This window comes from Butyricimonas faecalis, from assembly GCF_003991565.1.
Taxonomy (GTDB): domain Bacteria; phylum Bacteroidota; class Bacteroidia; order Bacteroidales; family Marinifilaceae; genus Butyricimonas; species Butyricimonas faecalis.
This window is the reverse complement of record NZ_CP032819.1, coordinates 2,185,815-2,243,485: the sequence shown is the minus strand read 5'-3', so window position 1 is coordinate 2,243,485 and position 57,671 is coordinate 2,185,815. Positions and strand designations below refer to the sequence as shown.

Genomic DNA, 57,671 nt, shown 5'->3' with positions numbered 1-57,671 from the left:
GAGGTCTTGAGTTGTAATGAATCACACTAACTGTTGCATTCATAATGATTTAAATCGCGATTTTTGCTTACATCTCTGCTTACATGAGGTGTTTGTTGTCTTTTCATGTTTCCTGGTTATAATAGATGATGTTAACTATTTCATTTGTAGGTACTTAGTTTGTATTTCGATAGTGTTTCAAAAAGTGTGTAAATCCCAAATTTTTTATTTTTGTGATGCAACTTTCAAAAATGAATATTTATGGAATTTACACATGAACAAATCTCGGAAATAATTTCTGAAATAACAAATGGCGAATCCGGTTTTCATGGATTAGTAAAACGCGGGTTAGAGAGTTTAATGCTCACCGAGCGAAGTCTTCATAACGAAATGTTATCAGACGTGAGTAACGGTTTTCGAGGCCGTAGAGTCTGCCATGGAGGTAAGGTCTTCGAGCTTCGGGTCCCGCGTAGTCGTAACAGTAATTTTTACCCGATGTTACTAGGCGTGTTGAAAGACCAGGAAGAAGAAGCGCAAAAGCTAGTGAGTAGCCTTTATTGTAGTGGTTTAACCACGGAACAAGTGGGTAAAATTTACGAACAGTTTTACGGCAAGCATTACAGTAAAAGTCAGGTAAGTCGTCTCTTGAACACGGCACGTGAAGATGTAAACGCCTGGCTGGGGCGTAAACTTGAGAAGCGTTACCCCATTCTTTATATTGATGCCACTTATGTCCTCACCCGGCGGGATGAGTCCGTGAGCAACGAAGCCTACTACACGGTTTTAGGGGTGAAAGAAGACCGGACAAGGGAAGTTTTGACCGTCGTGAACTTCCCCGTGGAAAGCGCCACGAACTGGAAAGACGTGTTCGAGGATCTAAAAGCGAGAGGGGTCCAGGAGGTTAACCTCCTGGTGTGTGACGGGCTCCCCGGCATTGAAAATGTCCTGGCGGATACTTTCCCGCGGGCGGATCTACAGCTATGTACCGTGCACCTGAAGAGGAATATCGCGGGAAAGGTCAAGCCAAGGGACAAGAAACAAGTGCTGGAAGAGCTTAAACAAATTTGCGCTCCCGACCAGTGGGAGATCTCGCCGGAAAAGGCTTTTCTAAAATTTAAAGAGTTTATTGTCAGGTGGCAGAAAAGTTACCCCGTCTTGAAAAGATATTGCCACGACAGGTACAGGTTCTATTTCACGTACTTCAAGTATGAAAGAGAAATCAGGGGGATGATTTACACTACAAACTGGATCGAAAGGCTGAACAGGGATTACAAGAGGGTTATTAACATGAGGGGCGCAATGCCAAACCCGCGAGCCGTCATCCTGCTCATGGGAACGGTGGCGCAAAATGCAGATATTTACAAGTACCCAATTTATAATTTTTTAGAATCAAGATTATTTTATTAAAAATTAATAGATTTGCAAATATGAAAAAAGAAGGGCTATACACACTTTTTGGTACACTATCTGTATTCCGGTTTACATCTAGGTTTACATGAGGCGGGTAAAATCCACTAAAACTATCAGAAATAAGAAAAGCACCTACAATTGTAAGTGCTTTAAAATGAGAGCGGAAAACGGGACTCAAACCCGCGACCCCCAGCTTGGAAGGCTAGTGCTCTATCGACTGAGCTATTTCCGCAGTATGTGGGGAGAGCAGGATTCGAACCTACGAAGACGATGTCAGCTGAGTTACAGTCAGCCCCAGTTGGCCACTTTGGTATCTCCCCTTTGTTCAAAGAACAGTTGCTTGTTTTAAGCGGGTACAAAGATAGGTAGTTTTGCGGAATTACCAAATATTACGTGGAAAAATCTTGAAAAAAATGTATTTCACGTGTAAAAGATACGAGGAGTTTTCGGCAACGAAAACTCCTCGTTACATCTTATCGCCACTATGAGACCTATTTACGAGGACGATAAGTAATGTCAATGGTTTTTTCTTCATCGAAACCTTTGTACTTGATGTGTAGCTGTACGGAATCTGTCACTTCGTTAAATACTTCTTTTAGCGGGAAACTGACATAGCCGTATAGACTTTTGTTTTCCGGATCCTGGTAGGCATTATGCCTGAATTCTAACAGGGTTTTCCCGTCCGCTGTTAATTCTTCATGCTTCGTTAGGTTGACCATGTGTTCTTTAGCGCCTCCGGCATAGAAAAATCGGAAGGTGATAAAGTCGTGGGCAATCCAATATTCCGGCAATTCAATCTGATCTGTACCCAAGCTGTCACTAATCGCTTCGGTGTAAGGTACAATAGGTTTGGTAAGAAGTTTTTGCAGGTCGTTTACTCGCACGTAATGATCTACACTACTTCCCGGATTTGCATCTTGCAGGATGGTAAAATCCGCGTACACACGCATGTTATTTTCTAAGTAACGTGCCGGTACATTTGAAATGGATGGATACAGTACAGGACCTTTATCCAATATGATTTTGTAATCTTGATCACTTGTTTTTTCAATCGTACCGACTTCTAACCAGAATTTGTCCAGGCTATATCCGTCATTATTACAAGATGTAAAGGCGAATGCTGCCGAGAGCAAAAGAATAATTAGTGCCACTACTTTTTGATGCTTCATTTTAAACCCCTTTTTATTACTCGTTGTTTTTTATTTTCATTACTTAGATGGATTATAGCGTAAATGGTTGCGTCTAATAATGTTAAAAACAATAGAAAAAGGCTGCCACGGGGTTTGTGTGGTAGCCTTTTCCCATTGTTTTTACCGGGATTTATGAGTTTAGAAGAGAGTTTTTTTCAGTGAGAATAGGAATTCCAATCCCCCGTCTTTTCTATTTTTAGCCGAGATGTCTCCTTTGTGGAAGAGAACAGCATTTTTCACGATGGACAGGCCCAAGCCGGAGCCTCCATTTTGTCTGCTACGTCCTTCGCATACCCGGTAAAAACGTTCGAAAATTCGGTTCAGATGATTTTCTTCTATTCCTTGTCCCGTGTCGTAGTAGGAGAAGTAGTAAAATTCGTTGTCTTCCATGTAGTTGTTTACCCCGATCGTGATGTTGTCTCCGGCGTAATTGATGGAATTTTCAATAAGATTCCGGAATATGGCGTAGACTAGCGTCTTATTTCCTTCAATAACAGTTTGAGGATTTATCTCGTTTTTCACGTTGATCCCGTGTGCTATGATCGGGTCATGCAAATCATCAATGGCTTCCTGCAACGAGTTGTGGACGTTTACTTGTTCTTTGTCGAAAAGTTCGGATGCCTCTTCTGTCTTGGTGATGAGGGCAATATCCCGGATTAAGTCAGACAGGCGTACAATTTGTGAATAAGTGCGTTCTAAAAAGAAATGTTGCTTGTCGGGGGCAATATTCGGTTGTTCCAGAAGTGTCTCGACATAACCGCGAATGCTACTTACCGGAGTTTTTAGCTCGTGGGCGATGTTATTGGTCATCTCCTGTTTTAGGAGCCTGTTTTTCTCGTTATCAGAGATGTTGTTTAGGGTGATTTCAAAGCTGTTGTCCGTGAAAATCAATAGCTTCACGGCAAAATGTTTGCCTCCTTTGCTGATCTTATTCTGGTACACGGGGATGTTGGCCGTATTCGGGTTTACAGGGGTGTTCTTTTGCAAGAATTCGTTCAGGCCTTTGAAATCCGGTTGTTCCAGAAGTTTTTCAACTTTGAATGTCGGTTCGTCCAAAATAATATTCAGGTACTGGATGAAATGCGTGTTGGCATATATCTTTTCCCGGTTAGCGGAGAAAATGGCAATTCCCTCGTCAGAATAATGGAAATGACGGAGAAGTTTCTCCTGTTCCACGTTGATTTGCTTGTTGCTCTCTTCTAGAAGTTGGTAGTTGTGAATGATTTTTTCCCCGATCTCTCCCAGTTCCGTGTTCGGGAAGCGGATGTTGTTGTAATTGATGTTGTGGTTGTCGGCCGAAACAATAAAATCTTTCAGTCCGGAAATTGCTTTACCGAAACGGTCGGAGATATAAATCAGCGAGATCAGCGTGATAAAGAATAATAGCGTGATAAAATACATGAATATGTTATCCGTCTTTAAAAAGTTCTGGATCTCGATGTCGTAGGGGAGAGCCACCCGGATAAAATAATTCATATAGTCTTTGGCAAAGTAATAGTACTCGACTCCCGTGCTTTGGGAAAGCCGGATGGCGGTTCCTGTTTTTTGAATCAATGCCGTTTGTATCTCCGGACGTAGCAAGTGGTTTTCGATCTCGTGTTCCTTGTCAAGACTATTGTCATAGAGGACTTTGCCATCGTGATCCACCATTGTTAATCGTAAGTTGGATGGCATAAGCGTGAGTACATTTTTTAAAGAGTCTGTTTGCCCGTTGTTTATCAGTTGATGTTGTTGGACGTAACGGGCAATGATGTCGGAGTAATCATCCAATGTGGTACGTAGAGTTTCCGTTTTGTATGCTTTTTCCCGGTTCTGCTGGAAAAAGATAATGACAACCGTGAAGGCTGCAAATACAATGAAGAAGTAAATGAATAACTTCTGTTTATAGGATAATTTCATTGAAGATGGTTTTTGTATTAACATTTAAAGTTCCACGCAGTAGCCATACCCGGAGCGATTTACGATATGTTTTCCTTGTTCGCCCAATTTTTTTCTCAGTCGGGTGATATGTACATCGACCGTGCGTTCGAGTACGTAGCTGTCATCGTTCCATACCTTGTTGAGAATATCTTCGCGGGAGAATATCTTCCCCGGAGATTGTGCCAGCATGTTTAATATCTCAAATTCCTTTTTGGTAATCGGAATGAGCTGGTCGTGAATGGTGACACATTTGGTGTTTAGATCAATGTGTATTTCGCCTATATTGACCACCTCTTTGGTATTGGTAGTGCTCAATGCTCCCGCTCTCTTCAAGACGGCTTTCACTCTTGCTGAAACTTCCTTGATCGAGAAAGGTTTGGATATATAATCGTCGCCTCCGATATTGAATCCGGTGAGCATGTCATTTTCCGTGTCTTTGGCAGTCAGGAAGATGATCGGGGTGGAGTTGTGAAGATCTTTCCGGAGTTTCTCCGCCATCTTGAATCCTGACATTCCTCCCATCATCACGTCCAGCAGGATTAGATTGTATTCCTCGGCCAGCATCTTCAGTGCCTCTTCGGCAGAAGGGGCGGTGTCGACCAAGTAGCCTTCACTTTCCAGGTTGAATTTTAAAATTTCTCTCAAGTCCTCCTCGTCGTCAACCACTAGAATTCGTTGTTTATCCATTGCGCCAAAATTTAGTTGTTATGAATATGTTTCGCGTTCTTTCCTTCCATCAAATAAATGGCTGCTTCGGCAATGTTTGTGGCGTTGTCCCCGATTCGTTCAATGTTGTATGACATTCCACTGAGGGAAAGGGCATCCAACATATCTTGGTCTTTGATCGTTTTGCCGACAAAGTGAAGAGGTATCCCATGGGTGATTTCTTTGTGGTTGTTGTCCACGAGGTCATCCGTCCGGATAATCTCTTTTGCCAAATTCTCGTCTTCACACGTGAAGGCAAAGATAGCATTTTGTGTCATTTTTTTAACGGTTTCCAGTTGTAATAAAAGGATCGGTTGGAAAGACGCGTAAAGGGAACCTTGTAGCTCTACTTCCCGGAGGAAGTCGGCAATATTTAGCAACAAGTCGCCGATACGTTCCAAATAGGCCGTCATATCATGGTAGGACATGATTTTTCGACAGTCACTGGCTCTGGGACTGTAAAGTACGATGGAGTTGATCACTTCATCCCTGATTTTTACTTCCAGGCCATCAATAATCACTTCATTCTGTTCGATTTTCGTGTATAATTCACTGTCTTTATTGTCGTGGGTTGCGCTGATAACAAGCCCCATTTGTTGTAACACGATGGTAGATAAGACTTCAAAATCTTCTTTGATCTTTTCCAGATATTTTTCTCTTATGGTAGTCATGCGGTGTAAGCTAAAAGTTAAAAACTAAAAGATAAAAGTTTAGAGTAAATCATAAATTGCTTTATCCGAATTGTCCTGTCAAGTACTCTTCCGTGCGCTTGTCACTCGGGTTGGTGAACATCTTTTGTGTTTCGTCGTATTCGATTAGGTGGCCAAGGTACATGAACATCGAGTAATCCGATATACGGGCCGCCTGTGACATGTTGTGGGTGACAATCAGGATGGTGAATTCATTTTTCAGATCCAGCAATAACTCTTCGATTCGGTTGGTTGCAATCGGGTCCAAGGCCGAGGTCGGTTCATCCATTAGTAAAACTTTCGGTTTTAGTGAAAGAGCCCGGGCTATGCATAAGCGTTGCTGCTGACCACCGGAAAGAAAGGTCCCTTTCTTGAATAGGGAATCTTTCACTTCATTCCATAATCCCACGTTTTTAAGGCTTTCCTCTACTAGCTGGTCTTTTTCCTGTTTAGGAAGAGAGATGCCATTTAATTTATACCCGGCGATCACGTTGTCATAAATACTCATCGTGGGGAATGGGTTCGGACGTTGGAAAACCATTCCTGCCATACGTCGTACTTCCATGGGGTTAGTCTTTAATATATTTTTTCCGTTCAAGAGAATCTCTCCCATGGTTTTAATATCCGGGTATAATTCGTGCATCCGGTTGATCGCTCGTAACAAGGTGCTCTTTCCACATCCGGAGGGTCCCATGATTGCCGTAATTTTCTTTTCTGCAATATCTGCACTAACTTCTTCTACCGCATTCTTTCCCGGGGTGTATGAGATGGAAACTTTTTTCAGTTGTAATATAGGATTTGTGATAACCATATTGATTTTAGATTTTGGATTTGTGATTTACGATTTCAAGATTCTTGAATCTCTAAATCAAAAATCATAAATTATTGAACTCTCCATTTTTTTGCAATTTGTTTTGCTATAATATTGAGGGTTAGGACTAGCATTAACAGGAAGAGCGAGGAGCTCCAGATCATGTCGATCAAGTTCGGATCGTTGTAAAATTCCCAGATCAACAAGGGAACTGCGCTCGTTGGTTTCACTACATCCCAGTTGATGGCCGTGCTACCCAAGGCGGTCAGCATGAGGGGGGCGGTTTCTCCCATGACCCGGGAAATGGCCAGTAAGATTCCCGTGAACAATCCCCCGAATGCCGCTGGTAACAATACTTTCAGAATGACACTGGTGTAAGAAGCACCTAGGGCAAGTCCGGCTTCTTTCAAACTTCCCGGAAGCATTTTTAAGGTTTCTTCCGTGGAGCGCACGATCAACGGGAGCATCATGATGCTAAGGGCAACACTTCCCGCGAGGGCCGAGTAGCTGCCGATGGGTTTCACTACCCAAGCATAAGCGATAATACCAATCACGATGGAAGGGCTACCTTGAATTAGGTCTGTCAAGAAACGAGTGATGCTTGAAAATTTAGTCTTCGGGTGTTCCGAAAGGTGAATACCGACCATGATTCCGATAGGGATGGCGATGACTGCAGCTAAAACGACCATGAGTAATGTTCCGGTGATTCCGTTGGCAATACCCCGGGGATAATGTCTCCCGTACCTCTGGCCAGCATGGCGTCCAAGGTACTTGGTGCGCTCTCCGTGAAAAAGCTCCAGTTAATCTGTTTGTATCCTTTTTTGATTAGTTCCCAGATGATGGCGAATAACGGGATCACCGTTAGGGAGGCAAGGAAACAGGTGGTGTAAAAGAAAACCTTGTTTTTTATCGTTCTATATCTTAAACTACTCATGGTTGCAATCAATTAAGTTTCTTGATGATGAGTTTTGCCACGAGATTAATGATTGCCGTGATCAGGAATAACAATAACCCGATGGCTATTAGGGAGCTTAATTTCAACCCGTCGGCCTCTCCGAATTGGTTGGCGATGATACTGGCCATCGTGTTGCCCGTGTCTGCCAGCGAGGTCGGTAGATTATTCGTGTTACCGATAAGCATGGTCACTGCCATTGTTTCTCCAAGAGCTCGTCCCAAGGCAAGGATGTAACTGGCAAATACGCCGGAACCGGCAGAGGGGAAAGTGACTGTTCGGATCACCTCGTAACGGGTGGCTCCCAGGCTATATGCGGCCTCTTTCAGTTCGTTAGGAACCATGGATATGAATTCTCCACTGAGAGAGGAGGCGTAGGGGATAATCATAATGGCTAGAATAATGGATGAGGTTAATATTCCGAATCCCTGTGAATTGACGCCCATCTCAATGATGATCGGACGGAAGGTGTAGAATCCCCACAAGCCGTACACGATCGAGGGAATTCCTGCTAGTAAATCTATGATGGAACTGATGAATGTGGCAATCTTTTTACCTCGAAAGAATTCACCCGTGAAAAGTGCCACGGGCAAAGAAAATGGGATACAGAAGATGAGAGCGAGAAAGGACGTCAAGAGGGTGCCCACGATAAATGAAAGGGCCCCGTAAGTCTCTCTCTCCGGGTGGGGATCCCATTCTGTTGACCCGATAAACTGGAAAAATCCGTAATGACTGAGGGCTGGAATTGAACCGCTGACAAGCGAGTAGATCATGCCGGCACTGATCAGTAAAATCAGAATACAACAAATAGAGAGTAGCCGTTTAAAAATAAGATCACGCATAATTGGTTACAAGTTATAATTGCAAGTTACAGGTTACAAGCTTCAACTTGTAACCTGTAAACTTGTAACTTATTAATTTAGGACTTTTTTGCCCTCGAAACTTATGGAGTTTAATAGTGTTTTGGCGTTAGCCACGGCTGACTGGGGTAGGGGTGAGTAGTGAACTTTTGTAGTCAATGCTTGTGCTTCCGGACTTAACATCCAATCGAGTAATTTCACGGTTGCTTGTGCTTGTGCCAAGGATCTGTTGGCGTAAGCCTGTTCCTTGTAAAGAATAATCCAGGTGAAACAGCTGATCGGGTAAGCGTCCGGAGCAGAAGAGTTCGTGATCATGGTACGGGTATCTGCCGGAATCTCGCCTTTTGCTGCAGCGGAAATACTTTCCGTGTTCGGCGTGATAAAATTGCCGGAAGAGTTCTTCATTTGTGCCATCGGGATGTTTAGAGAGAAAGCGTACTCTGATCCCACGTACCCGATTGCTCCGGGAGTTTGGCTGATCGTTCCGGCTACCCCGGGGTTACCTTTGGCTGCCAAGCCTACCGGCCATTTCAATGATTTACCTGTACCCACGTTTTCTTTCCAGTCATTGCTTACTTTTGTTAGGTAATCGCTGAAAACAAAGGTGGTTCCGCTACCGTCTGAACGGTATACCGGGGTTAATTCTTTGTCCGGAAGAGTTACTCCGGGATTTAATTCTTGAATTTTAGCATCATTCCATTTGGTGATTTTGCCCAAATAGATGTCGGCAACAACCTCTCCGGAAAGTTTTAATTCTTTCACTTCCGGTAAATTGTAAGCCATCACCACGGCTCCCATGCAAGTCGGGATGTGTACCGTCGCGTAAGGCATCTCTTGCATTTCCGCGTCAGACAAGTAAGCGTCTGATCCTCCAAAATCTACAATTTTGTCTTTCAAACTTCTGATACCACCGCCACTACCGATGCCGCCATAAGTCACGGTGTTGCCCGTTTTTTCTTGGTAGGTCTTGAAGGCCAAGTTATAGAATGGTAAAGGGAAAGTAGCCCCGGCGGCAGCAATGTTCATTTTTTTGCTTTCAGACTCTTTGTTCTTTTTCGAGTTGCCGCAAGATGCAATGGCAATAGCTAAAATAAGGATAAGTAAATTTTTCATTTCTGATAGTATTAATTTCAACATCTTCTGATTCATTTATTACACTGCAAGTTTAGATGAATCTTGTTACACCAATGTTGCACATTTGTTACATTAATGTTACAGCTTGAATTCGATGTTCAGGTAGGCGAAAGAGCTTGATTTTCCTTCTCTTGGATTCCAGGTTGAGAAATTCGGAGCAATTTTTAATTGTTTGATCGGGGCATATTGAATACCTATTAGGATACGTTGTCCGTCGGCACTACTCCAATCATCTTTAGAAGCCAAGTTGTCATATCTTCCGAAAAAGTTGAGTTGATCTTCCAGTTTGATAGTAGAATAAACGGAGTACCCGAATTGGTCGTGATCTTCTTTAAATTTCGTGTTATACATTTTGTTGTATTCGGCTCCGATGGAGAATAACTCGTGTTTGTATCCGGCGAAAAAGGCTAAGTTTTGTTGATCTTTTGTCGCGTCTCCCTCGATATTTTTGCTAGCGAGATCATAGTAGGCACGAAGAGTTAAATTTTTGACGGGAAGAATAGTGGTTCCTACGGCATATCTGTTTTTGTTGTCACTATTCAATTTTTTGTAACCTTCCCCGTTACTGATCGTGATATCGGCAGAGAGCCATTTCGTAAATTTGTATTTACCCAAGATACCCATATCTGCACTGGATCCGAATTTATACTCGTCTTGGAAAGGTTTCATGATATAACGATATCCCCAAAATTTTTCTTGTACGCTGAATTGTACCAAACCGATCAAACCGAAATCCAGCGTGAAATTGCCTGTCTTCCAGCTCAACATGGCATTCTTGATATACGCTACTCTTTCAAGATCAGAACCTGAAACTTTGGTGGAACCCATGTCGAAAACTACCTTCCCGCTTAATTTTTCTGTCAGGGAGAATTGATATCCCAGGTAAGCACGATCTAATGCGAATCCGGATTCTTTGTTTGCGCGTCCAAGTCCGGCGTGATAGTTAGCGAAAACGGTAACGATCGGTTGTCCCTTGATTTGGAATTTCTTCTTTTCTTCTTGTTGCTGTCCGAAACTGCTTAAACAAATAGCAGCTAAAATCACACTAATTAAAATCCTTTTCATTTGTCAAACTTTTAGTTAATATTAGAATTAAATACCTCTTGTTTTCGGCTGCTAAAGTAGACTGAAAAGGTTTCTTAAATAATACGATTCCGTTACATCTGGGTTACATTTATTAGCTTTGTTTATTGTCTTTTGAAGATCGAGAAGTTGACACTACCGTATTGGCGGTGTTCGAAAAAGTTGGGCTCCGAGGAGAAGTCTACGCTACTAGGATGTTCGATAACGGCGATTCCGTCCGGGGCCAGTAGATCGTTATTGAAAATGGCTGCCGGAATATCGTTGATCTTTTCCAAGTTATAAGGGGGATCCGCGAAAATGATGTCAAAGGTTGTCCCATTCAGTTTTTTACAGGCGATAAACACGTCTGTTTTAAAAATGGTCATGTTTTTAAATCCCAGTTGGCTGGCAGTCTTTTTTATAAAAGCGTAATGGTTATAGTTCAGTTCGATAGAAATTATTTTCCCTGCGCCCCGGGAGGCGAATTCGTAACTGATGCTTCCCGTACCGGCAAAAAGGTCTAGTACGGATGCGTCCTCAATATCAATATAATTGTTGAGAACGTTGAATAAATTCTCTTTGGCAAAGTCCGTTGTCGGGCGAGCCTTGAAATTTTTGTCAGGCGTGATAATTTTACCTTTGTGTGTACCGCTTATAATCCGCATCGATGAAGATTTAACAAGTGAGTAAAATGAGAACTGTTGAATTCTTTATCGTGAAGAATACCATTTAACAGGGGTTCTTTAGCAAAATAGGGATTCGGTAGATAGAGCGAAAGTAACTCTTGCAGTTTGTTATCTTTGATTGCTGGACCACATACGGAAAGATGTATTTTCTCTTGTTTGATCTCGCACTCTTTGATACAATTTAATACAAAGTACACGATGTCTGTCATCGCCTTGTAACTAAACGAGTTAAATAGTTGGATGCGGGAATCCCGAATAAGTAACAGATCAAAATAATGGTCTTGAATGTCCAAGAAGATTTGCTCCGTGTCTCGTAGAGCCTTGCCCATGGCTCCTAATATAAAAGGGTATGCCCCGTTCACGATTTGAAACACGGGAAAATGTTCCCGTACAAAATCATGAAATGAGGAAATGACCGTTTCCACGAGATAGGCTTCTATTCCCTCTATGTGGTGGTACAGGATGGTGTCATCCGGTGATACTTCCTGATTGACCGCGTACAAGGTGGCAATATTGGTCTTGTCAAAAAAGGCTCCCGGAACCAACAACTTTTCCTTGAAACAGGGCATGATGTAGACCTTTTTGAAACGGAGGTTCAGGATAGCATCGTTCACCACGTAATTCTTCAATCTGGCTACCGCTGCCTCTCTGGAATCCGCTGCATAGGGTTCATGGACAAACACCACTAGTTTGTCCTTTTCATCATGCACGCAAAATGAAAATCCATCCGTTGCATAACGGATGGATAATATCGATTTCTTAGATGATTCGTAAGTAAAATTGGAGTCAACAAAATAAATGCTCTGCATGTATTTATTCGTTTACGAACCGGAAATTACTCCCAGTTACCCACGTTATTGTTAGCCTCTTGTACGCTACCCACTTTTAATCCCGGGTATTTGTTCAATCTGATTCTTTCTCCGTTTTCCTCCAAAATGGCATCTTCGTATTCATCGAACAGGTCTTCAAAGATGACCATATTAGAAATACGAGCCTCGAAAACAGGAACTTCAATACCTGAATCAGTCCAAATCATGTTGGTACCCATTAAGAATTCATGTTTCTTTTTGGTAAAAGGAACATAACGAAGATCATCAATGGGGTAGTTTTTGCTGAACAATTGTTCTAAAGCGGCAACTCTGATCGTATCACGGATAATCAACCCTTTCTTCAAAGCGTCTTGTTCCGTCATACCTTCTTCAAGTTGATCATCGGTAAGCTCTCCGATAGAGCGTATCGTTTTCAATGAATCATATTTCACGAAGTTAATCAAGGTATCGAAACTGCTGGTGTATGTTCCATGAATACTCTTGAAAGCCTCTTGAGCTGTTCTGATATCTTTCAGTTTCTGGATAACCCTATCGTATCTCTGTTTTTTCAACTTCTGAAATTGAATAGGATTCTGCACGCTTTCGTAGCACATGTATCCCAGATAGAGAGCGGCAGCTGCTAAAAGAATTTGAATAATAATTTTTTTCATCTTTTTCGTCAGTATATTTATTATGTATTAAACAAGTTAGTTCTCGTTATTATTTAAGCTGTTTTTTCTATCTTTACACGGTATTTTTGACGATACCGCAAACAAATCCTTAATGAATTGTCGTGTCGGCAAATATAAAAAAAAAAAAGATCACAGCACACTTTTGTCTATTAAATTTAGTGATGATAAATGAACATTTTGAACGTATTGTAAGAGAGAAGTTTGGATTCGATTTTTCGCCCACGCAACAGGCGGCAATGCAGAGTTTTCTCACTTTTCTCTTTGATCGTCATCCTGAAAGTTTGTTTTTATTGAAAGGATATGCCGGAACGGGGAAGACTTCTTTGGTGGCGGCCATCGTGAATACGTTACTGCAATTTGAACAACAGGTGGTTTTATTAGCTCCGACCGGGAGGGCTGCCAAAGTGTTTGCCGGATATTCTCATCAGCCTGCTTTTACGATACACAAAAAGATTTACCGGCAAAAAAATGCACAGGAGGGAATTGGGATATTCAGTTTGGGATTTAACGGAAATGCCAACACCCTCTTTTTCGTGGATGAGGCATCCATGATTTCAATGGGATCTCAAGATTCGAATTTCGGATCGGGTTCCTTGCTGGATGATCTGATCGAATTCGTGTACAACGGGAGAAACAATCGTCTGGTGTTGATCGGGGATACAGCCCAATTGCCCCCGATTGGAGTGGATGTCAGTCCGGCTTTGGAGGCCGAATTCCTGCGGGTGAGTTACGGCATGGAGATTTACGAGGCGAACCTCACGGATATCATGAGGCAATCCGAACAATCCGGGATCCTGTACAACGCTACTCGGGTGCGGGAAATGATCGGGGCGGGACCTTTGGCTAAACTTTTGCTTCGGGTAACGGGTTTTCCGGATATTGTACGGGTAAGCGGAGGTGAGTTGCTCGAAGAATTAGATCAATGCTACAACTCTTTCGGTATGGACGAAACGATGGTGATTTGCCGGTCGAATAAACGGGCCAATCGTTTTAACGAGGGCATCCGTGCTCGAATCCTTTACCGGGAAGAAGCGTTCGGTGGTGGAGATAAGATCATGGTTGTAAAGAATAATTATTTTTGGGGTGCCGAATATGATAAGATTGATTTTATCGCCAACGGTGATATTGCCACCGTGGAGAAAGTGGGCAAATACAAGGATTTGTACGGCTTTCATTTCGTTCATGCCCGCCTCAGTATTTACGGGTACGAGGAAGAGATCTCGGCTTGGGTGATGCTCGATACATTGACCTCGGAACAACCCGCGCTGAGTTATGACGAGTATCGGAAGTTGTTTGCGGCCGTGGAGGAAGATTACATGGATATCCCTTCCAAACAAAAGCGGTACAAAAAAATACAAGAGGACGAGTATTTTAACGCCCTACAAATCAAATTCGCTTACGCCGTGACTTGCCATAAGGCACAAGGCGGACAATGGGATGCCGTTTTCATCGATCCGGGATGGATGGGTGACGAGATGATGGACGACGAATATTGGCGTTGGCTTTACACGGCATTTACACGTGCCCGCAAGAAATTGTACCTGATCAATTTCAAAGATGTGCTGTTTGGGGATTCGGAGATGGAATGAATTTGTAAAATATTCATCATAAAGAAACCCTAAAAGTATCTGACTTTTAAGGTTTTCTTTATCGTATAAATTTTTCATTAATATTTTTTCTTTACCCACTTAACGGCATCGGCGACTACCATTTGATCGAACTCGCCAAATAGTCTATCTGTAATAGGCGGCACTCCCCGGTCATCCAGCACGACTCGGGATTCGCCTGCCGGCAGGGTAAATGTACCTAGTGATACCCAGGCTTCTTCTTCCGGTAAAGTGGAGGTGCCTCCTATCCAAATGTCTTCTTTCTCAGGAATTTCTAAGATGATTTCTTCTTTTCCTTTTGGAGTATAAACTGTATAGTAATTTTTCATTCCAGGATGATCGCTTGCGGTTTTTCCTTCTTCGAATCCGACAAGATGAGGTCTATAGACAAATATTTCGTATTTTCCTGCTTCCGGGAGATTTGCTCTCCATTCTGCTTTGAATTGTCCCGTGCCGGCTTTTTTTACGAAAGCACTACGAATATGTTTGCCGTGGAGTTCCTGTAATATAGGTAAGTTCCATGTGTTAGTTTTAAGAATCTGCAAGCGGTTCGTATATTTCTGTTCGTCTCCTTTTTTGATGATATCGGTCAGTCGTTTTCGATTGTTTGCCGAATCGATTAAAGAAAAATTATCATCCTCGTTGTCCACAATGATTTCTTCTGGGGGATAGAATTGATTTCTATCAAGTAACGTGACGCCTTCCTTCGGTATAGGACCGAATGATGGGGCTTGATTGGCTTCGAAATAAATGTTTTCAGGGAAATGTCCTGAAAAGTTTGTGGTTAATTGTACCTTATATTTGATGTCTTCGTGAACGACGATTCGTTTGTATTCCCCGGCTTCAATCAAGTAACTTTGAAGATTTCTGATTACGCTTTTCTCAGGGTAGCTCATTGCTACGATTGAAACAATACCGTCAGTCTTACTGAGATTACCGACTTTGAATTCGATGATTTGTGTATCTTCCGTGGTTTTACGGGATGCGTCTTTTATTGATAACAAGGGAACTTCGTGAGTCGTGTACCATTCGTCCATGTATGCCTTGATGTCTTGTCCGAAACGTTGCTCGAATTTCTCGATAAATGAATCGAAGTTTACTTCTTGAAAATAAGTACGAGCATTGAATTCTTGCATAAGCTGGCTCAATGAATCCCAGGTTGTGATTGTGGTAAGATACCCAAGTAAATGTGAAACTTTCGAACGGATCGCGATGTTTTGTTCTCGACTATATTCTTCGGTGATGATTCCTTTTAATCCTTTTTCAGCGATGTGATTTAATAATTCCGGGTTCATGATATTATCGGAGCTTATATATACATCCGGATCTATCATTCGTTTGAATATTAGTTCTATGCCTTGGTAGGTGTCGGATGTGAGACAACTATTGTAATCGGTGAAAATATGTTTTATTCTCATATAGTTATTCCATAAAAAAGGGATATGGTCAGTTAAAAGATATTCTTGTACGCTTCTGTCGTCGTGGTTATGATTGGTATAATCAGCAGGGTTGCTGTTTTCTATGCGACATAATCGTTCATGGAAAAATGCGATTTCCGGTTGCATGCAGTCATTAAACAACGTCGAACGTAGAAAATAAGAAGATGAAGGTACCTCAATCAGTTTGAAATATTTGAAAGGATAAGGATTGGGTTTATCTTGCTCAATCTCATCTTTGCACAGGTAAAATATTTTTTTTAAATCTTTCTCCCGGTTCGGGTTGTCTTCTTTGAGGAGCTCCCATTCATCGAAATATTTCATGTAGCAATCATTTCCCGGGTAAGTATAAAGTTCCACGGTAAGCGAGTCTACAGTGAGGGTTCTTTTCTCGTATTCCCCGATACAGAGGGTTAGTCCCGTTAAGTTTTGTAAATTGTTAAACGTGACATACTCACCTTCTGTAGTGGGTGCTCCTTGAGATAAAATAGTCAATTCACCCGTTTTTTTGACGTGGAGCGTGTAATTCGTGAAATTCATTTCTGCAGATGCTTGCCATGCTATCGAGGGAACTGCTGTCGGGTACCACAGCACTTCCGGCCTGAGGAATGTGAATTTACTTGATACAAAAGCGGGATGTTTGCCATAATTCTCTTTAGAAAAAGGATTATCTTCTAGAGAGAAAAAAAATTCGTCTGGTGTGTTTATTTGGTAAATATCTTCGTCAATGTATCCCTCATACGTGATATCTAATTTGATATGTTCATTCGGAGCTAGGGGACGTTTGATGACTACGGCTAGGTAGTCTCTATAAAAGGGAAGGTCTTGTCCGTTGGATTCAATCTTGTTAATTTTCAGCCCCGGGTTAAGGAATAACAAGAGTTGGTCCATTTTCTTTTTTTCTGGTTTTGTATTTGCATCCGGCTTGTTGCCGAGAATGTGTTTCCCTCGGGACGATACGTGATGTCATGTGTAATTACACGAGTCTTGGGTGTTTCGGTATATTTAAGAAAGGCTTTGCGGCAGGTAATTCTATTTTCCAGGCGGGATTGGTATTTTTCAATGTAGATGAAACCGAGGCACAGGGAAAATGCTAAAAACAACATGGCTAGCACGGCTAAATAACGCTGTCGCCCGGCGATCCCGGGAAGCCTCTTCATGAGTAAAACGCTAAAGTAGAGAAAACTAATTCCCAATAGCAAGAAAACACCCCGGTGAAGTAGGAAACTGGATAGGTCCATGAATCCTATCAAGGTGGAAAAAGAGTTGGGGAGCAAGCGCCCTTGAAAGTCCAGTATGCCGTAAAAAGCTGTTGCGGCGTAATTATATTCGAGATAGAGAAAAGCCATTAGAATCAACCAACTGAATATGGGGTGTTTAACCAGCTTGTTGGCAAGTATGGATAGGCTGGTGATGAAAATTAGCGTGGGAACCGTATAGGTGAAAAGATAGAAAAGGTTTATCCATAAACTGACGGGGGAATTCGGGATGAATATATTGATAATCATGGATATGGTCATGAAAATAATGTCGATCGTGAGAAATGGGATAAGAATGCCTATAGCCTCCCCGAGAAGGGTTTGTCCGTTGCTGATAGGTCGTGTCAAGAGAACTTCCCTGGTTTCCGCTTTTTTCCGATTCCTTTGAATGTCACAAACAAGGAAAGTAATAATGAGAGATTGAAACAAGCTTAGAAAATAGATTCCGCGTAGAGGCAGGGAAGAGGTTAATGCTATATCTTGCCACGAAATCCACCCAATACCTAGGATAAAAACACCCGGGATAAGAGTACCTAATATATACATTCCCCCAACAATGAAGAGGTAGAATAGCCAATTTCTTCTTGTCAGCTTACTTTCGTAAATTATAGCTGTTTTTAGATTTGTTATTTTCATGTTTGCAGGTTTATTTTAGTACGATAGGGTAAAAGAGTAAATATTACATTGTAATGAGAAAATTAAAAAAATGAGAAGAGGAAAAAAATCCTCTCCTCGGATATTGATTAGGTATAAATTATTATTTCTCATCAGAAATAATAATTGTATAGTTTTTTTAGTTTACTATTTATTCCCTAGGAAACGTTATTTCTTTTTCTGTTACTACAGGGGCACTTTTCCCCACTCTATTAGAGGCTGTAACACGGATTAGAGCTTGACTCCCAGGCGTCATGCCAACAATGTCATGAGTAAGTCCATGAGATACTCCTTTGCTCTTCCACCTAAAAGAATTGTTATCGAAACATTCAATTTCATAGGATAATATAGGAGTCCCGCCGTCATCCTCCGGGGCTTGGTATGATATCGTACATGAAGTAGATGCTATTTTTTCGACCTTAAGATTTCTTGGTGGACTAGGAGGATTAAGAACTACACTAGCAACAGCAATTGTTGCAATTATTAAACTTAGACAGATAAACACAAATGCTTTCATAACTTTATTCTTTAAGGATTTATTTTAGTACATCGTTGTAAATATAGGTAAATTCTAGCGCTTGTGCAAATATTATCATGATTTTCAAGAATAAATTGTCGTTATGTAGGAAAACTTTTTTGTAGGCTAGAATGAAATTGGCTATTGGATTGGAAATGGAGCCCCTGAATCAACAGCCTACCCCCTCTAACTCCCCCTTGCACAGGGGGAGGATATTACTGCACTGTTACATTGTAGTGCCTTCTTGCGTTTGGCTCTCCCACTGTGGGAAGAGGCATCGGAGGGGGTAGTCTGTTTCTTTATTGAAGTTTTAAATCTTTGATAATAGCATCAATACGAGCATTCGCTTCCTGTTGTGCCCGCTCGTATTCATTCACGTCTTTCATTTGTGCCCGTGCTTCAAAGTAGAATTTGATCTTGGGTTCAGTACCGGAAGGACGAACGGAAATCTTGCTGCCGTCAGCCAGGAAGAATTGTAATACATCGCTTTTCGTCTCGAAATTGAGGTGCGTTTTTTCTCCCGTTTGCAGGTTGGTCGCTTCCAGAGAAAGGTAGTCTTTCTTCAACACAACCGGGCTATGGTTGATCTCTTTCGGGGTATTGTGGCGGAATTCTTCCATCATGGCTTTGATCTCTTGCGCTCCGCTTAAACCTTTACGCACGATGTAAATCATTCTCTCTTGTGAGAATCCGTATTTGGCATAAATTTCCTTGAGGAAAGAGTACAATGTTTTATTTTGCATCTTTACCCAAGCGGCGATTTCAGCCATTAATGACGTGGCGGAAACTCCGTCTTTGTCACGGGTGAATGCTCCTGGCATATAACCGAAGGATTCTTCTCCGCCGCCGATGAATTTCTCCCCGCCTTCCTTGCGGATAACGTCGGCAATCCACTTGAATCCGGTGTACACGTCATAACAAATGATATGATTCTTCTCCGCGATATCTTTAATCAATTCGGTTGTGACAATGGTTTTTACCGTATATTCCCCGCCTTTCAACTGGTTTAGTTCTTTTTTCCTGCGAATGATGTATTCCGTGAAAATAATATTGGTTTGGTTACCATTCAATAGGGTCCATTCCCCCGCATCATTTTTTACGGCAATACCGATACGATCTCCGTCTGGGTCACAAGCCATAGCCAGATCAGCATCGATTTTGCGAGCTAAATCCAAGGCCATCTTGAACGCTGCCGGTTCCTCCGGGTTAGCGGATGCCACGGTTGGGAAATCTCCATCCGGAATACTTTGTTCCGGTACGGTGTGGATGTTCGTGAATCCCCAGTTACGCAAAGAGGCAGGAACAAGTTCGTAAGTGGTTCCGTGTAGTGGGGTAAAGACGATTTTTAAGTCGTGTTCTTTTTGTATGGCTTCCGGTGAAAGACTTAATGTTTTCACTTTATCCAAGTACTTTTTATCAAAATCTGTTCCTAAAACGGTGATCATCTTCGGTACTCCCTCGAATTTAATGTCCGAAACTTGAACCTTTTTTACTTCTTCGATCACGTTCTTATCATGCGGGGGAACGAGCTGTGATCCATCGTCCCAGTAAGCCTTGTACCCGTTGTACTCTTTTGGGTTGTGTGAAGCGGTAAGAATGACACCCCCTTTACAACCTAACTCCCGGATGGCAAATGACATTTCAGGCGTGGGGCGCAAATCCTCGAACAGGTAAACATGTATCCCGTTGGCCGAGAAAATATTGGCGGCCGTTTCTGAAAAGAGTCGGGAGTTATGGCGGCAGTCATGACCGATACATACGGCTTTCTTTTCATTCGGAAACATCTTGTTGATGTAGTTTGAAAAACCTTGAGTAGCAGCTCCTACCGTGTAAATATTCATCCGGTTGGTTCCCACGCCCATGATGCCCCGTAAACCTCCAGTCCCGAATTCCAGATCGTTGTAAAACGATTCGACTAATTCTGTCGTGTCCGTGTTTTCCAACATGCGTTTTGCTTCGGCACGTGTTTTTTCGTCATACGCCTTGTCCAGCCATTTCTCAGCTTTGTTCCTGGCTATTTTTATGATGTCATTATTTTCCATAAGCGTTCATTATTATTTACTTTCTTGCAAAGTTAGGATTTTCTTAGATGAATAATATGAATTTGGGGATTAAATTGTTACGTTTCAGCGAAGATATTTTGGTAAATAAAAAAGCCTCGTGTCAAACGAGGCTTTTTTATATGGCTAAAGCTTAAATTAAAATTTCTTCTCTTTAATTTTTGCTTTCTTTCCGGTAAGTTCACGGAAGTAGAAAATTCTGGATCTACGAACAACACCTTTCTTGTTCACCTCGATAGCATGAATATAAGGAGAATTGAAAGGAATGATACGTTCTACTCCAACGTTACCAGACATCTTTCTAACCGTAAAGGTTTTGGTCGTTCCCGTTCCCTTGATTTGGATAACAATACCTTTGAAAATCTGAATACGTTCTTTATTTCCTTCTTTAATTTTGTAGTGTACGCTAATGGTATCACCCGTGTTGAATGAAGGAATTTCTACAGCGTTTTCTTGAGCAAAAGCCTGTTCCGCGATTTTAATTAAGTCCATTTTCTTTATTTTAAAAAGTTTATTATCGAACGCAGTATTACGACTTCAGTCTTTAATGTAAGAGACTACGTACGTTTCAAAATCGAGTGGCAAAGGTATAAAAATAAATATTCCGATGCAAGCATCGGAATATTTATTTGTTGCAAGTTTGCAAGTTACAGGTTGCAACTTCATGATTTATTGTTACAGCGGTAATAACTTGTAACTTATAGAGCTGTAAGCTCAACCTGTAACTTGTAACAGAAATTAGGAATCGTGATTATTCCACGACTTCTAATTTTTTACCCGTCTGTTCGATGATCATCCGGAGATACCATTCCGGTAAAGCAGGTTGCTCTACTTTCGGATTTTTCTCTCCCGGGATAGCGGTCTTCACGTTACCGTCCATGAATTTGCAGAACAGGTAACCGTAGAAATCTCTCCACGTATCCACCAGATGATTTCCCGTACGGCAAGAGAAGTCCGTGATAAATTTAATTGCTGCCTCTTTGTTTTGAGCCAACATCTCTTTTGCTCCGGCATCAATCATTTGAACGAAATCCACGTATTGCTTTTCCAGGGCAACTTGTTTTGCCCGGATTTCCGGGTGAATTAAGTTATAGCGGGTGTACGCGAAATTCGTTACTTGATTGAATACCCAGAAGGCTGCTTTATTGGTGAATTCCATCATGCTACCGTTGCCAACTGCGAAAGCAAAAGGTACTTCAGTGGATGCCGAATACATCGGGAAATACACGGAACTGGCCGCATCGTCCACGCCAAACCAAAGGATTCCACCGATTTCATCGGGTAACCAGTTTCTACATTGTGCTACAAATGTGAATCCGGTTTGCTGGGTAGCTGTTGCTCTTTCATGAACATATTCCTTTCCGTCCACCTTGAAACTCATCGGACGCCATCTGTAAGGACATTCGTACGGACCGGCACCCATATCCTTGCTCATATCCAGTTCGGTTCCTTCCAAGTGATCGCGCATAAAATCCATCACTTGCAGCACGTCTACTTTCTCGCTGGGTTTAATCCATAACGGCATACGGTTAGTTGCGTAACCTTTGCTATCCCGTTGGATATTTCTTCCCGTGGCATAATCCCAGTATTGAGCCATGTCCGGATTCACGGCATTGAAGAACGCCCAAACACGGATTTCGCAGGCACGAGCCCCGCTGAAATCCACAGGAGCGTAAGTGTCTGAGAAACTGAAATCTTTATTTTTCCCGTCTTGGGGATAGAATCCTTTCTCTTTCGCGAAAGAGATCACATCCTTGGAATATACAGTCGTGATATTCGGATCGTAAATCTTGTTCATTTTGCTGGAAGAGATAGAAGTTTTGCCTTCTAACGGGAAAGTCGTGATGCGAGCTTGGTTTGCATGAGCGGAAACATACCCGTCCGGAACCATGCGAGCCACCCAAACAGCTCCTTTTTCTCCTTCACCTTTACCGATGATTTCAATAATCCATACTTCGTTCGGATCGATGATAGAGATAGATTCTCCACTACTTGCCCATCCGTATTTCTCAATCAAGTCGGTCATCACCACGATTGCTTCACGAGCATTTTTTGCACGTTGTAATGTAATGTATATTGCGCTACCGTAATCGATAATAGCCCCGGTTTGTGATTCCAGTTCTTTGCGTCCCCCGAACGTAGTTTCAGCAATAGCAAGCTGATGCTCGTTCATATTTCCTACCACGTTGTAGGTGTGGGCTACTTGTGGAATTTTGCCCATGAATTTACCGGTGTCCCACTCGTAAACATCGAGCATACTTCCGGCAGGCCAATCCTGCGCTGGCCAGTGATACAATTCTCCATACAGGACGTGAGAGTCGGCGGAATAAGTAACCATTGTCGACCCGTCTTTCGTTGCTCCTTTCGTGAATAAAAAGTTCGTGCAGGCCATCGTGTACGTGGTGCAGCAAACTAACGCTAGTGTAACCAGTAAATGTACTTTTTTCATTTTTAGTTATTGGTTTATGATTATTTTGATAATTATCGAATCCTGTCAAGAGACTTGAGTAGTTTGATGTCTTTAAAAATTCCCCTCATGGCTAGGTACATGAAAATGATACAGATCACGGGCAATATAAGGCTGAATTTATAAAGAATCTCGGCGTTCATTTTATTTGCGAATTGATGGATGTGATACCACATCAAGATCATGGCACCGATCAATAGGATGATTTCCACGATACATAAGCGCAACTGAAGGAAACGTTTCTTGAATAGGAAAATGTTCACCAGGGGAACCCCGATCGTGAAGATATTCATGATCAACAAGGCCCAGTAGTGAGCTTGTAACACGCTGTTTTCTCCAATGAGAACCACTCCGTAAGTAAAAAAGTTATAGCTTGCATCATTCGGGATAAATAATTGAGCAATCGGTATATACAACGGGATCGTCATGATGATTGCTACCACGAGCAAGTAAATAGTTTGAATCCTTTGAATCATAATTAATAAGTGATTAACGTATGAGCGAATTTAATGTATATTCAACAAGTTTCTTCATGTGCGGTTTGTAATCGGCCGAGGCATCCCCGTTAGCCCGGTTGGCAATGATCAGGCAAATGGTGGTCGCCTGATGTCCCATGAGGGCGGCCAAGCCGGCAATGGCGGCACTTTCCATCTCGTAATTGATGATTTTGTAATCTCCAAACCTAAAACGGGCAATTTCGTCATTCACCGTAGGCATTTCGATCGGTAACCGAAGCACTCGTCCCTGCGGGCCGTAGAATCCGTTTGCCGTCAGCGTGACGCCTTTCACGGTAACGCCTTCCGTGTGTAGTTTGTCTACCAGTCTCTTGGATGCTTTAACCGCGTACGGGCGGGCAGCTAAGGGAGCCCAGTGGCATTCCTTGATAAAGGCCTCCTCGAAAGCGGCATCACATATCATCTCGTTGTCCCGGTAGAAACGCAATACCCCGTCAATACCAAGGCTCATCTCCGAGATCACGAATGAATGTACGGGTACATCTGCCTGTACGGAACCGGAAGTCCCGATTCGTACTATATTTAATGTCTTCTTTTGCTCTTTAATCTCTTTCGTGTGTAGGTCGATGTTGACCAAAGCATCCAGTTCATTCATCACGATGTCGATGTTATCCGGCCCGATTCCCGTAGAGATAACCGACAGGCGGTATCCCTTGTAATATCCGGTAATGGTACAAAATTCCCGGTTACTTTTTCTGATTTCTATCTTCTCGAAATACGAGGCTATCATTTCTACTCGGGAAGGATCACCCACGAGGATCACCTGTTCTGCCAGATCTTCGGGGTGAAGGTGAAGGTGAAAAACACTTCCGTCATCGTTCGTGATTAATTCTGATGATTTTATAGGTTCCATATGCTGTTTACTTTTTAAGCAACCAAATTTAGTAAAACAAATAATACGGGACAAATGTTTGGGGGTTTTTAATCCTGCCGTTTCGGTTGGATTAAAAAGTTACAGGTTGCCAGTTAAGCCTTTGGCTTTGAACCTGCAACCTGCCACCTGTAAATTAAAAGTCCGGCAAAAATGACCGGACTTTTAATTATTTCGCGTAATTTATAGCGCGTGTTTCTCGAATTACCGTGACTTTCACCTGTCCGGGATAGGTCATTTCGTCTTGAATTTTTTTAGCGATCTCGTATGAAATCTTCTCGGCTTCTGCATCGGAGACTTTCTCGCTTCCCACAACTACTCGCAATTCCCGTCCTGCCTGGATGGCGTAAGTCTTGACAACTCCATTGTAGGAGAGGGCCAGGTCTTCCATCTCTTTCAACCGTTTGATGTATGACTCGACTACTTCCCGTCTTGCACCCGGGCGTGCGCCTGAGATGGCATCACAAGCCTGAACGATCGGGGCGATTAACGTGGTCATCTCGATCTCCTCGTGGTGAGCACCGATAGCGTTGCAAATATCCGGTTTCTCCTTGTACTTCTCTGCCAGGCGCATGCCGAGGATTGCGTGCGGTAATTCCGGCTCATCATCGGGTACTTTACCAATATCGTGCAATAATCCGGCACGCTTCGCTTTCTTCACGTTCAAGCCTAGTTCCGCGGCCATGATGGCACAAAGGTTGGCTGTTTCGCGAGCGTGCTGTAACAAGTTCTGCCCGTAAGACGAACGGTATTTCATTTTACCGACCAACCGAATCAATTCCGGATGCAACCCGTGAATACCCAAGTCAATGGTTGTACGTTTTCCGGTTTCTATAATCTCTTCTTCGATTTGTTTCTTTACCTTATTAACTACTTCCTCGATCCGAGCCGGGTGAATACGTCCGTCGGTAACTAGTTGATGGAGTGAAAGGCGGGCGATTTCGCGTCTTACCGGGTCGAATCCGGAGAGCACGATTGCTTCCGGGGTGTCGTCCACGATGATTTCAACTCCGGTGGCAGCTTCCAGGGCCCGGATGTTACGTCCTTCCCGTCCGATGATACGTCCCTTGATCTCGTCCGAATCGATATGGAATATAGATACAGCGTTCTCGGTAGCGGTTTCCGTGGCCACCCGTTGAATGGTTTTTACCACGATTTTTTTCGCTTCCATGTTTGCCGTCATTTTTGCCTCTTCCATGATCTCGTTCACGTAGGACATCGCTTCGGTTTCGGCCTCGTCTTTCAAAGAACTGATGAGTTTTTCCTTTGCCTGATCGGCAGACATCCCGGAAATGGCTTCCAGTTGCTCGATCTGTTGCTTTTTGAATTTATCCAGTTCCGCGTGTTTCTTTTCCAGTAACTCTTTCTGGGCGTTCAGTGTCTCTTGTTGTGTCTCCGTGTCTTTGATCTTGCGTTGGCACTCTTCCATTTTGCGGGCCAACTCGGCGTCTTTTTGTTTTAGCTTGTTTTCCGCTAAAAGGATTTTGCTGTTACGGGCATTCACTTGTTTCTCGTGTTCAGCCTTTATCTGCAAGAATTTCTCCTTGGCTTGCAGAATCTTGTCTTTTTTAATGACTTCTGCCTCCGCTTCCGCTTCTTTGATGATGTTTTTGCTCCTATATTTCAAGGTCATGTTGATTAGCAGGTATCCGAGAATAAATCCCACCGCTAAAGCAATAACACCGGTAATTATTATTGTTGTCATATTCGAAACTTGAATTTATGGTTATATAATATTTTGGTGTTTTTTGTTCATACAAAAAACCCGCATCATTTCTTCTTTAAAAAACCCCTGTTAGACACGGGTAGAGCTGCCGTCAGATTCAAACTTCCACCGTCCCGAAGGAACCCCGAAGGGTTGAGGCCTGTCTTTGGCTAACTAAGCTTCACTCTAATTGGTTAAGTGTTGAGTTTTCCAGTTAAATACGAAATAATGCGGGTATATCTATTTCCTTTTCAAAGAACTCTTCTTTTTTACTCTTTCATCACTTCGTCGAGCCTGCTACTAATCTTCTTCACCTCGTCTAATATGGGCTCCACGTCGTTTCGTCTTTCAGCTTCCAGCATCTTTACCGTGAATTGTAACGCGGTAACAGCTAGAAAATCAACGGGATCAGCAGTCGCATACTTCTCCCTATATTTCGCAATCTTACTATTAATCAGTTGAGCAGCTTTTCTGATCTCCTCTTCTTCCTCTCTCTCTATGGTCAGAACGCAGGGCCTACCGGCTATATTTAGCGTAATAGTAAGTTTATCATTCATATTTAATTATTCAAAAGAGCAATACATTTATCAATCTCCCGCACAAGTTGGCTTATTCTATTTTTGGCCTCGGAACTTCCTTCTCCGGTCGAGATAGCGGTAGCCACCTTCAATGTTTTGATTTCTTCATGTAATTTCATGTTCTCACTTTTCATCCGCTCGATTTGGATCCGGAGTTCTTTCATCTCTGTATCCATCTCTCTGTTTTTGTCCAGTGAGGATATATATAGTTTTATCAGTCGTTCAACTTTCGTGTTTAGCTCGTTAATAACGGCATCTTGTTTTGCTGTCATAACATAATCTTTACACCACAAAGATAGAATAATTTCTTTTAAATATCAATAGTGTTATTAATTTTGCCATGGATTTAATGGTTTTTATATGACAGATAAAATAATGTGGAGAGGGTTTGGAGTTTTATTATTGATGTTACTTCTTTTATCATCAAACGTTTGGGCGCGAACGGACACGTTGCTTTACCCGTTGAAAAATATTCCGCTATTGAGTGGAAATTTCGGAGAATTGAGAGCGACACACCTGCATTCGGGACTGGATTTTAAAACTGAAGGGCGAGAAGGACTGCCGGTGATTTGCGTGAAAGAGGGCATCGTGGCTCGCGTAAAAGTTTCTGCCACGGGGTACGGGAATGCTTTGTACCTCGAGCATGAAGGGGGAATCACCACGGTGTATGCTCACTTAAGTCGTTTTTCACCCCGGGTGGCGAAAGTCGTGAGAAATATACAATATAATAAGGAGTCATTCGAAGTGGACGAGAATATGCTGGGGTATGAACTCCGTTTTCACGCGGGCGACACGATAGCTTATAGCGGGAATACCGGGTCTTCGGGTGGTCCTCATTTGCATTTTGAGGTGCGTGACACGAAAACGGAGCATGTCTTGAACCCCTTGCGCTTCCTTTTGGTGAAAGATCAGACCGGACCGAACGTGCGGGGAGTTTACGTGTACCCGGTTTCGAACGAGGGACTACGTACTTCGCCCTACCGGGTTGAGGTGAAAAATACGGGCAACCGGGTATTCCGGGGAGGTCGGGTCTGTGTGCCTGCCGGAAGGGTTGGCATCGGGGTACAATCTGACGACTACATGAAAGATTCTTGGAACAAGTTGGGCGTGTATGACTTGAGCGTGAGTGCTAATGGTCGGGAGGTTTTTAAGATGATCATGAATGAACTTTCTTTTGATCAGACCTTTCTGGTTAACGAGCTTAAAGATTTTCATCATTATCGAGATAGCCGGTTGGTCTATTTGACTTTCGGTAATTATCAAGAACAATTGTTGTCCGTTTGTAACCAGGATAGGGGATTCATCCTGGTTGAGAAAGACAGCGTGGTGGATGTCGTGGTCGATTTGTCGGATATAAATGGAAATCGTTCCAAGATCATGTTCCAGTTATGGGGTAAATTCCCCTCGCTGGAATGGGGCTTGGCCGAGGGGGAAAAATTATTGATGAACCACCAAAGTGATAGTTTGAAAAAAGGGAAATATACCCTGTGGTTGGAGGCTGATGCTTTATCCCATCCGATCGTGTGCAAATCTGTGGTGTATTCCTGCTTGAGAGATAGTGTCGAGACGATAGAGGTGTTTTCTACCGGAAAACAAATATACCCGTTGATGAAAAGTGCCCGTTTGCAGGTTAGCGGGAAGTTCCCGGAAAAATCCGTGATTTGTTTGCTGGAGAAAAACAAACGTTTTTCTGCCTTGAAGACTCGCTGGACGGAGGAGGGACTTGAGGCGTCGTCCCGGGTGTTGGGTGAATACACGGTGCGTCAGGATACGATCGCTCCGGTAATCCTTTACATGGGCAGGGCCGGACGGAAGATCCGGTTCCGGATTGCTGACGACTTGTCAGGTATTTCTTCTTATCGGGTTGAGGTAAATGGAAAATGGTGTTTGTTCACGTATGACGCGAAAAATCGTCTGCTGGAAGGCAACATAAATGAACCCGTTTTCGTGAAAGGAAAAAACAGGCTTGTCTTGAAAGTGGAAGATGCCGTGAAAAATATTGCTATCTTTGAGACGGATATTTATAAAAAGTAGAAGTAACAATGAATATAGAAGACGCGAAACAACTGGCAAAGCAAGGTGATCGGGAGGGAGCAATTGCTCTGCTCCGGCAGATGTTGGAACAGAATGAAGGCGAGCGGGAACTCGTGCTGCTGGAATTGGGAGTGGTGTATAATGCCATGGGAGAGACAACGCAAGCGATAAACCACCTGAATGAGGTGATGCGCATAAATCCCGAAAATACAAAGGCGAAGGCTTATCTGGAGATGATTAACGGAATTCTGAATTATTATTGTAAGGACTTGTTGAATCCTTGATGTGTCGCTGTGATTTCCTTAAAATGCCGGGGTGATTTGAATATGTGTTGCAGTATGTCGGCTATCTGGGGAATAGGTTTGCCTGACAAGCAAGGATAGGGAGGCCTGCGACATGGGAGCTGCCGGAGTACGATCGTCATCAAGCCCTGTTTATCTTGAAAACTATGGGAAATCCTGCTGAAATCCTAGGGAGATAATCCCGCTTAGTCGTTGCTCATCCGTTGCACATCCGTTGCTCAAGCGTTTCGGGATGGCTGAGCTACGGCTAAACGTCGAGAGAACTTCGAATAAGGGGGATTATTTGGGTAAGATTACCTCTTGTTCTGGGTTAGATTAGGGTAATATGACGGATGTGAATGAGATGGTGTCACCATTTTTAAACACGCTGAAAATCTTTGGAGAAGGCGAGTGAAAGGAGGTAAAAGATTGCGTGACACTAAAAAAGAAGTTTTATTTTTATATCTCGATTAATTGATTTATCTTTGCAGCCAGTTTTCGAATTGTTAAATATGAACTTCAATCCGCTTGAAAGGGGGTGGTCAATTATTTTTGAGATAGTAAAAAATATACATATATTTAATTAGGAAGCAGCATATTAGGGTGTTGCTGGATTTTTTTATTATAAAATAAGTATTCATTTTTTTTAAAATTATAAATCATGATAATTGTACCATTAAAAGAAGGCGAAAATATTGAGAGAGCACTGAAAAAATTCAAAAGAAAATTCGAAAAAACCGGCGTGATTAAAGAGTTGAGAGATCGTCAGGCTTTCACCAAACCGTCTATTAAAAATAGAATGGCTCGTATGAAGGCTGTCTATCGTCAATCTTTGCAGCAAGCGGAAGAATAAACGATCGCTTTTTTGTTTTTCCAAACAAAAAAGCGTAACTTGCTTACGTTATTAAATAATAGAGATGATGCAGATAGAATTATTCTTGAGGTATTTGAATGACGTGAAGCGTTGTTCTGAAAATACGATCATCGCGTATAAAGCGGATTTGTATCAGTTCTATGTTTTTTGTGGTTTGGAAAAGAATAATGAGGATTTTTCTCGCGTGACGACCAAGCTCATCAGAGAATGGGTCGTGGCAGAAATGAGGGGTGACTTGAGGGAGAACGGGACGAAAGGGAAGTTAAGTGCCGCTTCCGGCAAACGTAAGTTGAGCAGCGTGAAGGCGTTTTTCCGTTTTTTGGTAAAAGAAAAGGTGATAGAGACCAATCCTGCCGAGGATATTAGCGGGCCGAAGTTACCGAAACGATTGCCGGTTTTCGTGAAGGAAGAGGAGATGGAAAATACGTTGAACGACGCGGAAAAAGAGAGCGGTTTTTCCGGATTGAGGAATTTCTTGATCTTGTTGATGGCTTACGATACTGGTATGAGGCGTTCTGAAATTGTTGGATTGCAGGTAAAGGATGTAGATCTTTCACGTCGTTGTATTCGTGTCTTCGGGAAAGGTGGAAAATGGAGGGAGATCCCGATCATGACCGAGTTGATGCAGGATATCGAATGTTATCTGGAAGCTCGAAGGCGCGTGGTGGAGCAGGAACATGGCATGTTTTTCGTGACGAATAAGGGAATGCCGATCTACGCGAATTTCGTCTATCGTTTGGTGACGGAAGAGCTGAAAGAGCATACATCTTTATCCAAGAGAAGCCCGCACGTGTTGCGACACTCTTTTGCCACGCATCTGTTGGAAAACGGGGCGCCGATTCAAGGGATTAAAGAATTGCTGGGACATTCCAACCTGGCAGCCACTCAGGTGTACACTCATAATTCTGTGGAGAAAATGTTGGAGATTTTTAAACAAGCTCACCCGCGAGCATAAATTATAGGAGGAAACGATATGGACATTAGAATTAATCCTGTAGGTTTTTCAGTAAATCCAGTGTTGGAGGAATTCATCAACAAGAAATTCTCGAAATTGGAGAAGTATCACGACGGAATTATGAGTATAGATGTAACGTTGAAATTGGAAAAAGACGATCATCTGGAAAATAAGTTAGCCGAGGTGCATGTTGATGTCAAAGGGCAAGACGTGTTTGCTAAAAAGAACGCGAAAACTTTTGAAGAAACAGTGGACGAGTTGTATGATGTATTGAAGAGACAACTTGTTCGCGCAAAAGAAAAAAGAGAAAATTAAGAAAAATGATCTCATTTATTGTGAGATATGATTTTTAATTTGTACATTTGCAAGCCAAATTAAATGGGTTTTCTCGCACTTGTCTGGGTAATTTTCAGGTAAACAGCGAGTTACTTGCATGAAATTGAGTTATTGAGATAAATTGTTTAATAATAAAAATTGTTTTAGAGTTATGGCTAAAGAACATTTTGACAGGTCCAAACCACACGTAAATATTGGTACTATCGGTCACGTTGACCACGGTAAAACTACTTTGACGGCTGCTATCACCACGGTATTGGCAAAAAAAGGTCTTTCTGAATTACGTTCATTCGATTCTATCGATAACGCTCCGGAAGAAAAAGAGAGAGGTATCACCATTAACACTTCTCACGTTGAATATCAGACTGCAAACCGTCACTATGCACACGTTGACTGTCCGGGACACGCCGACTATGTAAAGAACATGGTAACTGGTGCTGCTCAGATGGACGGTGCTATCTTAGTTTGTGCCGCTACTGATGGTCCGATGCCTCAGACTCGTGAGCACATCCTTTTGGCTCGTCAGGTAAACGTTCCGAGAATCGTTGTATTCTTGAACAAAGTGGATATGGTGGACGACCCGGAAATGTTGGAGTTGGTTGAGATGGAAGTTCGTGAGTTGTTGTCTTTCTATCAATATGACGGTGACAATACTCCGGTTATCTTGGGTTCTGCTCTTGGAGCATTGAACGGAGAGCCGAAATGGGAAGAAAAAGTAATGGAGTTGATGGATGCAGTTGATAACTGGATTGAATTACCGCAACGTGCAGTTGATAAACCATTCTTGATGCCTGTTGAGGACGTATTCTCTATCACTGGTCGTGGTACTGTTGCTACCGGTCGTATCGAAACTGGTGCTGTTCACACGGGTGATGAGTTGGAAATTATCGGTTTGGGTGCTGACGGAAAGAAAACCGTATGTACCGGAGTTGAGATGTTCCGTAAGATTCTTGACGAAGGTCAAGCTGGTGATAACGTTGGTTTGTTGCTTCGTGGTATCGACAAAGACGAGATCAAACGTGGTATGGTATTGGCAAAACCGGGTTCTGTTAAACCGCACGATAAATTCAAAGCTGAGGTTTATATCTTGAAGAAAGAAGAAGGTGGTCGTCACACTCCGTTCCACAACAGATACAGACCTCAATTCTATATCCGTACTTTGGACGTTACCGGAGAAATCTCTCTTCCGGAAGGACGCGAGATGGTAATGCCTGGTGATAACTTGACAATCACTGTTCAGTTGATCACTCCGGTAGCTTGTAGCGTAGGTTTGCGTTTCGCTATCCGTGAAGGTGGTAGAACTGTAGGTGCTGGTCAGATCACTGAGATCCTTGACTAATCAATTTGATTGTTGATTTACGATTTCTGATTGATGATTGAAATCACCAGATCATAAATCCAAAATGAATAGAGCCGGTTTCGGCCGGCTCACACACGGGAGTGGCTCAGTTGGTAGAGCATCGGTCTCCAAAACCGAGGGTCGGGAGTTCGAACCTCTCCTCCCGTGCGAATTAAATATAGAACAAATGAAGATTAAAAGTTATATATCAGATGTTTATAACGAGCTGGTGAATAAAGTAACTTGGCCTACGTGGTCTGAGCTCCAAAGTAGTGCAACGATCGTGATGATTGCTTCCGTTATCATAGCATTGTGCATTTTTGCAATGGATTTTTCGTTCAGACATATCGTGACCGGTATATATAATTTGTTTTACTAAAAATCTTGGAGGTCTAACATGGCTGAAATGAAAAAAAGATGGTATGTGCTTCGAGCCATTGGTGGAAAAGAGAAGAAGGTGAAGGAGTACATCGAGAACGAAATCGCCAGTTTAGGGCTTCAGGATTACGTTTCACAGGTTCTAGTGCCTGCAGAGAAGGTGTATCAAGTGCGTAACGGGAAAAAGTATAGCAGTGAGCGAAATCTTTATCCGGGTTACGTGTTGATCGAGGCCGCTCTCGTTGGAGAAATCCCTCACATACTTCGTGATATCACGAATGTGATCGGCTTCCTGGGGGAAACCAAAGGAGGAGACCCTGTGCCGATGCGACAAGCAGAGGTAAACCGGATCCTAGGTACTGTAGATGAACTCGCGGAACAACCAGAAGAAATAAGTATTCCTTATTTCGTTGGCGAGTCGGTTAAAGTGACTGACGGACCGTTTAATGGTTTTACCGGTGTGATAGAGGAGGTGAATACGGACAAGAAACGCTTGAAAGTAATTGTCAAGATTTTCGGACGGAAAACACCACTCGAATTAAGTTTCATGCAGGTAGAAAAAGAATAACAATTATTTGATTAAAAACAATCATGGCAAAACAAGTTGAAGCTATTATCAAGCTGCAAATTAAAGCCGGAGCTGCTAATCCTTCGCCTCCAGTAGGACCGGCGTTAGGTTCCAAGGGAGTCAATATCATGGACTTCTGTAAGCAATTTAACGCTAGAACTCAAGAGCAGGCAGGAAAGATCATCCCGGTAATTATACAGGTGTATGGTGATAAATCGTTTGATTTTATTACAAAACAACCTCCTGTTGCTATTCAACTTTTGGAAGTTGCTAAAATCAAATCCGGTTCCGCAGAGCCCAATCGTAAGAAAGTGGCTTCTATCACTTGGGATCAAGTGAGAGCAATCGCTACGGACAAGATGAAAGATTTGAACGCTTTTGAAATCGAGAAAGCAATGAGTATGGTAGCTGGTACCGCCAGAAGTATGGGTATAACCGTAACCGGTGACAAACCTTTTTAATGAACTTGTAACACTTCAAACGTAATGAGTAAACTGACAAAAAATAAGAAGTTAGCTTTAGCGAAGATCGAAGATGGAAAAGTATATTCTATCGACGAGGCCGCACAGCTTGTGAAGGAAATTACTTTCACGAAGTTTGATGCGTCAGTTGACATGGACGTTCGACTGGGTGTAGACCCGCGTAAAGCCAATCAAATGGTGCGCGGTGTATGTACTTTACCTCATGGAACCGGTAAGCAGGTAAGAGTTTTGGTTTTGTGTACGCCTGACAAGGTGGAAGAAGCTAAGGCTGCCGGAGCCGACTACGTTGGATTGGATGAATATATCGAAAAATTGAAAGGCGGTTGGACCGACATCGATATCATCATCACGATGCCTTCTGTAATGGGTAAAGTAGGTGCTCTTGGTAGAATTTTGGGTCCTCGTGGATTGATGCCAAACCCGAAGAGTGGTACTGTAACCCCGGAAATCGGGAAAGCAGTGACCGAGGTGAAGGCTGGTAAGATCGACTTTAAAGTTGACAAATTCGGTATTATTCACGCTTCTATTGGTAAAGTTACATTCGAGCCGAACAAGATTAGAGAGAACGCGATAGAATTCTTGAACGTGATCAATAAATTGAAACCGGCTGCCGCTAAAGGTACTTATATCAAGAGCGTGTATCTGTCAAGTACGATGAGTCCCGGTATTCAAGTAGACCAAAAGACTTTACTTGATTAATGTAGTAATCTAAAAAGGACTTCAGTAGTATGAAAAAAGAAGATAAAAAAGTCGTAATAGAAACCTTGACGGAACAAGTGAATTCTTACAAGCACTTGTATGTTAGTGACATTTCCGGTCTTGACGCTGTAGACACTCAAGCGTTGCGTCGGGCTTGCTTTGATGCTAACATCAAATTGGTGCAGGTGAAGAACACGTTGTTGAAAAAGGCTTTGGAAAACGCTACCAACAATTACGAGGAGATTTTCTCAGCGTTGAAAGGGGATAGTGCGATCATGTTGTGCGATACCGGAAACGGTCCTGCAAAACTGATTAAAGAATTCCGTAAGACTAAAGACAAACCGGTATTCAAGGCCGCATTCGTAGAAGAATGTGCTTATGTTGGCGAGGATCAGCTTGAATCGTTGATCAGTATCAAGTCTAAGGAGGAGTTGATTGCAGACATTATCGCAATGTTGCAGGCACCGATGCAGAATGTTATTTCCGCATTGCAATCCGGACAAAATACCATCGCTGGTGTTGTTAAAACACTTTCTGAAAAAGAATAATTTTTATAGTTTAGTAAACAAACAATTTTAAATAGTATAGAAATGGCAGATTTGAAAAAACTTGCAGAAGAGCTAGTAAACCTTACCGTAAAAGACGTAAAAGAATTAGCTGACATTTTAAAAGAAGAGTACGGAATCGAACCTGCAGCAGCTGCTGTAGCTGTTGCTGCTCCTGCAGCTGGTGGTGCTGCTGCCGCTGAAGCAGAGCAAACCGAATTCGATGTAATTCTTAAATCAGCTGGTGCTGCTAAATTAGCTGTTGTTAAGTTAGTAAAAGAATTGACCGGTCTTGGATTGAAAGAGGCTAAAGAAGTAGTTGACAAGGCTCCGGCTCCATTGAAAGAAAAAGTTTCTAAAGAAGAGGCTAACTCATTGAAGACTCAATTAGAAGAAGCAGGAGCTGAAGTTGAACTTAAATAAAATAAAACCGGTTGGTTTTTCCAGGTTTAGAGTCTCATGTAGACTCTAAACCATTTTGTTGTTATGATTGTTTAGGTTCAAAAAAAATAATAGATGTCTTCATATAATTCAAACAATAGAATAAGCTTTGCATCGATAAAGAATCAGCTGGAATACCCTGATTTTCTTGAAGTGCAATTAAAGTCTTTCAAGGACTTTTTTCAATTAGGTACCACACCTGAGAACAGAAAGAATGAAGGCCTTTACACGGTTTTCAAGGAGAATTTTCCTATTACTGATACTCGGAACAACTTTGTTTTGGAATTTTTGGACTATTTTATAGATCCACCTCGCTACACGATCGAGGAGTGTTTGGGTCAGGGATTGACTTATGGCGCACCCTTGAAGGCGAAACTGAAGTTGTACTGTACAGATCCGGAACATGAAGATTTTGATACCGTTATCGAGGATGTATATTTAGGAAATGTTCCTTACATGACCCCGAAAGGTACTTTCGTGATCAATGGAGCAGAGCGAGTGGTCGTTTCTCAGTTACACAGGTCTCCCGGTGTTTTCTTCGGGCAGAGTATTCATGCGAATGGTACGAAGCTTTATTCCGCTAGAATTATTCCGTTTAAGGGTTCCTGGATCGAGTTTGCCACGGACATCAACAACGTGATGTACGCGTATATCGACCGGAAGAAAAAGTTACCGGTAACGACTCTTTTGCGGGCTATCGGTTTCGAAACGGATAAGGATATTCTCGAAATATTCGGTCTGGCTGATGAAGTGAATGTTTCCCGTACGGGGTTGAAGAAAGTCGTTGGCAGACGGTTGGCTGCTCGTGTTTTGAAATCTTGGATTGAAGATTTCGTTGATGAAGATACCGGTGAAGTTGTTTCTATCGAGCGTAACGAGATTATAGTCGATCGTGAAACAGTACTGGAGCCTGAGCATATTGATGCGATTGTCGAGTCAGGTGCGAAGACGATCCTTCTTCACAAGGAGATGCAAAATCTGGCAGATTATGCCATTATATATAACACGTTACAAAAAGACCCGTGTAACTCGGAGAAAGAGGCTGTGTTGCACATCTACAGGCAGTTGCGTAGTTCGGAGCCGCCTGATGAGGCTACTGCCCGCGATGTGATCGACAAGTTGTTCTTCTCTGATAAACGTTACGATTTGGGTGACGTGGGACGTTACAAGTTGAACAAGAAGTTGGGACTTGCAACAGATCCGGATATCCGTGTCTTGACGAAAGAGGATATTATCGAGATCATCAAATATTTGATTCGTTTGTTGAACGCCAAGACTGACGTGGACGATATTGACCACTTGAGCAATCGTCGCGTACGTACTGTAGGCGAACAATTATATAATCAATTCGGTGTAGGATTGGCTCGTATGGCCCGTACGATTCGTGAAAGAATGAACGTGCGCGACAACGAGGTGTTCACCCCGGTTGATTTGATCAACTCGAAGATTTTGTCTTCCGTGATCAACTCGTTCTTCGGAACGAACGCGTTGTCTCAGTTCATGGATCAGACGAATCCATTGGCCGAGATTACTCACAAGAGACGTATGTCAGCCTTAGGACCTGGTGGTCTTTCCAGAGATCGTGCAGGATTCGAGGTGCGAGATGTACACTATACTCACTATGGTCGTTTGTGTCCGATCGAAACGCCTGAGGGACCGAATATCGGTTTGATTTCTTCTCTCTGCGTGTATGCTAAGATCAACGACTTAGGATTTATCGAAACTCCTTACCGTAAGGTGAATAATGGCGTGGTGGATCTTTCCGAAGAAGGAGTACGTTATTATTCTGCAGAGGAAGAGGAGGAACTGGTTATTGCCCAGGCAAGTTCTGCGATCGATGACGATGGCAAGTTTACCAATAAATGGGTGAAAGCCAGAAAGGATGCGGACTTCCCGTTGGCAGCCGGAGAGGATGTCGATTTGATTGACGTTGCCCCGAACCAGATTGCTTCTATTGCGGCTTCTTTGATCCCGTTCTTGGAGCATGACGATGCTAACCGTGCGTTGATGGGATCGAACATGATGCGTCAGGCAGTTCCGATTATTTCCCCGCAATCCCCGATCGTGGGAACCGGTTTGGAAGCCAATTTGATTAAGGATTCCAGAACGCAGGTGGTTGCCGAGGGCCCGGGAGTGATCGCTTATGTTGACGGACGCAAGATTGTTGTTAAATATGACCGTACGGAAGAAGAGGCTTTTGTAAGCTTTGAACCCGATACGAAAGAATATTACCTGCCGAAATACCAACGTACGAACCAGAGTACGACGATCACGCTGAAACCGATCGTGAGAAAGGGGCAACGCGTGGAAGAAGGCCAGATATTGACAGAAGGATACTCTTCAGAGAAGGGAGAATTGGCTCTCGGACGAAACTTGAAAGTGGCATTCATGCCGTGGAAAGGGTACAACTACGAGGATGCTATCGTGATTTCGGAGAATATCGTGCGGAATGATGTCTTTACATCTGTTCACGTGGACGAGTATTCTTTGGAAGTGCGTGAAACGAAACGTGGATTGGAAGAGTTGACGGCTGATATTCCGAACGTAAGTGAGGAGGCCACGAAGGATTTGGATGAAAACGGAATCATTCGTGTAGGGGCTCGTGTTCAACCGGGAGATATCCTGATTGGTAAGATTACCCCGAAAGGTGAGTCTGATCCTAGTCCGGAAGAAAAATTGTTGAGAGCGATCTTCGGTGATAAAGCCGGTGATGTGAAAGATGCTTCGTTGAAAGCTTCTCCTTCATTGAAAGGTGTTATTATCGATAAGAAGTTGTTCCAACGTACGGTAAGTGATCGGAAAACGAAGGCAGCCGGTAAAAATATCTTGGCCGAGTTGGATGAACAATTCCAACGTAAAGTCGGAGATTTAACTACTTTATTGATCGATAAATTATTCGAGTTGGTAAACGGTAAGACTTCACAAGGTGTGAAGAATTACTTGAACGAGGATATCGTTCCGAAGGGAGTGAAGTTCTCTTACAAGATGTTGCAGAATATGGACTTCTTGCAGGTCAACCCGAATAAGTGGACGACTGATAAGCAAAAGAACGATATGATCCGTGACTTGTTGCATAATTATATCATCAAGTACAAGGAGATCGAAGGACAGATTAAACGTAAGAAATATAATGCTACCGTCGGTGATGAGCTTCCTTCCGGAATTATCAAGATGGCGAAGGTTTACGTGGCTAAGAAACGTAAATTGCAAATCGGTGATAAGATGGCAGGACGTCACGGTAACAAGGGTATTGTATCTCGTGTGGTAAGGGTAGAGGATATGCCGTTCTTGTCTGACGGAACCCCGGTTGATATTTGTTTGAACCCGCTAGGTGTGCCTTCCCGTATGAACTTGGGGCAGGTGTTTGAAACCGTGTTGGGTTGGGCCGGAAAGAATTTGGGATTGAAGTTTGCAACCCCGATTTTCGATGGTGCTTCTTTGGATGATATTAACAGATATACGGATGAAGCAGGTGTACCTAGATTCGGAACCACCTATTTGTATGACGGAGGTACGGGAGAACGTTTCGACCAGCCGGCAACCGTGGGTGTGATCTACATGTTGAAACTGGGACACATGGTTGATGACAAGATGCACGCTCGTTCTATCGGACCTTACTCGTTGATCACGCAGCAACCTCTTGGAGGTAAGGCTCAGTTCGGAGGTCAGCGTTTCGGAGAGATGGAGGTTTGGGCTCTTGAGGCTTTCGGAGCTTCACACATCTTACAGGAAATCTTGACCGTGAAGTCAGATGACGTGATGGGTAGAACCAAGACTTACGAGCATATCGTGAAAGGTGAACCTCTTCCGACACCCGGAATTCCGGAATCATTCAACGTGTTGTTGCATGAACTTCGCGGGTTGGGATTGAGCGTTAATTTAATATAATTGTTGATTTATGATTTTAGATTTATGATTCATGTGATTGTAAATCTAAAATCTAAAATCTAAAATCTAGAATATGGCCTTCAGAAAAGACAATAAAGTAAAAAATTTTACGAAGATCGCTATTGGATTGGCTTCCCCGGAAGAGATTCTGGAACGGTCCAGTGGTGCTGTATTAAAACCGGAGACGATTAACTATCGTACATACAAACCCGAACGTGATGGTTTGTTCTGCGAGCGAATCTTCGGTCCGGTGAAGGATTACGAATGTCATTGCGGTAAATATAAACGTATTCGTTACAAGGGTATTGTTTGTGACCGTTGTGGTGTTGAGGTTACGGAGAAGAAGGTTAGACGTGAGCGTATGGGACATATCCAGTTGGTGGTTCCTGTGGCTCATATCTGGTATTTCAAGTCGTTGCCAAATAAAATCGGTTACTTGTTAGGGTTACCTTCCAAGAAACTGGATGCCGTTATCTACTACGAGAGATACGTGGTGGTAAACCCGGGTATCATGGGGGATTCCGGTATCAAAACAATGGATTTCCTGACGGAAGAAGAGTATTTGGATATTCTGGATAAACTTCCGACAGATAATCAATATCTGGATGATGATGATCCAAATAAATTCATCGCCAAGATGGGTGCGGAAGCTATTTCCATGTTGTTGGAGCGTTTGGATTTGGATGATCTTTCTTATGATTTGAGAAATAAAGCGAACACGGAAACTTCTCAACAAAGAAAGAACGAGGCGTTGAAACGTCTTCAAGTGGTAGAGGCTTTCCGTGAGAGTAAAGAAATTAATAAACCGGAATGGATGATCGTGAAGGTGTTATCCGTGATACCGCCTGAATTGCGTCCGTTGGTTCCGTTGGATGGAGGTCGTTTTGCTACTTCCGATTTGAACGATTTGTACAGACGGGTGATTATCCGAAACAATCGTTTAAAGAGATTGATAGAGATTAAGGCTCCGGATGTGATCTTGCGTAATGAGAAGCGTATGTTGCAGGAGGCCGTGGATTCTTTGTTCGATAACTCTCGTAAATCCAACGCGGTTAAGATTGAGAATAACAGACCGTTGAAGTCTCTTTCCGACAGTTTGAAAGGTAAACAAGGGCGTTTCCGTCAGAACTTGTTGGGTAAGCGTGTTGACTACTCTGCACGTTCGGTAATCGTTGTAGGTCCGGACTTGAAGATGCACGAGTGTGGTCTTCCGAAAGACATGGCGGCTGAATTGTATATGCCGTTTATTATCCGTAAGTTGATCGAGCGCGGTATCGTGAAGACGGTGAAGAGTGCCAAGAAGATCGTGGATCGTCGTGATCCAATCGTTTGGGATATTCTTGAAAACGTGTTGAAAGGTCACCCGGTATTGTTAAACCGTGCCCCGACCCTGCACCGTTTGGGTATTCAGGCATTCCAGCCGAAATTGATCGAGGGTAAGGCTATTCGTTTGCACCCGTTGGCTTGTACTGGATTCAACGCCGACTTCGATGGAGACCAGATGGCCGTACACTTGCCATTAGGTAATGAGGCCGTGTTGGAAGCTCAGATTTTGATGTTGTGTTCTCATAACATTTTGAACCCGGCTAACGGTGCGCCTATCACGGTGCCTTCTCAGGATATGGTACTCGGTTTGTACTATATCACGAAACCGAGAAAGGGCGTGAGGGGTGAAGGTTTGAAGTTCTATTCTCCGGAGGAGGTAATTATCGCTTTCAACGAGAAAGCTGTCGACTTGCATGCTGAAGTCGAGGTGAAGATCGATGACGTGGATAAAGACGGTCAACCGTTCAGACATATGATCAAAACGACCGTGGGACGTGTGATCTTGAATCAGTTTACCCCGAAAAACTATCCTTATATCAATACGTTGATCACGAAGAAAGCTTTGCGTGACATTATCGGTGACGTGTTCAAACGTTGCGGTGTGGACGTGACGGCTAAATTCTTGGATGATATTAAGGATTTGGGTTATCGTAAGGCTTTTGAAGGAGGTTTGTCTTTCAATCTGGGAGACGTTATCGTTCCTGAGAACAAGCAGGACTTGTTGCAAGAAGGATATGATCAGGTTGAGGAGGTGATGGCGAACTATAACATGGGATTCATTACCAATAATGAAAGATATAACCAGATTATCGATATTTGGACACACGTGAATGCGAACTTGACGGCTACGTTGATGAAACAGTTGGCCGCGGACGACCAAGGGTTCAATTCTATCTATATGATGTTGGATTCCGGAGCCCGTGGATCTCGCGAGCAGATTCGTCAGTTGGGAGGTATGCGTGGATTGATGGCAAAACCGCAGAAATCAGGTGCTGCCGGGGGACAGATTATCGAGAACCCGATTTTGGCAAACTTTAAAGAGGGGCTTTCGGTGTTGGAGTACTTTATTTCAACCCACGGTGCTCGTAAAGGTTTGGCCGATACCGCATTGAAGACTGCTGACGCCGGATATTTGACTCGTCGTTTGGTTGACGTGGCTAATGACATCACGATTACCGAGGAAGATTGCGGTACGTTGAGAGGTATCACCATTTCAGCGATCAAAAATAACGAGGAGATCGTGTCTTCTTTGTCAGAGAGAATTTTAGGACGTGTTTCCGTACATGATATTTATCATCCGAATACGGGCGAATTAATCGTGGCTTCAGGTGATGAGATTACGGAAGAGATTGCCGATATTATTGAGAAGTCTCCGATCGAGCGTGTTGAAGTACGTTCTGTATTGACTTGCGAGGCGAAGAAGGGGGTTTGTGCTAAGTGTTACGGACGTAACTTGGCTACCAGCCGTATGGTAGAGAAGGGTGAGGCTGTCGGAGTTATCGCTGCACAGTCTATCGGTGAGCCGGGTACTCAGTTGACATTGAGAACCTTCCACGTGGGAGGTACCGCAGGAAATATTTCCAGCGAGAACTCTTTGAAAGCTAAATATGACGGTTACGTTGAGTATGAAGAATTGCGTTCTGTAGAGTACACGCAAGATAACGGAACGACCTGTGACGTGGTGGTAGGACGTTTGACGGAGTTGCGTATATTGGATAAGAACACGAATATTATATTGGTTTCTCACGCTATCCCTTACGGTGCTAAATTGTTCGTGAAGGATGGACAGGAGATCAGCAAGGGTGAATTGCTTTGCGAATGGGACCCGTTCAATGCTTTGATCATTACCGAATTCTCCGGTACGGTTGGGTTGGAAAACTTGATCGAGGGTGAAACCTACAAGGAGGAGTCCGATGAAACCACCGGATTTAGAGAGATGATCATCATCGAGTTCCGTGACAAGATGAAAGCGCCTGCTTTGTGTATCAATGATGCACAAGGAAACACGGTGAAGAGTTACAACTTGCCGGTAGGTGCCCACATTGTCGTGAAGGAAGGAGCCGAGGTCGTTGCCGGTAGTACCATTGCCAAGATTCCGAGAGCCGTTGGTAAGGCAGGCGATATCACGGGAGGTCTTCCTCGTGTTACCGAATTGTTCGAGGCTCGTAACCCGTCGAATCCGGCTGTTGTATCGGAAATTGACGGAGAGGTAACTTACGGTAAGATCAAACGCGGTAATCGTGAAATCATCGTGACATCAAAAGCCGGAGAGGTGAAGAAATATCTGGTTTCTTTGTCCAAACAGATTTTGGTGCAGGAGAATGATTATGTACGTGCAGGAACCCCGTTATCTGACGGTGCGATTACCCCGACTGATATTTTGAATATCGAGGGACCGATCAAGGTTCAGGAGTATATCGTGAACGAGGTACAGGATGTTTACCGGATGCAGGGTGTGAAGATCAACGATAAGCATTTCGAGATCATTGTACACCAGATGATGCGTAAGGTATTGATCCAAGATGCCGGAGATACGAGATTCTTGGAGAATCAAGTGGTGGATAAGAGTGAGTTCATGGAAGAAAACGATGCAATCTACGGGAAGAAGGTGGTGTTGGAAGCCGGGGATTCGGATCGGGTGAAACCGGGACAGATTATCTCTGTACGTATGTTGAGAGATATTAATTCTCAGTTGAAACGTAGAGATTTGAAGGTGGTAGAGGCGCGAGATGCTGTACCTGCGACTTCAGCTCAGGTATTACAAGGGATTACCCGTGCTGCATTGCAGACGTCAAGCTTTATTTCTGCCGCATCATTCCAGGAAACCACGAAAGTATTGAATGAAGCAGCAATTTACGGTAAAGTCGATCCGTTGGAAGGCTTGAAAGAAAACGTGATTTGCGGTCACTTAATACCGGTGGGAACAGGTATGAAAGAATTTAGAAGTCTGATTGTAGGTTCTAAGGCGGACCTCGAAAAGATGGAAAAATAAAAATAAGTAGAGGCGCCGCAAGGCGCCTTTATTGTTTGTATGAACTATTAACCCAAACTATTATGGAAGAGAAGAAACAACAATTCGATATCGAATTAAATCACGATGTGGCACAAGGAACCTATGCAAATCTGGCTATTATTTCTCATTCATCCTCCGAGTTTATCGTTGATTTTATCCGTATCATGCCGGGAATGCCCAAGGGTGAAGTGAAAAGTCGTATTATTTTAACCCCGGAACATGCGAAACGGTTGATGTTAGCATTACAGGATAATATACGAAGATTCGAGAGTGATTTCGGAAGAATAAATTTGCCGGAAGGCGGTCCTGCAGCCCCTATGTTCCCGGTGGACTTGGAACCACAGGGACAAGCTTAAGGAAATTTAGAATGTAAAATTTAGAATGTAAAAGTGCGTGAGTCATTCTAAATTTTAAATTCTAAATTCTAAATTCTAAATTTGTGCTAAAGCCACTTTTTTCTTTTGAAGTAGAGGAGCATGGTGATCGTGATGATGATCATGATACCCCAAAGGATGAAATAGGCGTAGTGGTGTTTTAGTTCGGGGATATATTCGAAGTTCATGCCGTAGATTCCGGCAATAAAGGTGAGGGGAATGAAAATAGCTGAAAAGATGGTCAATACTTTCATGACATCATTTTGTCGGTTTCCAATATTCGTTTGATAGAGATTTATTTGATCTGAGACCATGGAGTAGTATATTTCGATGGCTTCTTGGGCTTGTACCACCAAATCATCCAAGTCGTGTAAATAGAGGTACGTGTTTTGGTTTATCAGTGGAGAGTCACAATTAATGAAACGGGTTGTGACTTCTTTGAATGGACGTACGTTTTTCCGGATATATGACAGTTCTGTTTTATAGTGGTAAAGGTCTTCAAGCACTTTGGCGTCTGCTTCTAAAATTGTTTTACCGCGCTCTTCTATGGCTGCTCCTAATATTTCAAGATTAATGATATAGCTGTCAACGAGGGTGTCCAACAGGGCGTAACAGAGGTAATCCGTCCCGAAGGAACGGATGCGGGTTTTGCCGTCATACAAGCGTTTTTTCACATCCTTGAAATAATCGGCATCTGTTTCTTGAATGGTAATCAGGTAGTGGGAGCCGACAATAAAAGAGAGTTGTTCCATGTGTACGATGCCGTCTTCCTTGCCGAAATAGAAGGATTTGGCAATGATATATAAATGGTCGGATTCTTCACTGAACCGGGGACGTTGGTCCGTGTTTAGAATGTCTTCCAGAAATAGGGAAGATATATCGAAAGCTTTACCCATATCGGCAATCAGTTTAGTGTTTTGCAAGCCGGATATGTTGATCCAGGTCATGTGATCGTTGGATACGATGTCGGTTATGTTTTCCATGGTTTCCGGAAAGAACTCCTTAAGTCCTTCTGACGTGTATTGGATAACCTGAATGGAGTTCTTCGTCATTTTTTGTTTGCCGATGAAGATCAGGGAGCCGGGTGCGGTTCCTTTTGATTTTGTTCGGTCTTTAAGAAAACGGGCCATAGGATGGAATTAAAGTTAATAATCAAAAGCGGTTCAAATATACTTTGTCGCTCTGTATAGATGTTTACTTGATAAAATTATACAAAACTTATGATCTATACAATTTGAAGACTGATTTTGTTCTATATTGAAAGAAATTTTATGGCTAGAATTTTCAATTGTAACAAAAAAGTAACCGGAAAACGACGGAAAAAGATTCGTTGTTTAGAATTGTTTTATTTTATTTGTACTGAAAAATATGTTTTTTGACATGCTTTGACTTGATTGTCAATGTAATATCGAAAGAGAAAAAAATACTGATACAAACTTGTTTAGATATTAGTATTGGCTACCTTTACGCATGTTTTACAACATAAAATTTGCGTGATATTATAGAATATAATTTAATATTTAATATTTAAGAACAAGTAACTAAGTCATGAGTGAAAAGACAGAAGTTATCGACAAAAAAGACATTGTGATTCGTTTCTCGGGAGATTCGGGAGATGGAATGCAATTGACCGGCCAGCAATTCTCGGATGCTGCTGCTTTATTTGGAAACGGTGTATCAACGTTTCCGGATTATCCTGCTGAAATACGCGCCCCGCAAGGTACGGTTGGCGGTGTTTCCGGGTTTCAAGTACATATTGGGAATGATCCCATTAAAACACCGGGAGATTTTGCAGACGTGCTCGTGGCGATGAATCCTGCCGCTTTAAAGGCTAACTTGCGTTGGGCAAAGAAAGGTGCAACGATTATCGTGAACTTGGATGCATTTACTGACAAGAACATCGAGAAAGCCGGGTATAAAGAAAACCCGCTGGAGGATGCAGTCTTGCAAGATTATAACGTGGTCCCCGTGAAGATCACGACTTTAACGGAAGAGGCTTTGAAGGACAGCGGTCTGGATCAGAAGTCTATCGTTAAATGTAAGAATATGTTTGCTCTTGGTATGATTTACTGGATGTTCGACCGTACGGTGGATCACACAAGAGCTTTTATTAACCAGAAGTTTGCCAAGAAACCGGAAATCGCTAGCGCTAACGTGAAAGTGTTGGAAAGCGGTTTCAATTATGCTGCTAATGTTCATGCTTTGGCTGTACACTTCAACGTGGCTCCCGCTCAGATCGAGAAAGGGCGTTACCGGACCATTACCGGTAATAAGGCTACGGCATGGGGATTCTTGGCTGCTGCTGAAAAAGCGAATTTACCTTTGTTCTGCGGTTCATACCCTATTACTCCGGCAACCGATATTTTGCAAGAATTGGCGTTGAGACGTGATTTAGGTGTGAAGACCTATCAGGCAGAGGATGAGATTGCCGGAATTTGTACTTCTATCGGTGCAAGTTACGTGGGTAATCTGGCTATCACGACAACTTCAGGGCCCGGATTGGCATTGAAGAGCGAGGCTGCCGGTTTGGCGGTAATGGCCGAGTTACCTTTGGTCATCGTAGACGTGCAACGTGGTGGTCCTTCAACCGGTCTTCCCACGAAAACGGAACAATCTGACTTGTTGCAAGCTCTTTACGGACGTAACGGTGAAAGCCCTATGCCTGTTGTCGCTGCTAGTACTCCCGGAAACTGTTTTGACTATGCTTTCTGGGCGGCTAAAATTGCCGTGGAGCACATGACTCCGGTTGTTCTGTTGACAGACGGGTTCTTGGGTAATGGCGCTCAACCGTGGAAGATTCCTTCATTGAAAGATTATCCTTCTATTACCCCGAGAGTGGCGAAAGAAGGTGATGATTATAAACCATATGCTCGTGATCCGGAGACATTGGCCAGAATGTGGGCTTTACCGGGGACAAAAGGTTTGGAACACCGTATCGGTGGTTTGGAGAAGGTGAATGTAACGGGAGAAATTAGTTACGTTCCTGAAAACCATCAAATTATGACTGATTTGCGTGATGCTAAGGTGGCTAAGATTGCTGACTACATTCCTCAACAAGAGATTTTCGGAAGCCAGAATGGTGGTGATACCCTCGTTGTCGGATGGGGTGGAACTTACGGTCACTTGTACTCGGTGGTTCGTGAATTGAGAGAAGAAGGTAAAGACGTGAGCTTGGCTCATTTCAACTTTATCAACCCGCTTCCGAAGAACACGGATGAGGTTCTTGGTAAATTCAAGAAGATTATCGTTTGCGAGTTGAACTTGGGACAATTTGCACAATATTTGAGAGCTAAATTCCCGCATTACACGTATTATCAATATAATAAAGTAGCCGGATTACCTTTCACGGTAGTTGAGCTGAAAGAAAAAATAATCGAATTATTAGGAAAATAATCATGGCAGAACAATATACACCGAAAGATTTTAAGAGCAACCAGGAGATTCGTTGGTGTCCGGGTTGCGGTGACCATGGTATCATTAACTCCGTACAGAAGGCCATGGCTGAATTGGGGTATCCGAAAGAATCGTGGGCAGTTATTTCCGGAATCGGATGTTCTTCCCGTTTCCCCTATTACATGAATACCTACGGTTTCCACACGATTCATGGCCGGGCTGCTGCTATCGCATCCGGAGCTAAGAGTGCCAATCCGAAATTGAATATTCTTCAAGTTTCCGGTGACGGTGACGCTTTGGCTATTGGTGGTAACCATTTCATTCATGCTATTCGCCGTAATATTGATATCACCACGTTGGTGTTCAATAATGAGATTTACGGGTTGACGAAAGGACAATATTCTCCGACCACGAAGTTGGGTACGAAAACCAAAACTTCTCCCTACGGAACAATCGAGACTCCGTTTAATCCGGGAGAGTTGGTAATTGGTGCGCAAGGAAAATTTTTCGCCCGTACGTTGGATATGAATATCAACTTGAGCGCAGAGGTTATCGAGGCCGGAGTGCGTCATAAGGGTACTGCTGTTGTGGAAATTCTTCAAAATTGCGTGATCTTTGCTGACGGGGCTCATGCCGCAATTACGGATAAAGAGATGAAGGAAGATCGTCAATTGATCTTGAAACACGGGGAGCCAATGGTTTTCGGAAAGAACAAGGATAAAGGTATCATGTTCGATATGAAGGCCGGTAAGTTGAAAGTTGTCGAGATCGGTAAGGATGGTATCACGTTGGATGACATTATGGTGCATGATGCTCACAGCGAGAATCCTTCGATACATTGGATGCTGGTACACATGAAAGCTCCGGAGTATCCCGTGGCTTTAGGGGTTATCCGCGATGTGGAAGGTACGACTTACAATGATGCGTTGGAGGCTCAGATTGAAAATGTGAAAGCAAAATCCCCAATCCGTTGTGTTGAGGATTTATTGAACAGCGGAGACGTTTGGGAAGTAAAATAATGGGTGAAAGCCTATATGATAAAAAAGTCCGAGGTACACTCGGACTTTTTTATCATATAATCATTTGGAATGAGGCATGGATGAAACTCCCCATCGGGTATTGGGGTGTGCATCCATGTGTAATTTTAAGTGTCCACCATTGAGCATTTCCCGGCGATAGAACCAGCAATCTTCTAGCGGTTTCCCGTTGAGAGTTGCCGACTGTATGTAATAATGGTTCGGGGCATTATTTTCTGTTTCAATCACGAATGTTTTACCGGAATAGTACCGGGGGTCGAGTTGAATCGTGATTTTACGGAATTTGGGACTGCCGATCTGGTAAGAAGGGGTGATATTGGTTCCACCTTGCACGTCAAATAAACCCATTGCTGCCATCACATACCAAGCCCCTAATTGGCCCTGATCTTCGTCCTGTCCGTAACCGTAACCATGTTCCGGGGTGATACCGTAAAATTCATCACAGATCAACCGGGTGTATAGTTGTGTCAACCACGGTTTCCCGGAATAGTTGAATAACCAAGCGTCGTGGAGACAGGGTTGATTGCCTTGATTATACAATTTTTCGACACCGGAAAAGCTATCGATCTCTTTTCCCCCACCGAACAGGGTTTTCCGGGATTCGATAAACGTGTTTTCCAGTCTTTCGTTGAAAAGATCAATGCCCATGAGGTTTATCAGACCTTCGATGTCATGGGGAACATACCAGGTGTATTGTGCGGCATTCCCTTCTTGGAATCCTTTCCAACCTTTCAGAGGCTCGAAGTCTTTCATGAAACTACCATCCATTTCACGGGGACGCATATACTTTGTCTCCGGATCGAATAGATTTTTGTAGGCGTACGAGTATTGCATGAGGGTATCGTATGCAGCCGTTTTTCCGATCGCTTTGGCCATCTGAGCTGCCGCGTAACAACTAAAGGCGTATTCCAACGTGTGGGAGGCCCCGAAGTTGCAGACCCAGTTGTTCGGATATAGATAATCTTTCAAGGGTACAAAACCTTGTTTGATAAAGTATTCATTGTCATATTTCCCATTACCCATATCCCGTCCTTTGTATTCCAGCTCGTTTTTACAGATGGCACTCCAGGCTGTTTCAATGTTGAAGTCACGAATACCGGCTTGGTAAGCGGCACATATAATTAAGCCTTGAAAGTTGGTTTGTACGCCGTTCGTGTATACTCCGGCGGCTTCCCCGTCGTGTAGCCAACCGGAATTTTCGAAGAAGTCCAAATTTGATTTTATGTAACTAGAGAATATTTCAGGATAGGCTAATGTCCAAATTTGGGTAAGATTCCAAAAACCGCCCCACATACCGTCGGTGTTGTGATGGGAATAAAGGGGAATCCCGTTTTTGTCCAAAGGTATTTGTCCGATGGTCTTATCATGTCGTATGTATTGTCCGTTTATATCGTTGGCAATCCCCCTGCCGAGTAGGGCATGATAAAGTCCGGTATAGAATTTGGTTTTGTCTTCCGGGGTTCCTCCTTCTACTTGAATACGGCCAAGCATTTCATTCCAAGTCTGGCGGGCGGCATTTTTCACGTCATTGAAGCTTTTCCCGGCGGATTCTGTATCCCGGTTATTACGTGCATTTTCGATGCTGGTATAGGATAGACCGACTTGCATTTGTATTTGTTCTTTGGCTTTTGTTTGGAAAGTCAAATACAGTCCGCATCCGGGGCCTTTTACCGTGTTGGCATTTTCTTGTATGTTCTCGTCAACAAATGTCCCGATTGTTTGTGGCTTCTTGTCCAGTTTGGCGGCAAAGAAAACTTTTATTTTCCCGTCCGGTTGGCAAAATGTAGCATAAATCGGATAATTCTCCACCCATCCGGTTACCTCATTGGTCTTCGGGTGATACGTGACTTCTGCATCCGTGATGGTGGCACTTTCTCCTTGTTTGTGTCCGATGTCGAACAGTATTCTTGACGTGGTGGATTGGGGGAAGGTATAACGGTGAAAGCCCGTCCGGGTGGTAGCCGTGATCTCTGCTTTGATATTGTAATCCGTGAGTGTTACGGCATAATAGCCGGGGGTGGAGACTTCTGTTGCCTTGTCAACGCGTGAACGATAACCGGCATCCGGATCTTCCAATGTCCCCGGTAAGGTTTTTAGCTCTCCGGTGGTGGGTATCGTTACGACTCCCCCTATTTGAAACTCGTGAAAATGGGCGAAACCTTCAATGGAAGTATGACGGTCATCGTATCCACAGGGAAGCCAGCTACCATAACTTCCGTAAGCGTTGGTGGTCGGAGCCAGTTTGGCCATCCCCATGGGAAGTGCAGCCGGGGTATAGAAGAACCAGCGGCAATGTACCGAGCCAATTTGCGGATCAACCCAGTCTACCGGTTGTTTCTTTCCCGGAGTAGGTTGACACATGTAAAAGCCTAGGATTAATAGGCATAGGCTAAAAAGGCGAATTGTGGTTTGCATCTTTTTCTTAGATTAAGGTGATTTCGCTGACAAATTTATCTTTTTTACTTCTTTATTCATTAAAAAAGAATAAATTTGTAATGTAAAGAGTAGAAACCCCACTAAAATATTCCTTTTATGTTGAATCCGAATATATTAAGTATTACATTACCATTAACGAATCCCGTGTTAATCTTTTCTGTAATCCTTTTTATTATTCTGTTTGCTCCACTTGTACTACATCGTTTTAAGATTCCGGATATAGTCGGTTTGATTATTGCCGGAGCATTGATCGGACCTTACGGTTTGCATATCATGGATCGGGATAGTAGTATCGTGTTGTTCGGGACCGTGGGTTTATTGTATATCATGTTCGTGGCGGGGTTGGAAATTGACATGGCGGATTTTAAAAAGAACAGTAAACGGGGTTTGATATTTGGTCTTTACACGTTCTTTATCCCGATGATATTGGGGACATTGGCCGGAGTTTATTTATTGGATTTTTCTTATCCTACTTCCATTTTATTGGCGAGTATGTTTGCCTCTCACACGTTGGTGACGTATCCGATCGTGAGTAAATATGGAATCACGAAGAACCGGGCGATCAACGTGACGATTGGTGGGACTGTGATCACTTGTCTGCTGGCCTTGTTCGTGTTGGCGGTTATCGTGGGAATGTCCACGGGTGAGTTGACCCAGGGATTTTGGATCCAGTTGGGTGTTTCCACGATCGTGTTTGCTTTTATCGTGCTTTGGGGATTTCCTTTTGTCGGACGCTGGTATTTCAAACGATATGATGATCGCGTGGGGCAGTTTATATTTGTTCTGGGGCTTGTTTTCTTTGCCTCTTTCTTGGCTGAGGCGGCAGGATTGGAAGCCATTATCGGAGCATTCTTGGCCGGATTGGCATTAAATCGCCTGATACCGAATACATCGGCGCTGATGAACCGGATTGAATTTGTGGGAAACGCTTTGTTTATTCCGTTCTTTCTGATCGGGGTCGGAATGTTGGTTAATTTCCACGTGTTCTTGTATGATCTGACCACGATATGGGTGGCTGTTGTCATGTGTGTGGTGGCAACCGTGTCAAAGTTTATTCCGGCTTGGTTGGCGCAGAAGAATTTCCGATTTACGGCTTCTGAAAGGACTTTGATTTTTGGGTTGAGTAACGCGCAAGCGGCTGCGACTTTGGCAGCTGTTCTTGTTGGGTATAACGTTATTCTGGGAACAACGCCGGAAGGGGAACCGATTCGTTTATTGAATGAGAGCGTGCTGAATGGCACGATCGTGATGATTTTGGTGACTTGTATCATCGCTTCTTTTGCCACGCAGAAAGGGGCTCAGGAGGTGGCTTTGGCTGAATTTGCGGAAGACGAGAGCGTGGACAATGAAGAGATAGAAGATCGTATTTTGATCCCGTTGAGTAATATCGAGAATGTAGAGGAATTGGTTAGCCTGGCTGTAACGATTAAATCCAAGAAGGTGAAAGCCGTGATGACAGCTTTGAACGTGATACAGGCGGATGAAGGGGACAGTATGGCGGAGAAGAAGGCGAACCTGTTGTTGGAAAAAGCAACAAAAGCCGCGGCTGCAACGGATAATGAGCTGGTGACTTCCCTGCGTTATGATGAAGATATTGTAAATGGTATTAAGAATGCCACGAAAGAACATAAGATAACCGATATTGTACTGGGACTTCGTAAAGAAGGAGTTATTTCCGATACTTTTTTGGGGAATCTGACAGATCGGGTATTGTCGAAATGTGCCACGACGACGTTGGTTTACCGTCCCGCACAACCTTTGTCCACGATAAAGCGTTATATTGTGGTGGTGCCGTTTCGGGCAGAGAGAGAGATAGGCTTCCCTTACTGGGTAATTCGCATATGGAATATGGCTAAAAATTCAAGCAGCAAGATCGTGTTTTATGCCGATACTGCCGTGTTGAATGTTTTGCAGGATATACAGGCCAAGCATCATATCGAGGTGGAATTCAATGAATTCAATAATTGGGATGATTTCTTGATCATATCCCGTGATGTAAAAGAGAATGATGCTTTGATGATCGTGATGAGTAGAAGGAATTATCCCTCTTATTTGAAGAATATGATGATGATCCCGACTTATTTGAACAAGTATTTTTGTAAAAATAGTTGCATTCTGGTTTATCCGATGCAGATAGGCATTGGTGAACAGGAGTTAGGAGCGTTAAAGAGTATACCTCATGCAGATTCTCACGATAGTTTGGATGATTTGGCTGATGTCTTGAGGGGATTGTTCAAGAGAAATAAATGATTTAATTGGTTTGCCGTATGAAAAAAGTAATCGTTCTTTTGGGTATTATTTTATTGGGATATGCTTTTAAGGAGTTTTCTCCTTTTGAGAAGAAGTTGATAGCTAATTTTACGGCACAGATTCGGGAATTGCAGCAGGAAAAAGTGTACCTGCACACGGATAAAAGCGTGTACACGGTGGGAGATAAGTTGTGGTTCCGGGCTTACCAGGTACATGCGGCAGCGATGTTTCCGATGGTTTTTAGTCATTATATCTATGTTGACTTGATCGACCGCCGGGATTCCGTGATTCAGCGGGTGAAAGTCGTGGGTCGGGATTCTTGTTTTTTCGGACAGATCGAGATCCCGAAGGATTTGCAACAAGGTGACTATTCTCTGCGGGCTTTTACTTATTACATGCAGAATGCGGGGGAGGATTATTTTTTCAAAAAGAAGATCCGGGTGATCAATCCGAAAGATTCAAGGGTATGGACGGACGTGACGTACACGAAAAACCGGACGAATAATTACACGGCGACAATTCGTTTGTCGGACGGGCAGGGAGAGCCGTATAGTCGGACGTCGGTGACTTACATTGCAGGCGTGAAGAAGGATCAGTATTCCGTGAAACCGGCCCGGACGGATAAAGACGGGAAGTTTGAAGTGAAAATTGATACCACGATGAAAACGATCGAAGTGGAATTTCAGGATGGGCAACCTTTCCCGTTCAAACGCTATATTTATATTCCCTCGCAATTGAAGGATTTTGACGTGCAATTTTTTCCGGAAGGAGGGAATTTGTTATCGGGGAATTTTCAGCAAGTGGCATTTAAAGCTATCGGAGCGGACGGGAGAGCCGTGGAGGCCACGGGTGACGTGTATCAGGACTCTATCGTGATTGCAACGGTTCGTACCCGGCATGACGGAATGGGAAAATTCCGCTTGCCCGTGAATTCGGGAAAGAAATTTTATGCCGTGATGAAAACGGAGGACGGGGTGGAGAAAAGGTTTGAATTACCTGAAGTTTCGGAAACGGGATGGGGACTTTCAATTATTCGGAAGGATTCGATCCTGAGTTATCGGGTGCTCAAGGGGGAACAGGCAACGTTGCCGGAGGAGCTATATACCGTGATACATTGCCGGGGTATCGTTGTCGGGATGAATCGGGTAAACGGCTTGCAGAAAGGAAGTGTTAACTTGAATATCTTACCGGAAGGAATTTCGCATATTGTGTTGCTTGATGCCGCGGGAAACGTGTATAGTCAGCGGCTATTTTTCGTGAAACGCAATCAACGTCCGGAATTGAAGATCACGACCAATAAGCCGACGTATATTGCCCGGGAATTGGTAGAAATGGAGATCGATTTTGAAGATGCGTATAAGGGTATGTTAGACGGATCGTTTTCAATCTCCGTGACGGATGACCAGAAAGTGGTGCAGGATTCTTTGGAAGATAATATTTTGTCCAATTTGTTATTGACCTCGGATTTGAAGGGGTATATTGATAACCCGGCTTATTATTTCAATGACACGATTCCGGAGGTGGAGGATAATCTGGATTTGGTGATGATGACACACGGGTGGACCCGTTTTGACGTATCTAAATTGGCTAAAGGGGAGTTTGATGATTTTAAGTACCCGTTGGAAGTCGGTCAAGTGATTTCCGGTAGGGTGAATAATTTCTGGGGGAAGAAGTCCAAGGGGGCTAATATCGTGTTGTTGTCTAACTATGGCCTTTGTCGTATGGTGGAAACAGATGAAGAGGGGAATTTCTTGATTGACGGATTGGCATTTCATGATAGTACTTCGTTTTTAGTACAAGCCCTAAATGCAAAGGGACGTCGAGGAGTAACCGTAAGAGTGGATCAAGATGAGTTTTTACCACCTCATTACACCTTGCCCAATACATTGGAAGCCAAGAAAAAAGAGGACGATTTTTATAAGAAATTCGGTCAGGATTATTATTACGAAAATGGAGAAAAGGTGTACGTGTTGGATGAAGTCCTCGTGTCTCGCAAAAAACAGAAAAAGAGTTATTCATTCTATGATCATTTAGCTCATTATCAATTGGATTCAACCCGGATTGCAGAATATTCGATGATGCCTATCGAGTTAATTATTCAGCAGTTGCCGGGAGTGACATTTGAGAAAGATGATGAAGGGAATGACTGTTTTAAACATTTTGGACGAACGTTGTATGTGCTTGTGAATGATTTTGAGGAGACAATAGATCAGGTCCGGTTGATTCCTGCAGGGGCATTGCGTAATATTTCCATGTTGGACCAGATGCAAGGTCGAACATTTTTTGGCGATCGGGGAGCTAACGGGGTATTAATTATCTCCGCGGAACCGGGTTGGACACCCAAGGATTTGGGACGGCCTAATATATTGCCTTTTAAAATCATGGGATACCAGATTCCGGATGCATTTTACGTGCCGAAATACGAAATTGATTCCGTGCGCCGGGATAATCGTTATGACGAGCGTTCGACAATTTACTGGAAACCGGTGGTTAAAATCAGTAAAGATGCGCCGGCTAAATTGTCTTTCTACACGGCAGATACTTACGGGAAATATTCTGTTATCGTGGAGGGAATAACGTCAAGAGGGGTGATTTGCCGGAAACGTGTTCCTTTGATATTGAAATAATTCAAAATCTAAACGACACGGTGTGTGCGTGCCGAAGCATTACAATATAATGGCTATCGAAACTCCGCTCGTCAGCATATTCATCCATTCATTACTGCTCTTACTATGTGACGGTAGCAAGTTGTAGTCAAGAAAGAATTTTACGCCAAACTGTTCTTTTGCTTTGAATGTCATGGAGAAACCGCTCCCGAAACAACCGCCGTCTCTTGCTGGAATCGTTTGGTTGGAAAGCGTCAGTCGCGGATAATGCACATAGCCTCCTAAAAGTTTGCTGCCGACCAGCCAACGTGAGGATAAAGGATAGGAAAAATACATACCGCCACACAACGACATCACGTCGAATGTATTGTCCTCTGCATCCTCGTTATTGACAATGATAGAAGTGTTGGAAACTGCAAAACGTCCGCCCAAGCCTATGTAGGGGTTGAAAAAGTAAGCGCCCTCCACGCCAACCGCACTTCCGGAAGAGGTGCGAAACTCTGTTTGTTCATCAATATCGTAACCGCTCAACGGAATATTGAAGCCAAGGTAGAGGCTTACGAATGAGGGCTTTGCCATTCGGTCGAACATATTTTCATTCTCAAATCGGTTGATACCCCTTTCCTTGAATATCAGATCCGAGAGATAATAGCCTAACTCCGTGGACAGGATTCCTATGCCTGCTCCGGTCAAAACGTCGCTCAACCAATGCTTATTGTTCGCCATCCGCATGAGTCCTGTGGTAGAGGCTGCTGTATAGGCCCCGATGCCGATCCACGGACTCTTGTGTCCGTATTCCTTTGTCAACATGGTGGCGGTCATGAATGCTGTTGCCGTATGGCCCGAAGGGAAAGAACGGTCATTCGAACCGTCAGGACGAACCACATGGGTGGTCTGTTTCAAGATATTCACCGCACTTCCCATCAACAAAGCGGAAAAAGCGTCCGAGGCAAGCATCCTTCCCCATGAGCTTCGTCCTTTAACACCGAAAGCCTTCATTCCCAGCATGACTGCTACCGGAGCGTATTGCAGGTAATCGTCTGCATGATGGTCAAACCGAGGCATATAGCCATTGCGCAGATTCCTGAAATGATCATCTTCACTCTTTACGATAATTCCTCCAACTGTCAACGGTACACCGATATATGTCATCTGATAAAAACGGGAAGATGAAACTTTATCGATCTTTCTGCTGAAATTTCTTGTAAAATGCAGGCTATCGTCCGTCTTGATATTGGTGCTGTCGGTATATTCCCCTGCCAACACTGTCAAGGAATAAAAGATAGTAATCAGTAATAAGATATATTGTTTCATACGCCATTTGTTTATTATGGCGATAAAGGTAGAGCGGGACTTTGGCGAAAATTTGAAGATTTATCGGAATGTTACCACAAACCCGTGTAGCTTGTCCTGATAAGAATAAGTGATCTTCCAACCATGATACTCGCATACGGCTTTCACGATTGCCAATCCCAGACCATTGCCTTGCGATTTGTCCGAAGGACGATAAAAACGATTGAATATCAGATTTTCATCCAACGCTGTTTCATCGGATGTATTCGAAACCGTCAGGCTGTCTGCTTTTACGGTTACAATGATTGCCCCATTCGGCTTATTGTGTCGCACGGCATTTACAATGAGGTTATTCAACATGATTTCCAACAAGGAACGATTGGCTTTTACCGTCAAGGATTTTATTTGAAAATCTTTTTGCAGGGTCAATCCTTGCGAAAGGCTGTCAAAATAAGGTAGTAACTCATTTAGGATCAATATGACATCCGTTTCCTCCTTGCTGAACTGCCTGTTTTCCATCTTGGCAAGCAATAGCAGATTGCGGCTCAAACGGGA

The 57,671-nt window shown here is 43.2% G+C and carries 47 protein-coding genes, 3 tRNA genes and 1 pseudogene (1 of these 51 only partly in view); 22 read left to right on the top strand and 29 right to left on the bottom strand.

All coding sequences use genetic code 11. The annotated features are described in order from the left end of the window. Nucleotides 1-240: 240 nt before the first annotated feature. The gene (locus D8S85_RS09880) at nt 241-1,386 is read left to right on the top strand and encodes an IS256 family transposase (protein ID WP_127075025.1); all 1,146 of its coding nucleotides are present in this window, start codon (nt 241-243) and stop codon (nt 1,384-1,386) included. A 162-nt stretch (nt 1,387-1,548) separates the two neighbouring features. Here D8S85_RS09880 and D8S85_RS09875 read toward each other — a convergent pair. The 14 genes and pseudogenes from D8S85_RS09875 to D8S85_RS09810 all read right to left on the bottom strand — a co-directional run bounded on the left by D8S85_RS09875 (nt 1,549) and on the right by D8S85_RS09810 (nt 12,878). Continuing rightward, nucleotides 1,549-1,621: transfer RNA gene (locus D8S85_RS09875), tRNA-Gly, on the bottom strand. A gap of 6 nt (nt 1,622-1,627) precedes the next feature. Continuing rightward, nucleotides 1,628-1,709: transfer RNA gene (locus tag D8S85_RS09870), tRNA-Tyr, on the bottom strand. A 171-nt stretch (nt 1,710-1,880) separates the two neighbouring features. After that, nucleotides 1,881-2,558, bottom strand: coding sequence for a NigD1/NigD2 family lipoprotein (locus tag D8S85_RS09865; RefSeq protein WP_127075024.1), 678 nt, complete (start codon nt 2,556-2,558; stop codon nt 1,881-1,883). A gap of 159 nt (nt 2,559-2,717) precedes the next feature. Beyond that, complete coding sequence (locus tag D8S85_RS09860; protein ID WP_106480556.1) at nt 2,718-4,478, bottom strand: sensor histidine kinase; 1,761 nt, start codon at nt 4,476-4,478, stop codon at nt 2,718-2,720. Between the two features lie 24 nt (nt 4,479-4,502). Next, on the bottom strand, nt 4,503-5,186 hold the full coding sequence (locus tag D8S85_RS09855) for a response regulator transcription factor (RefSeq protein WP_106480555.1): 684 nt from the start codon (nt 5,184-5,186) through the stop codon (nt 4,503-4,505). Between the two features lie 11 nt (nt 5,187-5,197). Then, nucleotides 5,198-5,875, bottom strand: coding sequence for a phosphate signaling complex PhoU family protein (locus tag D8S85_RS09850; protein ID WP_106480554.1), 678 nt, complete (start codon nt 5,873-5,875; stop codon nt 5,198-5,200). Nucleotides 5,876-5,936: 61 nt separating this feature from the next. Next, nucleotides 5,937-6,704 carry a phosphate ABC transporter ATP-binding protein PstB gene (gene pstB / locus D8S85_RS09845; protein ID WP_106480553.1) on the bottom strand — a complete coding sequence of 256 codons (768 nt, stop codon included), beginning with the start codon at nt 6,702-6,704 and terminating at the stop codon, nt 5,937-5,939. Between the two features lie 71 nt (nt 6,705-6,775). Further along, nucleotides 6,776-7,638: pseudogene (gene pstA, locus D8S85_RS09840) on the bottom strand (phosphate ABC transporter permease PstA). Between the two features lie 8 nt (nt 7,639-7,646). Next, on the bottom strand, nt 7,647-8,498 hold the full coding sequence (gene pstC / locus D8S85_RS09835; RefSeq protein ID WP_106480551.1) for a phosphate ABC transporter permease subunit PstC: 852 nt from the start codon (nt 8,496-8,498) through the stop codon (nt 7,647-7,649). A 72-nt stretch (nt 8,499-8,570) separates the two neighbouring features. Further along, nucleotides 8,571-9,629 carry a phosphate ABC transporter substrate-binding protein PstS gene (pstS, locus tag D8S85_RS09830; RefSeq protein ID WP_106625061.1) on the bottom strand — a complete coding sequence of 353 codons (1,059 nt, stop codon included), beginning with the start codon at nt 9,627-9,629 and terminating at the stop codon, nt 8,571-8,573. A gap of 99 nt (nt 9,630-9,728) precedes the next feature. Beyond that, nucleotides 9,729-10,715, bottom strand: coding sequence for a porin (locus D8S85_RS09825; RefSeq protein ID WP_106480550.1), 987 nt, complete (start codon nt 10,713-10,715; stop codon nt 9,729-9,731). Between the two features lie 122 nt (nt 10,716-10,837). Further along, nucleotides 10,838-11,377 (bottom strand): RsmD family RNA methyltransferase, encoded by a 540-nt coding sequence (locus D8S85_RS09820; protein WP_106480549.1) that lies wholly within the window; start codon nt 11,375-11,377, stop codon nt 10,838-10,840. Next, nucleotides 11,365-12,207 carry a DUF3822 family protein gene (locus D8S85_RS09815; protein ID WP_106480548.1) on the bottom strand — a complete coding sequence of 281 codons (843 nt, stop codon included), beginning with the start codon at nt 12,205-12,207 and terminating at the stop codon, nt 11,365-11,367. The genes D8S85_RS09820 and D8S85_RS09815 overlap by 13 nt, the downstream gene beginning before the upstream one ends. Before the next feature lie 26 nt (nt 12,208-12,233). Then, nucleotides 12,234-12,878 (bottom strand): hypothetical protein, encoded by a 645-nt coding sequence (locus D8S85_RS09810; protein WP_106480547.1) that lies wholly within the window; start codon nt 12,876-12,878, stop codon nt 12,234-12,236. A 182-nt stretch (nt 12,879-13,060) separates the two neighbouring features. Between D8S85_RS09810 and D8S85_RS09805 the strand changes: the two genes are divergently transcribed. Beyond that, nucleotides 13,061-14,488, top strand: a complete 1,428-nt coding sequence (locus tag D8S85_RS09805) for an ATP-dependent DNA helicase (protein WP_106480546.1) — start codon at nt 13,061-13,063, stop codon at nt 14,486-14,488. 77 nt (nt 14,489-14,565) lie between these two features. On the opposite strand, the gene D8S85_RS09800 is transcribed toward D8S85_RS09805, so the two are convergent. The 11 genes from D8S85_RS09800 to D8S85_RS09755 form a co-directional block, all read right to left on the bottom strand. Further along, nucleotides 14,566-16,833, bottom strand: coding sequence for a carbohydrate-binding protein (locus D8S85_RS09800; protein WP_240648933.1), 2,268 nt, complete (start codon nt 16,831-16,833; stop codon nt 14,566-14,568). Next, a complete protein-coding gene (locus tag D8S85_RS21880; RefSeq protein WP_240648931.1) occupies nt 16,797-17,837 on the bottom strand; it encodes a hypothetical protein in 1,041 nt (346 codons plus the stop codon). Before D8S85_RS21880 ends, D8S85_RS09800 begins: the two co-directional genes overlap by 37 nt. 169 nt (nt 17,838-18,006) lie before the next feature. Further along, nucleotides 18,007-18,372, bottom strand: coding sequence for a fibronectin type III domain-containing protein (locus tag D8S85_RS09795; RefSeq protein WP_106480545.1), 366 nt, complete (start codon nt 18,370-18,372; stop codon nt 18,007-18,009). Between the two features lie 299 nt (nt 18,373-18,671). After that, a complete protein-coding gene (locus D8S85_RS09790) occupies nt 18,672-20,414 on the bottom strand; it encodes a phospho-sugar mutase (RefSeq protein ID WP_127075023.1) in 1,743 nt (580 codons plus the stop codon). A 156-nt stretch (nt 20,415-20,570) separates the two neighbouring features. Continuing rightward, the gene (rplS, locus tag D8S85_RS09785) at nt 20,571-20,924 is read right to left on the bottom strand and encodes a 50S ribosomal protein L19 (RefSeq protein ID WP_106480543.1); all 354 of its coding nucleotides are present in this window, start codon (nt 20,922-20,924) and stop codon (nt 20,571-20,573) included. A 259-nt stretch (nt 20,925-21,183) separates the two neighbouring features. Beyond that, the gene (locus tag D8S85_RS09780; protein ID WP_106480542.1) at nt 21,184-22,881 is read right to left on the bottom strand and encodes a dipeptidase; all 1,698 of its coding nucleotides are present in this window, start codon (nt 22,879-22,881) and stop codon (nt 21,184-21,186) included. A 32-nt stretch (nt 22,882-22,913) separates the two neighbouring features. Continuing rightward, nucleotides 22,914-23,375: a DUF4293 domain-containing protein gene (locus D8S85_RS09775; RefSeq protein WP_106480541.1), complete on the bottom strand. Its 462-nt coding sequence runs from the start codon at nt 23,373-23,375 to the stop codon at nt 22,914-22,916. A gap of 13 nt (nt 23,376-23,388) precedes the next feature. Further along, nucleotides 23,389-24,267: a nucleoside phosphorylase gene (locus D8S85_RS09770; protein ID WP_106480540.1), complete on the bottom strand. Its 879-nt coding sequence runs from the start codon at nt 24,265-24,267 to the stop codon at nt 23,389-23,391. A gap of 187 nt (nt 24,268-24,454) precedes the next feature. Continuing rightward, on the bottom strand, nt 24,455-25,990 hold the full coding sequence (gene rny / locus D8S85_RS09765) for a ribonuclease Y (RefSeq protein ID WP_106480539.1): 1,536 nt from the start codon (nt 25,988-25,990) through the stop codon (nt 24,455-24,457). 269 nt (nt 25,991-26,259) lie between these two features. Continuing rightward, on the bottom strand, nt 26,260-26,547 hold the full coding sequence (locus D8S85_RS09760; protein WP_106480538.1) for a cell division protein ZapA: 288 nt from the start codon (nt 26,545-26,547) through the stop codon (nt 26,260-26,262). A gap of 2 nt (nt 26,548-26,549) precedes the next feature. Beyond that, nucleotides 26,550-26,840, bottom strand: coding sequence for a hypothetical protein (locus D8S85_RS09755; RefSeq protein ID WP_106480537.1), 291 nt, complete (start codon nt 26,838-26,840; stop codon nt 26,550-26,552). 88 nt (nt 26,841-26,928) lie between these two features. Between D8S85_RS09755 and D8S85_RS09750 the strand changes: the two genes are divergently transcribed. The 16 genes from D8S85_RS09750 (at nt 26,929) to D8S85_RS09675 (ending at nt 44,083) form a co-directional block, all read left to right on the top strand. Beyond that, nucleotides 26,929-28,602, top strand: coding sequence for a M23 family metallopeptidase (locus D8S85_RS09750; protein WP_106480536.1), 1,674 nt, complete (start codon nt 26,929-26,931; stop codon nt 28,600-28,602). Nucleotides 28,603-28,610: 8 nt separating this feature from the next. After that, nucleotides 28,611-28,886, top strand: a complete 276-nt coding sequence (locus D8S85_RS09745; protein ID WP_106480535.1) for a tetratricopeptide repeat protein — start codon at nt 28,611-28,613, stop codon at nt 28,884-28,886. A gap of 658 nt (nt 28,887-29,544) precedes the next feature. Beyond that, complete coding sequence (rpsU, locus tag D8S85_RS09740) at nt 29,545-29,736, top strand: 30S ribosomal protein S21 (RefSeq protein ID WP_106480534.1); 192 nt, start codon at nt 29,545-29,547, stop codon at nt 29,734-29,736. A 64-nt stretch (nt 29,737-29,800) separates the two neighbouring features. Then, nucleotides 29,801-30,712: a tyrosine-type recombinase/integrase gene (locus tag D8S85_RS09735; RefSeq protein WP_106480533.1), complete on the top strand. Its 912-nt coding sequence runs from the start codon at nt 29,801-29,803 to the stop codon at nt 30,710-30,712. 18 nt (nt 30,713-30,730) lie between these two features. Then, nucleotides 30,731-31,027 carry a ribosome hibernation-promoting factor, HPF/YfiA family gene (gene hpf / locus D8S85_RS09730; protein WP_106480532.1) on the top strand — a complete coding sequence of 99 codons (297 nt, stop codon included), beginning with the start codon at nt 30,731-30,733 and terminating at the stop codon, nt 31,025-31,027. 172 nt (nt 31,028-31,199) lie between these two features. Continuing rightward, nucleotides 31,200-32,387, top strand: a complete 1,188-nt coding sequence (gene tuf / locus D8S85_RS09725) for an elongation factor Tu (RefSeq protein WP_106480531.1) — start codon at nt 31,200-31,202, stop codon at nt 32,385-32,387. Nucleotides 32,388-32,482: 95 nt separating this feature from the next. After that, nucleotides 32,483-32,555, top strand: a tRNA-Trp gene (locus D8S85_RS09720). Nucleotides 32,556-32,574: 19 nt separating this feature from the next. Beyond that, nucleotides 32,575-32,766 (top strand): preprotein translocase subunit SecE, encoded by a 192-nt coding sequence (secE, locus tag D8S85_RS09715; RefSeq protein WP_027200805.1) that lies wholly within the window; start codon nt 32,575-32,577, stop codon nt 32,764-32,766. A gap of 18 nt (nt 32,767-32,784) precedes the next feature. Beyond that, nucleotides 32,785-33,333, top strand: a complete 549-nt coding sequence (gene nusG / locus D8S85_RS09710; protein ID WP_106480530.1) for a transcription termination/antitermination protein NusG — start codon at nt 32,785-32,787, stop codon at nt 33,331-33,333. A gap of 23 nt (nt 33,334-33,356) precedes the next feature. Continuing rightward, nucleotides 33,357-33,794: a 50S ribosomal protein L11 gene (gene rplK / locus D8S85_RS09705; RefSeq protein WP_106480529.1), complete on the top strand. Its 438-nt coding sequence runs from the start codon at nt 33,357-33,359 to the stop codon at nt 33,792-33,794. A gap of 24 nt (nt 33,795-33,818) precedes the next feature. Next, nucleotides 33,819-34,514, top strand: coding sequence for a 50S ribosomal protein L1 (gene rplA, locus D8S85_RS09700; protein ID WP_106480528.1), 696 nt, complete (start codon nt 33,819-33,821; stop codon nt 34,512-34,514). A 29-nt stretch (nt 34,515-34,543) separates the two neighbouring features. Continuing rightward, complete coding sequence (gene rplJ, locus D8S85_RS09695) at nt 34,544-35,062, top strand: 50S ribosomal protein L10 (protein ID WP_106480527.1); 519 nt, start codon at nt 34,544-34,546, stop codon at nt 35,060-35,062. Between the two features lie 42 nt (nt 35,063-35,104). Further along, complete coding sequence (gene rplL / locus D8S85_RS09690) at nt 35,105-35,482, top strand: 50S ribosomal protein L7/L12 (RefSeq protein ID WP_018339636.1); 378 nt, start codon at nt 35,105-35,107, stop codon at nt 35,480-35,482. Between the two features lie 93 nt (nt 35,483-35,575). Next, entirely contained in the window at nt 35,576-39,388 is a 3,813-nt protein-coding gene (gene rpoB, locus D8S85_RS09685) for a DNA-directed RNA polymerase subunit beta (RefSeq protein WP_106480526.1), read from the top strand. A gap of 73 nt (nt 39,389-39,461) precedes the next feature. Beyond that, the gene (gene rpoC, locus D8S85_RS09680) at nt 39,462-43,706 is read left to right on the top strand and encodes a DNA-directed RNA polymerase subunit beta' (RefSeq protein ID WP_106480525.1); all 4,245 of its coding nucleotides are present in this window, start codon (nt 39,462-39,464) and stop codon (nt 43,704-43,706) included. A 62-nt stretch (nt 43,707-43,768) separates the two neighbouring features. Beyond that, a complete protein-coding gene (locus D8S85_RS09675; protein WP_106480524.1) occupies nt 43,769-44,083 on the top strand; it encodes a DUF3467 domain-containing protein in 315 nt (104 codons plus the stop codon). An 86-nt stretch (nt 44,084-44,169) separates the two neighbouring features. Here D8S85_RS09675 and corA read toward each other — a convergent pair whose 3' ends face one another. Further along, nucleotides 44,170-45,231 (bottom strand): magnesium/cobalt transporter CorA, encoded by a 1,062-nt coding sequence (gene corA, locus D8S85_RS09670; RefSeq protein WP_106480523.1) that lies wholly within the window; start codon nt 45,229-45,231, stop codon nt 44,170-44,172. A gap of 418 nt (nt 45,232-45,649) precedes the next feature. Between corA and D8S85_RS09665 the strand changes: the two genes are divergently transcribed. Next, the gene (locus D8S85_RS09665; protein WP_106480522.1) at nt 45,650-47,494 is read left to right on the top strand and encodes a 2-oxoacid:acceptor oxidoreductase subunit alpha; all 1,845 of its coding nucleotides are present in this window, start codon (nt 45,650-45,652) and stop codon (nt 47,492-47,494) included. Between the two features lie 2 nt (nt 47,495-47,496). Further along, complete coding sequence (locus tag D8S85_RS09660) at nt 47,497-48,513, top strand: 2-oxoacid:ferredoxin oxidoreductase subunit beta (protein ID WP_106480521.1); 1,017 nt, start codon at nt 47,497-47,499, stop codon at nt 48,511-48,513. A 60-nt stretch (nt 48,514-48,573) separates the two neighbouring features. Here the strand turns inward: D8S85_RS09660 and D8S85_RS09655 are convergent, their stop codons facing one another. Then, nucleotides 48,574-50,946 carry a GH92 family glycosyl hydrolase gene (locus D8S85_RS09655; RefSeq protein ID WP_106480520.1) on the bottom strand — a complete coding sequence of 791 codons (2,373 nt, stop codon included), beginning with the start codon at nt 50,944-50,946 and terminating at the stop codon, nt 48,574-48,576. A gap of 117 nt (nt 50,947-51,063) precedes the next feature. Here D8S85_RS09655 and D8S85_RS09650 point away from each other — a divergent pair, with 117 nt between their 5' ends. Next, on the top strand, nt 51,064-53,217 hold the full coding sequence (locus D8S85_RS09650; protein WP_106480519.1) for a cation:proton antiporter: 2,154 nt from the start codon (nt 51,064-51,066) through the stop codon (nt 53,215-53,217). Nucleotides 53,218-53,234: 17 nt separating this feature from the next. Beyond that, nucleotides 53,235-55,844, top strand: coding sequence for a hypothetical protein (locus D8S85_RS09645; protein WP_127075022.1), 2,610 nt, complete (start codon nt 53,235-53,237; stop codon nt 55,842-55,844). Between the two features lie 39 nt (nt 55,845-55,883). On the opposite strand, the gene D8S85_RS09640 is transcribed toward D8S85_RS09645, so the two are convergent. Beyond that, nucleotides 55,884-57,137, bottom strand: coding sequence for a phosphatase PAP2 family protein (locus tag D8S85_RS09640; RefSeq protein ID WP_127075021.1), 1,254 nt, complete (start codon nt 57,135-57,137; stop codon nt 55,884-55,886). Nucleotides 57,138-57,197: 60 nt separating this feature from the next. Beyond that, nucleotides 57,198-57,671, bottom strand: partial view of a sensor histidine kinase gene (locus D8S85_RS09635; protein ID WP_127075020.1) — the end only. The gene runs 585 nt beyond the window's last position; only the last 474 of its 1,059 coding nucleotides appear in the window; its start codon lies off the right edge, out of view; its stop codon occupies nt 57,198-57,200.

Bases quoted from the DNA above. Each gene is read 5' to 3' on its own strand.
- D8S85_RS09880 (WP_127075025.1), top strand. From the start codon at position 241: ATGGAATTTACACATGAACAAATCTCGGAAATAATTTCTGAAATAACA.
- D8S85_RS09865 (WP_127075024.1), bottom strand. From the start codon at position 2,558: ATGAAGCATCAAAAAGTAGTGGCACTAATTATTCTTTTGCTCTCGGCA.
- D8S85_RS09860 (WP_106480556.1), bottom strand. From the start codon at position 4,478: ATGAAATTATCCTATAAACAGAAGTTATTCATTTACTTCTTCATTGTA.
- D8S85_RS09855 (WP_106480555.1), bottom strand. From the start codon at position 5,186: ATGGATAAACAACGAATTCTAGTGGTTGACGACGAGGAGGACTTGAGA.
- D8S85_RS09850 (WP_106480554.1), bottom strand. From the start codon at position 5,875: ATGACTACCATAAGAGAAAAATATCTGGAAAAGATCAAAGAAGATTTT.
- pstB (WP_106480553.1), bottom strand. From the start codon at position 6,704: ATGGTTATCACAAATCCTATATTACAACTGAAAAAAGTTTCCATCTCA.
- pstC (WP_106480551.1), bottom strand. From the start codon at position 8,498: ATGCGTGATCTTATTTTTAAACGGCTACTCTCTATTTGTTGTATTCTG.
- pstS (WP_106625061.1), bottom strand. From the start codon at position 9,629: ATGAAAAATTTACTTATCCTTATTTTAGCTATTGCCATTGCATCTTGC.
- D8S85_RS09825 (WP_106480550.1), bottom strand. From the start codon at position 10,715: ATGAAAAGGATTTTAATTAGTGTGATTTTAGCTGCTATTTGTTTAAGC.
- D8S85_RS09820 (WP_106480549.1), bottom strand. From the start codon at position 11,377: ATGCGGATTATAAGCGGTACACACAAAGGTAAAATTATCACGCCTGAC.
- D8S85_RS09815 (WP_106480548.1), bottom strand. From the start codon at position 12,207: ATGCAGAGCATTTATTTTGTTGACTCCAATTTTACTTACGAATCATCT.
- D8S85_RS09810 (WP_106480547.1), bottom strand. From the start codon at position 12,878: ATGAAAAAAATTATTATTCAAATTCTTTTAGCAGCTGCCGCTCTCTAT.
- D8S85_RS09805 (WP_106480546.1), top strand. From the start codon at position 13,061: ATGATAAATGAACATTTTGAACGTATTGTAAGAGAGAAGTTTGGATTC.
- D8S85_RS09800 (WP_240648933.1), bottom strand. From the start codon at position 16,833: ATGGACCAACTCTTGTTATTCCTTAACCCGGGGCTGAAAATTAACAAG.
- D8S85_RS21880 (WP_240648931.1), bottom strand. From the start codon at position 17,837: ATGAAAATAACAAATCTAAAAACAGCTATAATTTACGAAAGTAAGCTG.
- D8S85_RS09795 (WP_106480545.1), bottom strand. From the start codon at position 18,372: ATGAAAGCATTTGTGTTTATCTGTCTAAGTTTAATAATTGCAACAATT.
- D8S85_RS09790 (WP_127075023.1), bottom strand. From the start codon at position 20,414: ATGGAAAATAATGACATCATAAAAATAGCCAGGAACAAAGCTGAGAAA.
- rplS (WP_106480543.1), bottom strand. From the start codon at position 20,924: ATGGACTTAATTAAAATCGCGGAACAGGCTTTTGCTCAAGAAAACGCT.
- D8S85_RS09780 (WP_106480542.1), bottom strand. From the start codon at position 22,881: ATGAAAAAAGTACATTTACTGGTTACACTAGCGTTAGTTTGCTGCACC.
- D8S85_RS09775 (WP_106480541.1), bottom strand. From the start codon at position 23,375: ATGATTCAAAGGATTCAAACTATTTACTTGCTCGTGGTAGCAATCATC.
- D8S85_RS09770 (WP_106480540.1), bottom strand. From the start codon at position 24,267: ATGGAACCTATAAAATCATCAGAATTAATCACGAACGATGACGGAAGT.
- rny (WP_106480539.1), bottom strand. From the start codon at position 25,990: ATGACAACAATAATAATTACCGGTGTTATTGCTTTAGCGGTGGGATTT.
- D8S85_RS09760 (WP_106480538.1), bottom strand. From the start codon at position 26,547: ATGAATGATAAACTTACTATTACGCTAAATATAGCCGGTAGGCCCTGC.
- D8S85_RS09755 (WP_106480537.1), bottom strand. From the start codon at position 26,840: ATGACAGCAAAACAAGATGCCGTTATTAACGAGCTAAACACGAAAGTT.
- D8S85_RS09750 (WP_106480536.1), top strand. From the start codon at position 26,929: ATGACAGATAAAATAATGTGGAGAGGGTTTGGAGTTTTATTATTGATG.
- D8S85_RS09745 (WP_106480535.1), top strand. From the start codon at position 28,611: ATGAATATAGAAGACGCGAAACAACTGGCAAAGCAAGGTGATCGGGAG.
- rpsU (WP_106480534.1), top strand. From the start codon at position 29,545: ATGATAATTGTACCATTAAAAGAAGGCGAAAATATTGAGAGAGCACTG.
- D8S85_RS09735 (WP_106480533.1), top strand. From the start codon at position 29,801: ATGATGCAGATAGAATTATTCTTGAGGTATTTGAATGACGTGAAGCGT.
- hpf (WP_106480532.1), top strand. From the start codon at position 30,731: ATGGACATTAGAATTAATCCTGTAGGTTTTTCAGTAAATCCAGTGTTG.
- tuf (WP_106480531.1), top strand. From the start codon at position 31,200: ATGGCTAAAGAACATTTTGACAGGTCCAAACCACACGTAAATATTGGT.
- secE (WP_027200805.1), top strand. From the start codon at position 32,575: ATGAAGATTAAAAGTTATATATCAGATGTTTATAACGAGCTGGTGAAT.
- nusG (WP_106480530.1), top strand. From the start codon at position 32,785: ATGGCTGAAATGAAAAAAAGATGGTATGTGCTTCGAGCCATTGGTGGA.
- rplK (WP_106480529.1), top strand. From the start codon at position 33,357: ATGGCAAAACAAGTTGAAGCTATTATCAAGCTGCAAATTAAAGCCGGA.
- rplA (WP_106480528.1), top strand. From the start codon at position 33,819: ATGAGTAAACTGACAAAAAATAAGAAGTTAGCTTTAGCGAAGATCGAA.
- rplJ (WP_106480527.1), top strand. From the start codon at position 34,544: ATGAAAAAAGAAGATAAAAAAGTCGTAATAGAAACCTTGACGGAACAA.
- rplL (WP_018339636.1), top strand. From the start codon at position 35,105: ATGGCAGATTTGAAAAAACTTGCAGAAGAGCTAGTAAACCTTACCGTA.
- rpoB (WP_106480526.1), top strand. From the start codon at position 35,576: ATGTCTTCATATAATTCAAACAATAGAATAAGCTTTGCATCGATAAAG.
- rpoC (WP_106480525.1), top strand. From the start codon at position 39,462: ATGGCCTTCAGAAAAGACAATAAAGTAAAAAATTTTACGAAGATCGCT.
- D8S85_RS09675 (WP_106480524.1), top strand. From the start codon at position 43,769: ATGGAAGAGAAGAAACAACAATTCGATATCGAATTAAATCACGATGTG.
- corA (WP_106480523.1), bottom strand. From the start codon at position 45,231: ATGGCCCGTTTTCTTAAAGACCGAACAAAATCAAAAGGAACCGCACCC.
- D8S85_RS09665 (WP_106480522.1), top strand. From the start codon at position 45,650: ATGAGTGAAAAGACAGAAGTTATCGACAAAAAAGACATTGTGATTCGT.
- D8S85_RS09660 (WP_106480521.1), top strand. From the start codon at position 47,497: ATGGCAGAACAATATACACCGAAAGATTTTAAGAGCAACCAGGAGATT.
- D8S85_RS09655 (WP_106480520.1), bottom strand. From the start codon at position 50,946: ATGCAAACCACAATTCGCCTTTTTAGCCTATGCCTATTAATCCTAGGC.
- D8S85_RS09650 (WP_106480519.1), top strand. From the start codon at position 51,064: ATGTTGAATCCGAATATATTAAGTATTACATTACCATTAACGAATCCC.
- D8S85_RS09645 (WP_127075022.1), top strand. From the start codon at position 53,235: ATGAAAAAAGTAATCGTTCTTTTGGGTATTATTTTATTGGGATATGCT.
- D8S85_RS09640 (WP_127075021.1), bottom strand. From the start codon at position 57,137: ATGAAACAATATATCTTATTACTGATTACTATCTTTTATTCCTTGACA.